General features: G+C 63.3%; 48 protein-coding genes and 1 tRNA gene (2 of these 49 cut by a window edge). 7 read left to right on the top strand and 42 right to left on the bottom strand.

Annotated features, from left to right (window positions below; all coding sequences use genetic code 11):
• The 7 genes from L0962_RS16205 to L0962_RS16175 all read right to left on the bottom strand — a co-directional run.
• On the bottom strand, positions 1-196 hold the 5' end (the start) of the coding sequence (locus L0962_RS16205; RefSeq protein ID WP_234087511.1) for an HDOD domain-containing protein. The gene continues 1127 nt to the left of window position 1, outside the view; 196 of the gene's 1323 nt are visible here — the first part of the coding sequence; it begins with the start codon at positions 194-196; its stop codon lies off the left edge, out of view.
• Positions 197-314: 118 nt separating this feature from the next.
• Positions 315-686, bottom strand: coding sequence for a SirB2 family protein (locus tag L0962_RS16200; protein ID WP_234087510.1), 372 nt, complete (start codon positions 684-686; stop codon positions 315-317).
• Positions 683-1954 carry a hypothetical protein gene (locus L0962_RS16195; RefSeq protein WP_234087509.1) on the bottom strand — a complete coding sequence of 424 codons (1272 nt, stop codon included), beginning with the start codon at positions 1952-1954 and terminating at the stop codon, positions 683-685. Before L0962_RS16195 ends, L0962_RS16200 begins: the two co-directional genes overlap by 4 nt.
• Positions 1955-1963: 9 nt before the next feature.
• On the bottom strand, positions 1964-2185 hold the full coding sequence (locus L0962_RS16190) for a DUF2249 domain-containing protein (RefSeq protein ID WP_234087508.1): 222 nt from the start codon (positions 2183-2185) through the stop codon (positions 1964-1966).
• 10 nt (positions 2186-2195) lie between these two features.
• Positions 2196-2636 carry a hemerythrin domain-containing protein gene (locus tag L0962_RS16185; protein ID WP_367398035.1) on the bottom strand — a complete coding sequence of 147 codons (441 nt, stop codon included), beginning with the start codon at positions 2634-2636 and terminating at the stop codon, positions 2196-2198.
• Between the two features lie 147 nt (positions 2637-2783).
• On the bottom strand, positions 2784-4511 hold the full coding sequence (locus tag L0962_RS16180; RefSeq protein ID WP_234087506.1) for an alpha/beta hydrolase: 1728 nt from the start codon (positions 4509-4511) through the stop codon (positions 2784-2786).
• A gap of 36 nt (positions 4512-4547) precedes the next feature.
• Positions 4548-5960, bottom strand: a complete 1413-nt coding sequence (locus L0962_RS16175) for an MBL fold metallo-hydrolase RNA specificity domain-containing protein (protein ID WP_234087505.1) — start codon at positions 5958-5960, stop codon at positions 4548-4550.
• 83 nt (positions 5961-6043) lie between these two features.
• Between L0962_RS16175 and L0962_RS16170 the strand changes: the two genes are divergently transcribed.
• Positions 6044-6487 carry a universal stress protein gene (locus L0962_RS16170; protein ID WP_234087504.1) on the top strand — a complete coding sequence of 148 codons (444 nt, stop codon included), beginning with the start codon at positions 6044-6046 and terminating at the stop codon, positions 6485-6487.
• 22 nt (positions 6488-6509) lie between these two features.
• Here the strand turns inward: L0962_RS16170 and L0962_RS16165 are convergent, their stop codons facing one another.
• The 11 genes from L0962_RS16165 to L0962_RS16115 all read right to left on the bottom strand — a co-directional run bounded on the left by L0962_RS16165 (position 6510) and on the right by L0962_RS16115 (position 21191).
• Positions 6510-7643: an ABC transporter permease gene (locus tag L0962_RS16165; protein ID WP_234087503.1), complete on the bottom strand. Its 1134-nt coding sequence runs from the start codon at positions 7641-7643 to the stop codon at positions 6510-6512.
• A 1-nt stretch (position 7644) separates the two neighbouring features.
• On the bottom strand, positions 7645-10473 hold the full coding sequence (gene rbbA / locus L0962_RS16160; RefSeq protein ID WP_234087502.1) for a ribosome-associated ATPase/putative transporter RbbA: 2829 nt from the start codon (positions 10471-10473) through the stop codon (positions 7645-7647).
• Positions 10474-11463: an HlyD family secretion protein gene (locus L0962_RS16155; protein WP_234087501.1), complete on the bottom strand. Its 990-nt coding sequence runs from the start codon at positions 11461-11463 to the stop codon at positions 10474-10476.
• A gap of 92 nt (positions 11464-11555) precedes the next feature.
• A complete protein-coding gene (locus L0962_RS16150) occupies positions 11556-12905 on the bottom strand; it encodes a dicarboxylate/amino acid:cation symporter (RefSeq protein WP_234087500.1) in 1350 nt (449 codons plus the stop codon).
• 122 nt (positions 12906-13027) lie between these two features.
• A complete protein-coding gene (locus L0962_RS16145; protein WP_234087499.1) occupies positions 13028-15757 on the bottom strand; it encodes an ATP-binding protein in 2730 nt (909 codons plus the stop codon).
• 7 nt (positions 15758-15764) lie between these two features.
• Positions 15765-16079, bottom strand: a complete 315-nt coding sequence (locus tag L0962_RS16140; RefSeq protein ID WP_234087498.1) for a DUF1992 domain-containing protein — start codon at positions 16077-16079, stop codon at positions 15765-15767.
• A gap of 46 nt (positions 16080-16125) precedes the next feature.
• Positions 16126-16614 (bottom strand): hydrogenase maturation protease, encoded by a 489-nt coding sequence (locus L0962_RS16135; protein ID WP_234087497.1) that lies wholly within the window; start codon positions 16612-16614, stop codon positions 16126-16128.
• Entirely contained in the window at positions 16611-18077 is a 1467-nt protein-coding gene (locus tag L0962_RS16130) for a Ni/Fe hydrogenase subunit alpha (RefSeq protein ID WP_234087496.1), read from the bottom strand. The genes L0962_RS16135 and L0962_RS16130 overlap by 4 nt, the downstream gene beginning before the upstream one ends.
• A gap of 13 nt (positions 18078-18090) precedes the next feature.
• Positions 18091-18633: an NADP oxidoreductase gene (locus L0962_RS16125; RefSeq protein ID WP_234087495.1), complete on the bottom strand. Its 543-nt coding sequence runs from the start codon at positions 18631-18633 to the stop codon at positions 18091-18093.
• Between the two features lie 12 nt (positions 18634-18645).
• Positions 18646-19398, bottom strand: a complete 753-nt coding sequence (locus tag L0962_RS16120; protein WP_234087494.1) for a 2Fe-2S iron-sulfur cluster-binding protein — start codon at positions 19396-19398, stop codon at positions 18646-18648.
• Complete coding sequence (locus L0962_RS16115) at positions 19395-21191, bottom strand: NAD(P)H-dependent oxidoreductase subunit E (RefSeq protein ID WP_234087493.1); 1797 nt, start codon at positions 21189-21191, stop codon at positions 19395-19397. Before L0962_RS16115 ends, L0962_RS16120 begins: the two co-directional genes overlap by 4 nt.
• A 391-nt stretch (positions 21192-21582) precedes the next feature.
• On the opposite strand from L0962_RS16115, the gene fabI reads away from it, so the two are divergent.
• The 6 genes from fabI to L0962_RS16085 all read left to right on the top strand — a co-directional run bounded on the left by fabI (position 21583) and on the right by L0962_RS16085 (position 29274).
• Entirely contained in the window at positions 21583-22371 is a 789-nt protein-coding gene (gene fabI, locus L0962_RS16110) for an enoyl-ACP reductase FabI (RefSeq protein WP_234087492.1), read from the top strand.
• An 85-nt stretch (positions 22372-22456) separates the two neighbouring features.
• The gene (locus L0962_RS16105) at positions 22457-23035 is read left to right on the top strand and encodes a hypothetical protein (protein WP_234087491.1); all 579 of its coding nucleotides are present in this window, start codon (positions 22457-22459) and stop codon (positions 23033-23035) included.
• A gap of 31 nt (positions 23036-23066) precedes the next feature.
• Complete coding sequence (locus L0962_RS16100) at positions 23067-23549, top strand: hypothetical protein (protein WP_234087490.1); 483 nt, start codon at positions 23067-23069, stop codon at positions 23547-23549.
• 28 nt (positions 23550-23577) lie between these two features.
• Positions 23578-24996 (top strand): bifunctional enoyl-CoA hydratase/phosphate acetyltransferase, encoded by a 1419-nt coding sequence (locus L0962_RS16095; RefSeq protein WP_234087489.1) that lies wholly within the window; start codon positions 23578-23580, stop codon positions 24994-24996.
• A 2-nt stretch (positions 24997-24998) separates the two neighbouring features.
• Complete coding sequence (locus L0962_RS16090) at positions 24999-26180, top strand: acetate/propionate family kinase (protein WP_234087488.1); 1182 nt, start codon at positions 24999-25001, stop codon at positions 26178-26180.
• 199 nt (positions 26181-26379) lie between these two features.
• Positions 26380-29274: an adenosylcobalamin-dependent ribonucleoside-diphosphate reductase gene (locus tag L0962_RS16085; protein WP_234087487.1), complete on the top strand. Its 2895-nt coding sequence runs from the start codon at positions 26380-26382 to the stop codon at positions 29272-29274.
• 97 nt (positions 29275-29371) lie between these two features.
• On the opposite strand, the gene L0962_RS16080 is transcribed toward L0962_RS16085, so the two are convergent.
• The 24 genes from L0962_RS16080 to tpiA form a co-directional block, all read right to left on the bottom strand.
• Entirely contained in the window at positions 29372-31483 is a 2112-nt protein-coding gene (locus L0962_RS16080; RefSeq protein ID WP_234087486.1) for a site-2 protease family protein, read from the bottom strand.
• The gene (locus L0962_RS16075; protein WP_234087485.1) at positions 31483-32865 is read right to left on the bottom strand and encodes an efflux RND transporter periplasmic adaptor subunit; all 1383 of its coding nucleotides are present in this window, start codon (positions 32863-32865) and stop codon (positions 31483-31485) included. The genes L0962_RS16080 and L0962_RS16075 overlap by 1 nt, the downstream gene beginning before the upstream one ends.
• Complete coding sequence (locus L0962_RS16070; RefSeq protein ID WP_234087484.1) at positions 32862-38315, bottom strand: DUF4347 domain-containing protein; 5454 nt, start codon at positions 38313-38315, stop codon at positions 32862-32864. Before L0962_RS16070 ends, L0962_RS16075 begins: the two co-directional genes overlap by 4 nt.
• A gap of 23 nt (positions 38316-38338) precedes the next feature.
• The gene (locus L0962_RS16065) at positions 38339-39139 is read right to left on the bottom strand and encodes an efflux RND transporter periplasmic adaptor subunit (protein WP_234087483.1); all 801 of its coding nucleotides are present in this window, start codon (positions 39137-39139) and stop codon (positions 38339-38341) included.
• Positions 39140-39143: 4 nt separating this feature from the next.
• The gene (locus L0962_RS16060; RefSeq protein WP_234087482.1) at positions 39144-40694 is read right to left on the bottom strand and encodes a TolC family protein; all 1551 of its coding nucleotides are present in this window, start codon (positions 40692-40694) and stop codon (positions 39144-39146) included.
• A gap of 180 nt (positions 40695-40874) precedes the next feature.
• Entirely contained in the window at positions 40875-41582 is a 708-nt protein-coding gene (locus tag L0962_RS16055; RefSeq protein WP_234087481.1) for an autoinducer binding domain-containing protein, read from the bottom strand.
• 78 nt (positions 41583-41660) lie between these two features.
• Positions 41661-42209, bottom strand: a complete 549-nt coding sequence (locus tag L0962_RS16050; RefSeq protein WP_234087480.1) for an NUDIX domain-containing protein — start codon at positions 42207-42209, stop codon at positions 41661-41663.
• Between the two features lie 67 nt (positions 42210-42276).
• Positions 42277-43755 (bottom strand): NADH-quinone oxidoreductase subunit NuoN, encoded by a 1479-nt coding sequence (nuoN, locus tag L0962_RS16045; RefSeq protein WP_234087479.1) that lies wholly within the window; start codon positions 43753-43755, stop codon positions 42277-42279.
• A gap of 12 nt (positions 43756-43767) precedes the next feature.
• On the bottom strand, positions 43768-45252 hold the full coding sequence (locus tag L0962_RS16040) for an NADH-quinone oxidoreductase subunit M (protein ID WP_234087478.1): 1485 nt from the start codon (positions 45250-45252) through the stop codon (positions 43768-43770).
• Between the two features lie 30 nt (positions 45253-45282).
• Positions 45283-47304: an NADH-quinone oxidoreductase subunit L gene (gene nuoL / locus L0962_RS16035; protein WP_234087477.1), complete on the bottom strand. Its 2022-nt coding sequence runs from the start codon at positions 47302-47304 to the stop codon at positions 45283-45285.
• Between the two features lie 3 nt (positions 47305-47307).
• Positions 47308-47616 carry an NADH-quinone oxidoreductase subunit NuoK gene (gene nuoK, locus L0962_RS16030; RefSeq protein ID WP_301332271.1) on the bottom strand — a complete coding sequence of 103 codons (309 nt, stop codon included), beginning with the start codon at positions 47614-47616 and terminating at the stop codon, positions 47308-47310.
• Positions 47617-47631: 15 nt separating this feature from the next.
• Positions 47632-48228: an NADH-quinone oxidoreductase subunit J gene (locus L0962_RS16025; protein ID WP_234087475.1), complete on the bottom strand. Its 597-nt coding sequence runs from the start codon at positions 48226-48228 to the stop codon at positions 47632-47634.
• A 12-nt stretch (positions 48229-48240) separates the two neighbouring features.
• Positions 48241-48729 carry an NADH-quinone oxidoreductase subunit NuoI gene (nuoI, locus tag L0962_RS16020; RefSeq protein ID WP_234087474.1) on the bottom strand — a complete coding sequence of 163 codons (489 nt, stop codon included), beginning with the start codon at positions 48727-48729 and terminating at the stop codon, positions 48241-48243.
• Between the two features lie 10 nt (positions 48730-48739).
• A complete protein-coding gene (gene nuoH / locus L0962_RS16015; RefSeq protein ID WP_255680881.1) occupies positions 48740-49789 on the bottom strand; it encodes an NADH-quinone oxidoreductase subunit NuoH in 1050 nt (349 codons plus the stop codon).
• On the bottom strand, positions 49790-52123 hold the full coding sequence (gene nuoG, locus L0962_RS16010; protein ID WP_234087473.1) for an NADH-quinone oxidoreductase subunit NuoG: 2334 nt from the start codon (positions 52121-52123) through the stop codon (positions 49790-49792).
• A 39-nt stretch (positions 52124-52162) separates the two neighbouring features.
• The gene (gene nuoF / locus L0962_RS16005; protein WP_234087472.1) at positions 52163-53491 is read right to left on the bottom strand and encodes an NADH-quinone oxidoreductase subunit NuoF; all 1329 of its coding nucleotides are present in this window, start codon (positions 53489-53491) and stop codon (positions 52163-52165) included.
• Positions 53491-53964: an NADH-quinone oxidoreductase subunit NuoE gene (nuoE, locus tag L0962_RS16000; RefSeq protein ID WP_234087471.1), complete on the bottom strand. Its 474-nt coding sequence runs from the start codon at positions 53962-53964 to the stop codon at positions 53491-53493. Before nuoE ends, nuoF begins: the two co-directional genes overlap by 1 nt.
• The gene (locus L0962_RS15995) at positions 53964-55217 is read right to left on the bottom strand and encodes an NADH-quinone oxidoreductase subunit D (RefSeq protein WP_234087470.1); all 1254 of its coding nucleotides are present in this window, start codon (positions 55215-55217) and stop codon (positions 53964-53966) included. Before L0962_RS15995 ends, nuoE begins: the two co-directional genes overlap by 1 nt.
• Positions 55210-55815 (bottom strand): NADH-quinone oxidoreductase subunit C, encoded by a 606-nt coding sequence (locus tag L0962_RS15990; protein WP_234087469.1) that lies wholly within the window; start codon positions 55813-55815, stop codon positions 55210-55212. Before L0962_RS15990 ends, L0962_RS15995 begins: the two co-directional genes overlap by 8 nt.
• Positions 55816-55834: 19 nt before the next feature.
• On the bottom strand, positions 55835-56311 hold the full coding sequence (locus tag L0962_RS15985) for an NADH-quinone oxidoreductase subunit B family protein (RefSeq protein ID WP_121457681.1): 477 nt from the start codon (positions 56309-56311) through the stop codon (positions 55835-55837).
• A 9-nt stretch (positions 56312-56320) separates the two neighbouring features.
• Positions 56321-56695: an NADH-quinone oxidoreductase subunit A gene (gene ndhC, locus L0962_RS15980; RefSeq protein WP_234087468.1), complete on the bottom strand. Its 375-nt coding sequence runs from the start codon at positions 56693-56695 to the stop codon at positions 56321-56323.
• A gap of 65 nt (positions 56696-56760) precedes the next feature.
• A tRNA-Leu gene (locus tag L0962_RS15975) sits at positions 56761-56845 on the bottom strand.
• Positions 56846-56898: 53 nt separating this feature from the next.
• On the bottom strand, positions 56899-57270 hold the full coding sequence (gene secG / locus L0962_RS15970) for a preprotein translocase subunit SecG (RefSeq protein WP_234087467.1): 372 nt from the start codon (positions 57268-57270) through the stop codon (positions 56899-56901).
• A 16-nt stretch (positions 57271-57286) separates the two neighbouring features.
• A protein-coding gene (gene tpiA / locus L0962_RS15965) for a triose-phosphate isomerase (protein ID WP_234087466.1) crosses the window boundary here: on the bottom strand, positions 57287-57671 show its 3' portion. 365 nt of this gene lie beyond the right edge of the window; only the last 385 of its 750 coding nucleotides appear in the window; its start codon lies beyond the right edge, outside the window; it ends in the stop codon at positions 57287-57289.

The raw sequence follows: 57671 nt of genomic DNA, 5'->3' as shown, positions 1-57671 counted from the left end.
AAGGACGCAGCAGATAGGCGGCGATGCCGGACGAGGCATCGAGCATTTCCTGCCAGCTGATCGCCACGGGCTTGCGCGATATCGCCGCGGGGGCCGCCGGCACGGTACGTGGCGTCTGGGCGGCAGGCGTGCCGGAAAGCGGGGTTGGCGCGTCGTCGCGCCGGAAGGCACCGAAAAGGCGTTTCAGGAAGCTCACGTCGGGGTCCGTATCGTTGACTCAGGCTGGCGCCGGAACACGGCGCAACTAGCCAAACATCATACACCGATCGATGTTCCCCGACGCCCCGGAAAAACCCCGGCCCGGGCGGAATCCATTACCAGTAGGCGCGACTCAGCGCAGTCAAGACGATGCCGGCGTACACCGCCAGCGCGGCGATGAAGCAGCGCCGCCGGATGGCCGGCGTGCGACCGCGGCGCAACGCAAAAGCGCCGAGCACGATGTAGAGCAGCAAGCCGCCCAGCTTGACGGTCAGCCAGCCCTGCGCGAACGGCCACTGACCGCTCCAGGCGGCCAGGGTCAGCGCACTGCCGAGCAGCGCGCTGTCGACGACATGCGGCAGACGGCGGGTCAGCGGATGTTGCAAGTGCGGCGACGCCCGCCACATCCAGATACCGCGCAGCAGAAAACCGAGGCCGCTGACGACGGCGCAGGCAACGTGCAGATGCTTGATCGCGAGATAGCTCATGCGTCGAGTTTCGCCCGCCGATAGGCGTGATGACGGCGGACCGCCTGCGCCAGGTTCCACAGCAGTCCGGCACTGGCCAGCGCGAAAGCCAGCCCGGCCGGGCGCGCCAGCCAGTCGGGCAGGAACACGGCTGCGGTCGACAGCGCGCAGGCAACGAAAAAGGCCCCCATCTGGCGCCGCGCCGCCAGATCGGTGAGCAGCCGGTTCATCGGCGGCGCACCGCGGCCGAGCGGCTGCAGGTGCAACCAGGCCAGGAAAGGCACGATCTTGTAGAGCATGCCGACGATGCAGGCAAGCACGCCGCCGAGCAGGAAGCACACGCCGAACAGCAGCGCCGTGCGCGGATCGGGATCGCGCAGGAACGCACCGGCCGACCACGTCGCCAGCGCCAGCATCGCGGTCAGCAGGCCGAGTTGCCAGTAGCGCAGCGTGACATCGGGTTTGGCGCGCCGGCGGCGGCGCTGCAGCGCCAGCGTCCAGCCGGCGAAAATGCTCCCGGCGACGATCAGCGCGACCTGCGCGGAAATGCGCAGCCAGGGCAGGTCGACCGCAAGCGCGGCAGTCCACGTCAGCAGGGCGCCGACGATGAACGGCGGCAACCACCACGACGGCCGCGCCGCGTAACCGGGCGTCAGCTGGAACATCGGCACGACGACGTAGGCAACGGCGATCAGCAGCACGCCGGCCCAGCCGGCCAGGCCCCAGGCTGCGTGCAGGTCGGCCAGGTCGCTCAGCGGCAAGGCCCAGCCGCCGGCCAGCGCGAAAGCCAGTAGCAGGCCCAGCACGACGGTTGCCAGCAGGCCACCGCAAGCCAGCTTCAGACCGCGGATGGTCGGGCTGGTCGATGGCACGCCGCGCAGTGCGCGCCCGGCGTCGTGCAGGAAGAGGATGCAGCCGGCAGCCAGCAACAGCGCCCCGCCCTGCAGCAGCCAGGGCGTGCCGGACAGGAAACCGCCGGCCAGCAGCAGGGCCCCGAGCGTCAGCGGCGGATGCACCCGCCGGGCGGTGCGCAGCGGCTGCGCCAGGTTGGCGCCGGCAACCACCGGCAGCACCTGGATCAGCGCGCCGATCATGATCTGCAGCATGAAACCGGCCGTCAGCAGGTGCGTCGCAGCAAGTGCCGCCGGCGTCCACCGCGAAGCGAACAGCAATGGCCCGTCAACAATGGCCAGCAGACCGGCCAGCACGCCGAACAGCGGCGCGCTCAGGAAGAAACGCAGCGGCGCCGCGAAAGGCGGGCTCTGGTCGTAGGAAAGCAAGGCCTGCATGCGGTCGACTCAGACAGTGATGGTGATTTCGAAAGTGCCATCCGGACGCAGCAGCGTCTGCCAGCGATGGCCGTTCTGTTCGAGCACGCGGTACAACGGGTGCGGTTCGCGGTAGAGCAGCAGTTGCATGCGCTCGCCGGGGGCCAGTTCGGACAGCATTTCCATCGCCTGCACGAAAGGTTCGGGCGGCGGCAGGAAACGGGCATCGAGCAGCCGGATGTCGTCGCTCACCGGGTTTGCCTCAGGCCGCCTGCAGGGTGTCGCGCAACTGGCGGCCAAGCGCCTCGGCATCGCCGGCCAGATGCTGGTCGCACATCGGGTAGAGGACGTTTTCCTCCTTCATGTTGTGCTGCTGCATCATGATCAGCAGGGTTTCGGCCTGGCCGAGGAAGTCGTCGCTTTTTCCCGCCGCCAGCAGGTCGACCGCATCGTCCATCAGTTCGCGCATCTGGGCGTGTTCCGAGCGCATCACCTGGGTCGGCCCCATGCGCATGCCGGTGCGCGCCTCGAAGGCCGGGAAGAGGATCTCTTCCTCGCCGGTGAAGTGCGCCAGCATCGCCTCGCGAAACCGCGCAAAGGCGGCTTTTGCGGCGGCGACATCCTGGCCGGCCGCCTGTTCGGCGGCAGCGAACAGGTCGTCGCAATGTTTGTGGTCGTCGGTCAGCAGGCTACGCAGGCTCATGGGGGTCATCCGGTCGAAAAGGAATGGACCGATTGTCCGTGCCGCCCGCTGCTGCCGGCCTTGATCGGCATCAAAAATGAAAAAACCGGGCGACTTTTCGGTCTGCCCGGTTTTTTGCCGGATGTTGCGGTCGACCGCAGCAACGGCCTATTTTTCCAGCACGTAGGTGCCCGGTGCGTCGGCCAGCGCCGGGAACTTGCGGTTCGACACCGGGTAGGCATCGACCAGTTCGCCGGTCCGTTCGCCGAGCCAGGCGGTCCAGTCCTGCCACCAGGTGCCCGGCCGTTTTTCGGCGCGCTCGTGCCAGTGTTCCCAGTGTTCGTTGCGCTCCGGCTCGCCGATCCAGTAGGCGCGCTTGGGGGGATCGACCGGCGGATTGACGATGCCCAGGATATGCCCGGAAGTGGACAGTACGAAACGCACCGGCGCGTTGACGTTCACGTACTTGCGGATGCGGTAGCACTGCTTCCACGGCGCGATGTGGTCGTCCTCGGCGGTCACCGCGTAGAGCGGCTGGACGATGCGATCGAGGTCGATGGCTTCGCCGGCAATCTGCAGGCGGTCACGCTTGATCAGATTGTTGTGCAGGTACATCTCGCGCAGATAGTAGGAATGCATGGCCTGCGGCATGCGCGTCGAATCGACGTTCCAGAACAGCACGTCGAACGGCGGCAGCGGCTCGCCGAGCAGGTAGCTGTGCACCCAGTAGTGCCAGACCAGGCTGTTCGAGCGCAGCATGCGGAACGAAGTGGCCATTTCGGCGCCATCCAGATAGCCGCGCTTGGCCATCGTTTCTTCCAGTGCCTCGATGCAGGCATCGTCGATGAACACGTCGATGTCGCCCGGATGCGAGAAATCGGTCAGCGTCGTGAACAGCGTCCAGTGGGCGACCGGCACCTGGTCCGCGCCGAAACGCTTGTTGGCCCAGGCCATGTAGGTACTGACCAGCGTACCGCCGATGCAATAGCCGACCAGATGCACCTTGGGCACCTTGCAGAATTCGCCGGCCACGCGCACGACTTCGTTGACGCCTTCGAGCAGGTAGTCGTCGAAGCGCACGTCGGCCATGTCGGCGGTCGGGTTCTTCCAGCTGGTGATGAACACCGAGAAGCCCTGGTCGGTCAGGTACTTGACCAGGCTCTTCTTGGCGTTCAGGTCGAGAATGTAGAACTTGTTGATCCACGGCGTGACGATGACGATCGGCATCGCCCGCACCTTGTCGGTGGTCGGCGTGTAGTGGATCAGCTCGACCAGCCGGTTGCGGAAGACGACCTTGCCCGGCGTCGTCGCCAGGTCCTTGCCGACGGTGAAGGCATCCGGCTCGACCATCTGGATGTTGCCGGCCTTGAGATCGCGCTGGAAGTTCTCCCAGCCCAGCTTGAGGCTCTCGCCCTTGGTCGCCACGGCACGCTCCATGGCCACCGGGTTGAGCCAGAAGAAATTGGTCGGCGACACCATGTTCAGCCACTTGCGCGACCAGAAGGCGGCGCGCCGGCGTTCCTTGTCGGACAGGCCGGGCGTTTCGAAATACATGTCCTGCAGCCGGTGGGTGAAGGCCAGGTACCACTCCTTGACGATGTCCCAGCTCGCCGAGTCGGTCCACACCGGCTCCTTGAAGCGGGCATCGTCGGCATGCGGCTGGATCACGTCGTCGGACGCGATGCCCAGCGCCCGGCGTGCGAGATGCGCCTGCAACTGCAAAAGATCGCCGGACAGCGCGTTGACCGCACGGCTGAATTCCTGCGGATGCATCAGCCAGGCCATCTGCGCGTTGAGCAGCGAGGTGGTGACGCCGTAGGGATCGAAGGCCTTGGCCACGGCCTTGCCGATATGTTCGACCGGGCTGAGTCCGTTCAGATCGATGGGATTTGACATCGGGATACCTCCATGAATGGTGGGGTCTTCGGCATCTTACAGCGACACGAAGCTACCGGGTTGCGGGATCGCCACGTCATGCCAGCCGAGTTGCCGGCGTACGGCTTCGGCGAAATCGGCCGAAGCCGACGCTTCGCCGTGCATGACGAAAAGCCGGGCCGGCGGTTGATGAAAGCCGCTCAGCCAATGCAGCAGGGCCGCCTGGTCGGCATGCGCCGACAGGCCGCCGACCGTGCAGATGCGGGCCCGGACGGGAATCTGCTCGCCGAAGATGCGGACCAGTTTCGCCCCGTCCACCAAGCGCCGGCCGAGCGTGCCGGCCGCCTGGAATCCGGCGATCAGCACCGTGCTCTCGCGGCGCGGCAGGTTCTCGCGCAGGTGGTACTTGATCCGCCCGGCATCGCACATGCCGCTCGCCGAAATGATCACCGCACCGTGCAGGATGTCGTTCAACTGGCGCGAACGCTCGACATCGGCGACGAACTCGATGGCCATCTTCTCCGGATGCGCCGCCTGCCAGGCGATCAGCTCGCGGGTCGGCGCGTCGAGCAGCGCCTGATGATCGAGGGTGATCCGCGTCGCCGAACTGGCCATCGGCGAATCGACATAGACCTTGAGCGGCCGGATCCGTCCCTGGCGGACCAGATCGGCCAGGATGTAGAGGATTTCCTGCGTCCGGCCAACGGCAAAGGCGGGAATGATCAGGTTGCCGCCCGCGGCCTGCGTCCGCGCAAAGGCGGCAACGATCTCGTCCAGGGTTTCCGGCAGCGGCCGGTGCAGGCGATTGCCGTAGGTCGATTCGATCAGCACCGCGTCGGCCTCGGGCGGCGGCGGAGAAGGATCCTCGAGTACCGGCCGGTCGGGCATGCCGAGATCGCCGGAAAACACCAGTTTGCGCGGTCGACCGCCGGTGTCGACCGAAATCTCCAGCGACGCCGAGCCGAGGATATGACCGGCATCGCGAAAACGCACACCGATCCCGTCGGCCGGCCGCAGCAGTTCGCCGTAATCCACCGGCTGCAGCAGACGCAGCGCGGCCAGCGCCTGGGCGACGGTGTACAGCGGCGCCGGAATGCCGCGTTCGCTGCGCCCGCGCCGCCGCCGGTTGCGCAATTGCCACTCGGCTTCCTTTTCCTGGATGTGGGCCGCGTCCGGCAGCAGAACCTCGAGCAACGCGCGGGTCGCCGCCGTGGTGTAGATCGGCCCGCGGAAACCGAGCATGACCAGGCGCGGCAGCAGACCGGCGTGGTCGATATGGGCGTGGGTGAGCAGCACGAAATCGAGCTTGCGCACGTCGAAACCGAAGTTCAGCGCCCGCTCGTTCTTGCCGTGCGCTTCCGCGCCCCCCTGAAACATGCCGCAGTCGACCAGGAAGCGATGCGTTCCGCTATCGACCAGCGTGCACGAGCCGGTCACCTCGCCGGCAGCACCGAAAAAGCCGAGTCTCATGTTCAAAATCCTCCCGAACTGGCGTAGCATGAACTTCGAAAAGGCGGATTGCAACGCCGGTACAACAGTTCAGGAGGTACATCATGTTCAAGCACATCCTCATCCCGACCGACGGTTCCGAACTGTCCAAAGCCACCGCCCAGCGGGCGGTGTCCTTCGCCAAGGAGAGCGGCGCCCGCGTCACGGTGTTCTATGCCAAGCCGGAATACCCGATCGCCTATTTCGGCGAAGGTGCGTTGATCGACCCGACGACGCCCGAGAAATTCGCCGAACTCGCCGACCAGCAGGCCACCGAATACCTCGGCGAGATCGAAAGCTGGTGCAAGGAAGCCGGCATCGAATGCGGCACCGTATCGGCGGTCAGCGACGTGCCCTACGAGGCGATCATCGAAGCCGCCGAAAAATCCGGGGCCGACCTGATCTTCATGGCCTCGCACGGCCGCCGCGGGATCAGCGGCTTCCTGCTCGGCAGCGAGACCAACAAGGTGCTGACCCACTCGAAGATTCCGGTCCTCGTCTATCGTTGACCGCAACACGGCGTGACGCGGCTCAGCCCTGAGCCTGCGTCACCGCCCGGCGGAAGCGCAGCAGCGCCACCGCGAAGAACAGCGCACCGACGCCGAACATCGCCAGCAGATCGCGCCAGATGATGTCCAGCCCTGCCCCGCGATACAAAATACCCTGCGCCAGCCGGACGAAATAAGTCGTCGGCGCGGCCAGCATGAAATCCTGCACGAACTGCGGCATGCTTTCGCGCGGCGAGATGCCGCCGGACAGCATCAGCAAGGGAATGATGCAGAGGATCACCAGCAGCCCGAACTGCGGCATCGAGCGGGCCAGCGTGCCGATGAAGATGCCGATCGACGCCGCCGCGAACAGGTAGCAGGCCGCCGCCGCCAGAAACAGCGGCAGCGAACCGGCAATCGGCACCGCCAGCACGCGCTCGACCATGACCAGCAGCGCGAACGTCACGCCGCACAGCACGGCCAGCCCGTTGGCCCAGATCTTGGCCAGCATGATCTCCGACGGCGCCAGCGGCATCACCAGCAAGTGTTCGAGGGTGCCGTGCTCGCGCTCGCGGATGAAGGCGGCGCCGACCAGGATGATGGTCAGCATGGTGACGTTGTTGATCACTTCCATCACGCCGCCGAACCAGAAACCGGTCAGGTTGGGGTTGAAGCGTACGCGCGGGCTGAGCGCGATCGGCGTCACGCTGTCGTCGCGCGTGCCGGTCAGGTATCCGTTGATTTCGCCGAGCGCGATGCGCTGGATGTAGGTCGCGCCGATGAAGGCCTGGCTCATGATCGTCGCGTCGATGTTGAGCTGCAGTTCCGGCACCCGCCCGGCCTGCAGGTCGCGCTGGAAATTGGCCGGAATGACCAGCGTGAAGTTGTAGCGCCCGGCGTCCATGCCGGCATCGACCTCGGCCAGCGAGATCCGCTGCGGCGGGCGGAAGAACGGCGGGTAGAAGGCATCGGCCAGGCGTTCGGAAAGCGGCGAATGATCCTCGTCGACGATGGCGATCGGCGCGTTGCGCAGTTCCTGCGAAACGCCGGTCGCCGCCGTGTAGATCGCGCCGGAGAATGCCCAGCAGATCAGCACCAGCAAGGTCTTGTCGGCCCACAGGCTGCGCAGTTCCTTGAGACCGAGACGGAAGACGTTGCTCAGGTTCGGCAGGCGCATCTCAGTTCTCCTGCTTCTTCAGCAAGGCCACCGACAGCAGCGTCAGCACCGGGATGAACGCCGCCAGCGCGACGAACTGCGGGATCAGGTCGCCGATTCCCAGCGCCTTGGTGTAGGCACCGCGGCTGATGACCAGGAAATAGCTGGCCGGGAAAAACTGGCCGATCCAGTAACTCGCGCCTTCCAGCGCGCCGACCGGCGTGGTCAGCCCGGAAAAGCTGACGGTCGGCAGGATGGTCAGGATCGCCGTGCCGAACAGCGCGGCGATCTGCGTGCCGGTGAAGGTCGAAATCAGCAGGCCGATGCCGGTCGTTGCGATTACGTACAGCACGGCACCCAGCGTCAGCGCCGCCAGGCTGCCCTTGATCGGCACGTCGAACACCAGTTGCGACTGGATGACCAGCAGCGCGAAACTGATCAGCGACACGGCGATGTACGGCAACTGCTTGCCGAGCAGGAATTCCAGCCGGGTCACCGGCGTCACGTAGAGATTGGTGATCGACCCCAGCTCCTTCTCGCGCACCACGCCCAGCGCCATCAGGATGGCCGGAATGAAGACCAGCAGGATCGGAATCACCGCCGGCACCATCGCGTAGATGCTCTTGACGTCCTGGTTGTAGCGGTAGCGGGTGACGATCTCGGCCGGATAGCCGGCGTCAACGCCGGTCGCATCGCGCACGATCTGCTGCACGTACAGCAGGTGCATGCCCTCGACGTAGCCGCGCACGGTCTCGCCGCGGTAAGGCATGGCGCCGTCGATCCACATGCCGACGGTCGGCCAGTGCGCGCGCCGCAGGTCGCGGCCGAATTGCTCGGGAATATCCACGGCCAGCGCCAGCTCGCCGCTGCGCAGACGCCGTTCGAGGTCGGCGTCGTCGAGGATCGGCGCCTGCTCGATGAAATAACGCGAACCGGCAATGTTCTGCACGTAAGCCCGGCTCTCCGGCGACTGGTCGCGGTCGAGCACGGCAAAGCGCAGCCCTTCGACATCAAGCGAGATGCCGAAGCCGAGCACGAACATCAGCAGTACCGAACCAAGCAGCGCAAAAGCCAGGCGGATCGGATCACGGCGTAGTTCCAGACTTTCGCGATAGGCGTAGCCGAGCAGCCGGCGCAGACTGAAAAATCCGCCGGTTCTGCGGTCGACCGCGGTTTTTCCCCGTTTTCCGGCGTCGACCGCGAGCGCCTCGCCAGTCTTGCGGTCGACCGGCGTTTTTGCCGGATTTCCGCCGTCGACCGGCGCCACGGTTTTTTCGCCCGTGCTGCGGTCGACCGCAGCCGGCCCGGTTTTTTCCGGGACCGCCCCCGCCGCGTCTTCCAGATAACCGATGAAGGCGTCTTCCAGCGTCGCCGCACCGCGCGCCAGGCGCAGCGCTTCCGGCGTATCACTGGCCAGCACGCGGCCGGCGTGCATCAGCGAGATGCGGTCGCAGCGCTCGGCCTCGTTCATGAAGTGCGTCGAGATGAAAATGGTGACGCCCTGCTCGCGCGACAGCCCGACCAGCAGCGCCCAGAATTCGTCGCGCGCCACCGGATCGACGCCGGAGGTCGGCTCGTCGAGGATCAGCAACCTGGGTTCATGCACCACGGCCACCGCCAGCGACAAGCGCTGACGAATGCCGAGCGGCAGATCGGCGGCCGGCTGGTCGGCGTAGTCGGCCAGCCCGAAACGCTGCGTCAGTTCGGCGCTGCGCGCCACGCGCCGTTGGTCGGACAGGTGGAACAACCGGGCATGCAGGTCGAGGTTGCCGGCCACCGTCAGTTCGCCGTACAGCGAGAACGACTGCGACATGTAGCCGACCTGCTTGCGCGTTTCCAGATCGCCGGCATCGACCGCCCGGCCGAACAGCTTCGCCTGCCCTTCGCTGGGCGGCAGCAGGCCGGTCAGCATCTTCATCGTCGTCGTCTTGCCGCAGCCGTTCGAACCGAGGAAACCGAAAATCTCACCGCGCCCGATGCGCAAGCTGACGCGGTCGACCGCCGTGAAATCGCCAAAACGCTGGACCAGCCCGTCGGCTTCGATCGCCCAGTCGTCGCCATCGGCAACACGCGGCGGAATGACCAGTTCGCGATGCGCCTGCCGCCGGGCTTCGGGCAGCAGCGCGATGAAGGCGGCGTCGAGCGTCGGCTGCGCCGTGCGCGCCCGCAGTTCGGCCGGCGTGCCGGTACCGATGATCCGCCCGGCATCCATCGCCACCAGCCAGTCGAAACGCTCGGCTTCTTCCATGTAGGCGGTGGCGACCAGCACGCTCATGCCCGGCCGGCGGGCGCGGATGCGGTCGATCAGTTCCCAGAACTGGCGGCGCGACAGCGGATCGACGCCGGTCGTCGGCTCGTCGAGGATGAGCAGGTCGGGATCGTGGATCAGCGCGCAGCACAGGCCGAGCTTCTGCTTCATGCCGCCCGACAGCTTGGCCGCCGGCCGCTCGGCGAAGGGCGACAGGCCGGTCGCCACCAGCAGGTCGGCAATGCGCGCGACGCGTTCGTTTTTGTCCTGACCGAACAGTCGACCGAAGAAATCGACGTTCTCGAACACCGACAGCGTCGGATAAAGGTTCTTGCCCAGCCCCTGCGGCATGTAGGCGATGCGCGGCTGGGCGACGGCGCGGAAATGGCGGTCGGCGATGTCGCCGCCGAGCACCTCGACACGCCCAGCCTGGCGCTTGCGCGCCCCCGAGAGCAAGGCCAGCAGCGACGACTTGCCGACCCCGTCCGGGCCGATCAGGCCGACCATGCCGCCGGCCGGCAAGCTGAGCTCGATATCGGCCAGTGCCGTCGTCGCGCCGTAGCGCAACGCAACGCCGGACAGCCGGGCGACCGGCGGAATCATTCAGCGACCTCCGGCAACCTGCAGCCTGGCCGGCCAAACGGCATTCGGGTCGAGCTTGACGTAGGCAACGCCGGGCATGCCGGCCTTGGCCAGATCGCGATGGGCTTGCAGCCAGGCCGGATCGGCCTTGAGCTTGACGCGGAACATCAGCTTGGCGCGCTCATTGCGCGTTTCGACTTCACGCGGCGTGAACTGCGCCTTGGCGGCGACGAAATTGACCGTCGCCGGGATCGCCACGTCGGGCAAGGCATCCAGCACGATGCGCGCCTCGCTGCCGATGGCCAGCTTGCCGGCCTCGTCGGTCGGCAGGTAGATCGCCAGGTACATGTCGGACAGATCGACCAGCGTCAGCGCCTTGCCGCCGGCGGCCAGCACCTCGCCCGGCTCGGCCAGGCGGTACAGCACGCGGCCGGCAACCGGCGCCTTCAGCGCAGTATCGTCGAGCGTGACGCGCAGTGCGTCGGCCCTGGCCTGCGCCGCGATCACCGCCGCTTCGGCCTCAGCCACGCGGCTGCTCGCCGCCGCTGTCGCAGCGCGGGCGCTAGCCAGGCCGGTCTGATCGGCATCGAGCTTGGTGCGCGAAATGAAGCCGCGGCCAACCAGTTCCTCGGAACGTTTGAGCGTCTTGCCGGCCAGCGTCGCATCGGCCTGCGCCTTGCGCACACCGGCGCGCGCCTCGTCGGCCGCCTTGCCGGCCTGGGCGATTTGCGCCTCGGCAGCGCGCAACTGGGCGCGCAGGTCGTCGGCATCGAGCCGGCCGACGACGGCGCCGGCATCGAGCCAGTCGCCTTCGCGCGGGCCGAGTTCGGCCAACCGGCCGGCGATCTTGGTCGCCACATCGACCTCGACCGCCTCGAAGCGACCGTTGCCGCTGGCCAGCCCCGGCGGCAAACCGTCCGGTTGCCGGGCGTAAACGTAATAAAGGCCTGCTGCGGTCAACGCCGCCAACAGGCCAAAAACCACCATCGAACTTGAACGGGGCAATGTCATCGACGCCTCCTGCACGGGTCTGCACGACCCTTCACAGGCATTTTAGCGCCGGCTGACGCCCTGCAACTTGCCCTGGATCAAGCGGCGATCGATCAATGGTGCTCCACCGCGGCCGGCACGCCGTGCGGTGCGGGCGGGGCCGGCGCAATGTCGAGCACCTGTTCCGGGTTGTCCGCCTCGTCGTCGGTCTCGCCATCGAGCACCGCCTTCAGCTTGTCGCCGTCCAGTGCGTTGCACCACTTGGCGACGACCAGCGTGGCAACGCTGTTGCCGACGAAGTTGGTCAGCGCGCGGGCTTCCGACATGAAACGGTCGATGCCGAGGATCAGCGCCAGACCGGCCACCGGCACCGTACCGACGGCGGACAGCGTGGCGGCCAGCACGATGAAGCCGGAACCGGTGACGCCGGCGGCACCCTTCGAGGTCAGCAGCAGGATCAAGAGCAGCGTGATCTGGTGCGTCAGGTCGAGCGGCGTGTTGGTCGCCTGGGCGATGAACACCGCGGCCATGGTCAGGTAGATCGCCGTGCCGTCGAGATTGAAGGAGTAGCCGGTGGGCACCACCAGGCCGACCACCGACTTCTGCGCACCGGCATTCTCCATCTTGGCCATCAGGCGCGGCAGCGCCGATTCCGACGACGAGGTGCCGAGCACCAGGAACAGTTCTTCCTTGATGTACTTGATCAGCTTCCATACGGAGAAACCGTGGAAGCGGGCAATCGAACCGAGCACGACGAAGACGAAGATCAGGCAGGTGGCGTAGAAGGCGCCCATCAGGCTGGCCAGTTGCTGCAGGCTGCCGACGCCGTGCTTGCCGATGGTGTAGGCCATCGCGCCGAAAGCGCCGACCGGGGCGGCCTTCATGATCACGCCGACGATGGCGAACAGCACATGCGACAGCTTTTCGATCAGTTCGAAGATCGGCTTGCCGCGCGCCCCGAAGGCATGCAGCGCGTAGCCGAAGAGCACCGAGAAGAACAGCACCTGCAGCATGTCGCCCTTGGCGAAGGCGTCCACCACGCTGACCGGGATGATGTTGATCAGGAACTCGGTGGTCGTCTGCATCTTGCCGGGACCGGTGTATTTGTCGATCCCCGAGGTATCGAGCGAGGCCGGATCGACGTTCATGCCGACCCCGGGCGCCCACAGGTTGACCACGACCAGGCCGACGACCAGGGCGATCGAACTGACCACCTCGAAATATAGGATGGCGTAACCGCCGGTCTTGCCGACCTTCTTCATGTCTTCCATGCCGGCGATGCCGACGACGATGGTGCAGAAGATGATCGGTGCGATGATCATCTTGATCAGCTTGATGAAGGCGTCGCCGAAAGGCTTCATCGCCGCACCGGTTTCAGGATGGAAATGCCCCAGTGCAACGCCGATCGCGATGGCGATCAGCACCTGTACATACAGACTGCCCAGAATCTTGCGTTTGGCCATGATGGAAAGAACCCGCCCCGTAGCATAGGAATGAACGCCGCAGCGTCCGACGGGGCGCTACTATCGGCCTCGCACACCAGGCACGCCATTGTGGGTTTCCGCGATGTGGAAAACCACAATGGTCATGCGGATGAATCGGGCGTTGCCGTCAATTGCGCCAGCAGGCAGGCGAACAGACGATCGGGATCGAAAGGCTTGCCGAGAAAGGCGTTCATGCCGGCCGCCGCGCAACGCTCGCGGTCTTCATCGAAGGCATTGGCCGTCAACGCGACGATGGGCATCCGGCCGCCGTGCTCGCGGATGCTTCGGGTGGCCGTCAGGCCGTCCATCACCGGCATCTGCATGTCCATCAGGATCAGCGCGTAGGCCTTGCGGCGGACCATCTCCACCGCCTGCAAGCCATGTTCGGCCACATCGGCCTGCAATCCGGCATCCTGCAGCATGAGCAGCGTCACTTCCCGGTTGACCGGCTCGTCTTCGACCAGCAGTACCTGGGTCCCGGCATATCGCTCACGCAACACCCGTTCGCTGTCGCCGGGGAGTGCTCCGCCCGGGCCGCCGGTCTCGCTGGCCCGACGCAGGCGAACGGTCATCCAGAAACGGCTGCCCTTCCCCGGCACGCTGTCGACACCGGTTTCCCCGCCCATCAGTTCGGCCAGCTTGCGGGTGATGGCCAACCCCAGGCCGGTGCCGCCATAGCGGCGGGTGGTGGTGTTGTCGGCCTGTTCGAATGTCGAGAACAGGCGGGCCTGAACCGCCGGCGGAATTCCCGGGCCGCTGTCGCTGACCTCGAAACGCCAGACGACATGCTCGCCATCCTCGCGCAGAGCGCGCGCGCTGACCGTGATGCCGCCGGTTTCGGTGAACTTGACGGCATTCGACAGGTAATTGAGCAATGCCTGCTGCAGGCGCGTGCGGTCGCCCAGCCAGCGCGTCTGCAAGGCCTCGCCTTCGATGACGATGGCGAGCTGCTTGGCACGCGCCTTTGCGGAGACCATGCCGACCGCGTTTTCAAGCACCTCGCCGATGCACAGCGGCTGGGCGTCCAGCGTGAATTTGCCGGCTTCGATCTTGGACAGGTCGAGTACGGCGTTGATGATCTGCAGCAGGTGCTCGCTGGCGGCGGTGATCTTGTCCAGCCGCTCGCCCTGCTGCGCCGAGACGCCACCCCGGTGCAACAGATGCACCATGCCGCTGATCGCATTCAACGGCGTGCGGATTTCATGGCTCATGTTGGCCAGGAAAGCGCTTTTGGCAATGCTGGCCGCCTCGGCGGCATCCCGGGCGCGCGCCAGTTCGGCGGTACGTTGCTCGACCAGGCGCTCCAGCCCCTGCCGGTACTGCTCCAGTTCGAGCAGCATCGACTTGTGCTGCGTCACGTCGATGACGAAGCCGTACCAGATGATGCGTCCGTCGGCATCGCGCTCGGGCACGGCATCCACGTGCAGCCATTTGCCGACGCCGCCCGCCGTGGTGATCCGGTAATCGACCGACCAGGCCTGCATACCGGCCTCGGCAGCCGCGAGCGACTCCCAGAAATGGGCCTGGTCGTCCGGATGCGCCAGACGCCGGACGGCCAGTGCATCGCGCTCGACGAGCTCGGGCGGCACCTCGAAAATACGTCGGCTCGCTTCGCTGGCAAACTGGAAGACGCCGTGGCCGTCGGCCTGCCGGTAATACTGGAAGACCATGCCCGGCACGCTGGACAGCACCTTGCGCAAGCGCCGGGTGGCCGCCGCCTCGGCGGCCAGGGCTTCCTGGTCGGCAATCACCGCCAGCAAACCGTTGAAGGCCCTGGCCAGCTTGCCGATTTCGTCGTTGCGGCGGATCGGCAGCGGCTGGCGCGGCAACTCGCCGGCACTCATGCGGTCGAGCAGACCGGCGGCTTCCTGCAACGGCGCCAATTGCCGCTGCAACCACCACCAGCCGAAGGCACCGAGCAACAGGCTGAGCAGCCCGGCCATGCCGAGCATGCGCCAGACCATTTCGCGCACCGGGGCAAAGGCTTCTGCGGTCGGCAGAACGGACTGCATCAGCCAGCCGGTCGATTCGATGCGCCGCGACGACGATAGCTCCTCGACCCCGCGCGAACTCATGGCGATACCCGAGCCATCGAAACCGTCGATGTAACGGTCGTAGACCGGATTGACGCCGGGTGCCGGCCCCGGCGTCATGACACGCGCCCGGTCGGACGAAGCGATGAACCTGCGGTGTACCGGGTCGGTCAGGTGAAAATCGCCGGTCGACGCGTACTTGGTGGTCTGGATGCGGTCGAGGAAATTGGGCCGCAGCAGATTGGTCACCCCGAACAGGGCCCCGACGAAGCGGCCATCCCTGGTCAGCACCGGCACGATGATCGAGATGACCGGCTCGCCGGTCCGCTTGCCCCGCCGGGGCTCGGTGATCACCGCCCGGCGCGTGTCGGCAAGCCGGCGGAAGGCCTCGACGTCGCCGTAATTGATGCCGACCCGATCCAGCCTGTCCGGCACGCTGGCCTGCGCCACGCCGGCGACGTCGACGAAGATCAAGCCCCAGTTGAATAACGGCACCAGGGGGCGATGCGCTTCCAGCATGGCCTGGGCAACACGCCGTTCCGGCACGCCATCCTTGCCGAGTTCCTCGGCCACCAGCGTCAGGATGGCCAACCGGTCCTTGACCGAGCGGTCGACCTCGGCGGCGAACAGCGATACCGCCGAATACTGCTGGGCGGAAATCGAGGCTTCCATGTCGCGGCGCAGCAGGTAGCTGGCCGCCAACGCGGCGATCCACACCGTCAGGATCAGCAGCAGCGTGGCGCCGAGCACCAGGCGGCGTTTCAGCGATTGACCGGCGCACCGGTCGGATCGGGTCATCGTTGCGTCAACCATGGTTTTTCGTTTCAAGCAGGGTCAGGCAGCAGCGCGCCAGTTCGCGCAGCGTCGCCTCGCGGACCGGGCCGTCAGGCAGGTCGGCCAGGCGTTCGCGCAAGGCGGCGATTTCCTTGCGCAGCAGGACTTCGTGCGGGGTGAAGCCGGCATTCTTCAGAATGCGGTTGAAGAGGCGCTGCTCCGGCGTGAGTAGCGGATCGTCGTCGAGTTCCAGCGGCTGGCCGGCCCCCGGCAGGTTGTCGAGTTCGCCGCGCCGCACGGCGTCCTGAAGGCGTTGCTCGGCAAGGATTTCGAAGATTCGGGCCATGTCGACAGCCTAACGCCCGGCTGCGCCGCTGTCGATCCGTCCGGCGTCAGGCGGCAGCGGCCGCCCAGACGGTTTCGCGGGGATCGGCCAGCAGGCGTTCGAGCAGCGCCATGGCGGCCGCGACATGGCGCGTGGCCGCCGCGCCCAGTGCCTCGCCGAGCGCGAAGCGCTCGCCGCGCACGCACAGCACGAAGCTGGGCGGCGGCGCGGCGCCTTCGGTCCGTTCGTAGACGCCGAGCACGCTTTCCGGCGGCAATGCATGCGTCGAATGGCCGAGCGCGGTCGACGCGCCGATCCGGGAAAAAACGAAGGGACCGGGCGTGTTGTCGCCGGCATCGACGAACAACGCCAGCCGTCGACCGCACAGGTCGAGCGCATGCTCGATGTTGAGCTGAAAATCCTCGATCAGCTCGACTTCTGCGGTCAACCCGCGGTTTTCGAGCATTTCCGCCAGTCGACCGCAGATTTCCGGGCCGATCGCATCGTCGCCGCGGCTCGGATTGCCGACGGCGAACACGACGACCGGCGCACTCATCCGCCGCGGCTCATGCGGTCGACCAGGGCGCCGTCGGCATCAACCAGCTCGACGGTCATCGGCATCTTGCCGAGCGCGTGCGTCGCGCACGACAGGCAGGGGTCGAAGGCGCGGATCGCGCACTCGATGTGGTTGAGCAGGCCTTCGGTCAGCTCGCGCCCGTCGAGGTACTGGCGGGCGACGGTACGGATCGACTCGTTCATCGCCTGGTTGTTGTTGGTCGTCGACACGATCAGGTTGCAGTAGGTGACCTGGTCGTCGTCATCGACGCGGTAGTGATGGAACAGCGTGCCGCGCGGCGCCTCGATGACGCCGACCGCCTCGTGGCGACGCTCGCCGCGCTCGGCCATCAGGTCGAGGCCGAGGATGTCCGGATCGTTCAGCAGCTCGTCGATCATTTCGAGCGCATGCAGGATTTCGATCAGCCGCGCCCAGTGGTAAACCAGCGTGCCATGTACCGGCTTGCCGTTGCCCAGCGCCAGCATCTTCAGCCGCTCGGCCTCGGCCAGCGGCGTCGCCAGATAGCTCGCCGCCTGCACGCGGGCCAGCGGGCCGACCTTGTACCAGCCGTCGTCGGCGCCCAGGCTGCGGATGTGCGGGAACTTCATGTAGCTCCACGGCTTGATCTCTTCCTGCAGCACCTGCTGGTAATCGGCGTAATCGACCTGGTCGAAAATCGTCCGTCCGGCCGGGTCGACCGCACGCAGGGCACCGTGATAGAAGTCCAGTGCGCCATCGGGCCGGACCAGGCCCATCAGGTTCGACGGCGTATCGCCGAAGACGTTGTAGAAGCCGGGATTGGTCTCGTGCAGCCGGCGCACCATGTCGATCGCCCCCTGCGTCCAGGCGATCATCTGGTCGATGTCGCGCGCCATCTCGTCGCGCTCGGCCAGCGTCAGCGCCTTGTTCACACCGCCCGGCACGGCACCGGTGCCATGCACGCGCTTGCCGGACACGTGACGGATCACTTCCTGGCCGTACTTGCGCAGCAGCACGCCCTGTTTGGCGATCTCGGGAAAATCGAGAGCGACGCCGACAATGTTGCGACGCGTGAAGTCGCTGTCGAAACCGAGCAGCAGGTCGGGCGACGCCAGGTGATAGAAATGCACGGCGTGCGACTGCACCATCTGGCCGTAGTGCATCAGCCGGCGCAGCTTTTCGGCGGTCGGTGTGAGTGGACCGTAACCGGCGATCAAATCCATCGCCTTGACTGCCGCCAGCTGGTGGCTGACCGGGCAGATGCCGCACAGGCGCTGCACGGTGACCGGCACCTCCCAGTACGGACGGCCTTCGATGAAGACTTCGAAGCCGCGGAACTCGACGATGTGCAGGCGGACCTGGTGAATCTTGTTGTCCTGGTCGAGCAGCAGCGTGACCTTGCCGTGGCCTTCGACCCGCGTCACGGGGTCGATCGCGACCCGGCGCAGGGTTTCGGGGTGGGCGGCGGTTTCCAGTTGAACCATGGGGGGACTCCGTTCAGTCGAATTTGAGCAGCGGGTGCTCGATGCGGGGCGTGCGCCCGGTCAGCAGATCGGTCAGGAACTTCCAGATGGTGTCGCCGGAGGGCGGGCAACCGGGCAGGAAGTAATCGACGCGGACGATCTCGTTGATCGGATAGACCTTGTCGAGCAACAACGGCAGTTCCGGGTCGTTCGGGATCGCTGCCGCGGTGCCGTCCGGCGTGCGGTAAACCTGGCTCAGGCACCGGCCGACGTCGAGATGGTTGCGTTGTGCCGGCAAACCGCCGTTGACCGCACAGGCGCCGAGCGCGACGAGCGTCTTCGCGTTGGCGCGCAGTTCGCGCAGCACATGCACATTCTCGGCGTTGCACACGCCGCCTTCGATCAGTGCGACGTCGCAACGCTGGCTGCAGTGCTTGATGTCGGTGATCGGCGAACGGTCGAACTCGACCAGGCCGGCCAGTTCGATCAGGCGCTCGTCGATGTCGAGGAAGGACATGTGGCAGCCGAAGCAGCCGGACAGCGACGTGGTCGCGATGCGCAATTTGCGGGGGAGCATCGGGGCATTCATCTAGCGGACCTCCGTTTCGGCATCGGCCAGGTGACGGCCGGCCAGGTAATCGACCTGCCGGCTGATCGGCTGCGCGTCGAACTGACGCTGGCCGATCGGCACCGCATAGCCGACCCGCTTGGGCAGGATGGCGCCGACCGGACAAACCTGCGCTGCGCGGTCGTCCGGCGCCAATTCGCTGTCGCCGAGCAGGCCGCTCGGCGAGTTGACGACGATCTTCGAATCGGCGCCCCGACCGGCCAGCATGAAGACGTTCTTGCCGTCGAGGTCGCGGCTGGCCCGTACGCAGAGTTCGCACATCACGCAACGATTGCGGTCGAGCCAGACGTCGGGATGCGAGGTGTCGACCTGGCGCACCGGAAAAGCATGGCGGAAGTGCGGCGTCAGCATTTCCAGGTCGTAGGCCAGCGCCTGCAACTGGCAGTTGCCACTCTTCTCGCAGCCCGGACAGAAGTGATTCCCCTCGACGAACAGCATCTGCAACAGCACGCGCCGGCGGTCGTTCAGCGCCGGCGAATTGTTCTCGACCTCGAGACCGGGCATCGCTTTCTGCGTACAGGCCGAACCGTTGCGGCCGTTGACCACGACGGTGCACAGTTTGCAGCTGCCGTGCGGCTTCAGATCGGGATGGTGGCACAGGTGGGGAATATAGACGCCGGCCGCCAGCGCCGCCTGCAGGATAGTCTGGCCGGGTTCGAAGGCGATGCGCTGACCGTCGATCGAAAAGGTGTTGGCGTTGTTCGCTTCGCTCATGCTTCCTCTCCCAGGTGGGCGTCGGTGTCCTCGCGGCCGGACAGGGCCCGGGCCCGGGCCAGTGCGGCATCGAGGTCGAAGGCGGGGACGAAATCGGTTTCGGCCAGCCGGCGCTCGTAGGCCGGACGGAATTTCTGCACGGTGTCGGCCACCGCGTTGCCGGCCGTCTGGCCGAGGCCGCAATGGCTGCCCGGCTTCAGCACCTGCTGCAGACGCAGCAACTCGTTCATTTCGTACTGCGTACCGCGGCCGGCGGCAATCTTGTCCATGATGTTCTTGAGCAGCGTCGTGCCGACCCGGCATGGCGTGCAGAAGCCGCAGGACTCGTGCGCGAAGAAATGCGCGAAGTTGCGCGCCACCTCGAACATGTCGCGCTGCCGGCCGAAGATCATGAACGAACCGGCGGTCGGCACGTCCTCGAAGGCAATGCGCCGGCCGAACTCGCGCTCGGAGAGACAGACGCCCGACGCACCGCTGACCTGCACGGCGATCGCCTCCGACGCCCCGCAATCCTCGAGCACCTGCGCGATGCGTACGCCGAAGGCGTATTCGTAGAGCCCGGGCCGCTCGCAATCGCCCGATACCGACAGGATCTTGGTGCCGGTCGACTGTTTGGTGCCGATCGCCTCGTACCAGGCGCCGCCATGCATGGCGACCTCGGTGACCTTGCACAGCGTCTCGACGTTGTTCACCACCGTCGGCTTGCCCATGTAGCCGGCAACCACCGGGAACGGCGGCCGCACGCGCGGCTTGCCGGCCTTGCCTTCGAGCGACTCGATCAGCGCGGTTTCCTCGCCGCAGACGTAGGCGCCGGCGCCGAGGTGAATCTCGATGTCGAAATCGAAACCGGCGACGCCGGCAATGTTGCGGCCCAGCAGGCCGGCGGCACGCATGCCGGCGAGGTAGGTTTCAAGCGGCTGCAGCAGGTAGAGATATTCGCCGCGCAGGTAGAGAAAACCGTGGCTGGCGCCGACCGTGTACGCGGCAATGACCATGCCCTCGAAAACCCGACCGGCATAGGACTGCAACAGGACACGGTCCTTGAAGGTGCCGGGTTCGCCCTCGTCGGCATTGCAGACGATGTAGCGCGGCTCGCCCGGCGCGTTGCGGCAGGCTTCCCACTTGACCGCCGTGGTAAACCCCGCGCCGCCGCGACCGCGCAGGTTGGACAGTTTCATTTCACCGAGCATACCGTCGCGGCCACGCGCGACGGCCGCGCGAATCGCCTTGCCGGGCTCGCACGGCGTGCCGAGCAGCAGATCGGCACGCCGGATGTTGTCCTCGACGATGAAGAACTCCTCCGGCCACTGCGCCAGCGGTACGCCACGCTGGATCAGGTCGCAGATGGCATCGACGCGTTGCGGCGTCAGCCGGGTGATCGTCCGGTTGTTGACCAGGATCGCCGGTCCCTGGTCGCACATGCCGGTGCACGACGTGAAATCGATGCTGACCAGACCATCGGCCGACACCTTGCCCGGTTCGACGCGCAAGCGTTTCTGCATGTGCTCGAACAGGGCACGATTGCCGAGCATGCGGTCGGTGATGTTGTCCGAAAACAGGATGCGGTAGCGCCCCCGGTTCTCGCGATAGAAGAAAGCGTAGAAATCGCGCGTGCTGAGCACCTGGGCATAGGACATGCCCAGGCATTCGGCCAGATGGCCTGCGGTTTCATCGGTGATGCAGCCCAGGATCTCCTGCACCTCGCGCAGGATCTGCACGAGACGGTCCGGCCGCCGCGCGTGGCGTTGCAGGATGGGCACGACAAGACTGGAAAGCTCGGGTGAGACAGACACGATTCAAATCCCCCTGGCGAAAAAACCCTGCAACTCTAGTGGTTTTGTTTGGGGAACATTTGCGCTGGGTCAACAAAACGCCACTCACAGAAAAACAAAAAACCTATCGCAACACCATGATATAAAAAGACTTTCAGTAGAATGAAAATTTCCCATCGTCATTCGATGACGCAATGCAATATCCAAGCTGCGAGATACCGCCACCGACTTCGGGCGCAGCGACGGAACAGCCCCGAAGCCCGCGTCCTTGCGTATCGCGGAAGCGCATTCCACGACATGCGACAGGACTGAAATAGGGCCGTAATGCAAGGCACCTAAAACGTGATAATCTGACTTTAATGATGCACCGCACCATCGCCTTTACCATTCGTCAATCCAGCAAGGAACCCGCATGACTTCCAGCACCGAAAACTTCGCCCTGCCGCTCGCCGGCAAGAAGGGACTCGTGACCGGCATCGCCAACGACAAGTCGATCGCCTATGCCGTCGCCAAGGCCATCGTCGCGCTCGGTGGCGAAATCGCCATCACCTACCAGAACGACAAGACGGCCAAGTACACGCAACCGTTGGCCGAGGCGCTGGGTGCCAAACGTTTCCTGAAGCTGGACGTTGCCGAGCCGGGCAGCCTCGAGGGCGTCGTCGCCGAGTGCGGCGAAGCTTTCGGCCAGATCGACTTCGCCATCCACTCGATGGCCTTCTGCAATGCCGACGACCTGCACGGCCGCGTCATCGATGCCACCGAAGAAGGCTTCGATTCGGCGATGAACGTTTCCTGCCACAGCTTCCTGCGCATGGCCAAGGCGCTGGAACCGCTGATGGCGCATGGCGGTTCGCTGATCACCATGTCCTACCTCGGCGCCGAGCGCGTGGTGCGCAACTACGGCGTGATGGGCATCATCAAGGCGGCGCTCGAATCCGCCGTCCGCTACATGGCCTACGACCTCGGCCCCAAGGGCATCCGTGTCTTCGCCGTGTCGCCCGGCCCGATCATGACGCGCGCCGCCTCCGGCATCGCCAACTTCAACAACCTGCTGGAATCCGACGCGCAGAAGGCACCGCTCGGCCGCACCGTGACCATCGAGGAAGTCGGCGCGCTGACCGCCTTCCTGTGCACCCCGGGCTCGTCCGGCATGACCGGCCAGACGATCTTCGTGGATGCCGGCGCGCACATCGTCGCCTGAGCGTCATCATTTGCCGCAGGTCAAGGCGCACCGCCCGGACCTGCGCTAGGCTGACGTCATCCCGGTCCGTGCGAAGGAGAATGACATGGCAGATGCGCCCGCCCCGATCATCAGCGATCCCGTGCCCGACCACCCGCTGCTGCGCGGGCGTCGGGAAATCGGCCGCGGCGAAAGCACGATCGTCGTCGAAGCGGCGACGGTGGACGGCCAGGAACGCGTCTACAAGATTCTTTCCTCGCCGACCGATTACGCTTACTACACGGCGGCCGACCGTCCGGTCGGCCGGCATTTTCCCGTCGTTTTCGCCGATCACGGCACGGCCGGCAGGTCGAGTCGCGGCTTTCCCTTTCACATCGTCGAAGTCGAACGGCTCTATCCGCTGCCCGGCAGCGGCGAAACCACCGATGTGGCGACCAAGATTTCGACCGCCTATTTCGATGCCTGCATGATGTGGCGCAACCTGGCTCAGGACATGGGCCGGATCGCCCTGCACCACCTGACGGCAACGCCGATGGGCTGGGCCGACACGGTCCGCGAATCGCTGCAGGCGCTGGAGGTCTTTTCCGACGAGTACGGCGCCCTGCCCGACCTGATCAAGGCCGACAACCTGATGATGCGCAAGGACGGCACGCTGGTCTTTTCCGATCCGGTGTTCATGGAATGAAAATCCCCTTTTTTTACCCGTCGACCGCAGCATGACCATCGATCACGTTTTCTTCACCTCGCGCAAGCTGGCCGAATCGCTCGAGGGCAATCCCTACATGGCGGTCATCTCGATCACCGATCCGACGACGCCGGAAGCCCGGCTGGACCCGTTGTTCCGCCACGTGCTGCGCCTGTCGTTCTTCGATGCGGTGCCGGCCGACGAATTCCAGCCGCCGCTGCCCGGCCAGTTCGACCGCGCCACGGCCCGACGCATCGACGAGTTCGTCCGCGAAATCCAGGCGGCACCGTTCGCGATGTCGGTGATGGTCCATTGCGAATACGGCGTCAGCCGTTCGGCGGCCGTCGCGCTGTTCGTCGAAGCCGTCTCGGGAGCACCGCTGGAAGCCCGCGAATTCACCTACGAGGCCAACCCCTGGGTGCTGGCGACCTTGAACGCCCTGCACCCGGAGCTCAACATCGAGCCACCCACGCCCGATACCGCCCACGAGCGCCGCAAGCTGCTGCGCGCCTGACCCCATTCAAACACGCTGGAGCATGCCCATGCATGAGAGCAAGGAAGCCCGTTATCTGATCAACAAGACCTACGACGAGATCGCCGTCGGCGAATCGGCGACACTGACCCGGACGCTGATGCCGGAAGACGTCAAACTGTTCGCCATCCTGACCGGCGACGTCAATCCGGCCGTCGTCGATCCGGGCTATTCGGAAAGCGGCATGTTCCGCGAAGTGATCGCCCACGGCATGTGGAGCGGTTCGCTGATCTCGACGGTGCTCGGCACGCAGTTTCCAGGCCCGGGCACGATCCTGGTCGACCAGACCCTGCATTTCGCGCGGCCGGTGACGATCGGCGACGCCATCACCATCACCGTCACCGTCAAGCAGAAGTTCGATCACAACCGGCACGTGCTGTTCGAATGCCTGTGCACCAACCAGGAAGGACTGCAGGTCGTGCGCGGCACCGCCGAGGTGCTGGCGCCGTCGGAAAAGATTTCGCGCCTGCAGGAAATGCACCTGCCGGAGGTGCACATCGACGACAAGCACGCCCGCTACAAGCAGATGCTGTCGCGCGTCAAGGGCCTGGAGCCGATCCCGACCGCGGTTGCGCATCCCTGCGACAAGGAATCCCTGAAGGGCCCGGTGATCGCCTTCCAGGAAGGCATCATCGAACCGATCCTGGTCGGCCCGGAAGCAAAAATCCGTGCCGTCGCCGAGGAAAACGGCATCGACCTGCACGGCATCCGCATCGTCAATGCCGCACACAGCCACGATTCGGCGGCGCTGGCCGTGTCGCTGGTCAAGACCGGCGATGCCGAGGCGCTGATGAAGGGCAGCCTGCATACCGACGAACTGATGAGCGAAGTCGTCGCCCGCGCCAACGGCCTGCGCACCAACCGCCGGATCAGCCACGTCTTCCTGATGGACGTGCCGACCTACCACCGGCCGTTGCTGATCACCGACGCGGCGATCAACATCGCGCCGACCCTTGAGGAAAAGGCCGACATCATCCAGAACGCCATCGACCTGGCCCACGTGATCGGCATCCCCGAGCCGAAAGTGGCCATCCTGTCGGCGGTCGAGACGATCAACCCGAAGATCCAGTCCACCCTCGATGCCGCTGCCCTGTGCAAGATGGCCGACCGCGGCCAGATCAAGGGCGGCATCCTCGACGGCCCGCTGGCCTTCGACAACGCCGTGTCGATCGTTGCCGCCAAGACCAAGGGCATCAAGTCGGCGGTCGCCGGCCACGCCGAGATTCTCGTCGTGCCCGACCTCGAATCCGGCAACATGGTGGCCAAGCAACTCGAATACCTGGCCAACGCGCTGAGCGCCGGCATCGTGCTCGGCACCAAGGTACCGATCGTGCTGACCAGCCGCGCCGACACCGCCGAAACCCGTACCGCCTCGTGCGTGATCGCCGCCCTGATGGCGCACGCCAGACGCAACAAGGAAGGAAACTGAACATGGCCCAAGGCATCCTGACCATCAACGCCGGCTCGTCGTCGATCAAGTTCGCGCTGTTCCCGCTGACCCATCCGATTTCGCCGGAAGCCGAGGTCTCCGGCCAGATCGACGGCATCGGTACCAACGCCACCAAGCTGGTCGCGAAAAACCGCGCCGGCGAACGCATCGCCGACCAGCTCATCGCCGGCGAACGAGTCAGCCACAGCGTCGCCCTGGACGCCATGCTGCAATGGTTCCTCGCCGCCTATACCGGCTGGGAGATCGTCGCTGTCGGCCACCGCGTCGTGCACGGCGGCGAGCGCTATTCCAAACCCATCGTCGTCGACGCCACGGTGCTCGGCCACCTGGAAAGCTTCATTCCGCTGGCGCCGCTGCACGAACCGCACAACGTCGCCGGTATCCAGGCCTTGCAAAGCCTGCTGCCCGGCGTGCCGCAGATCGCCTGCTTCGATACCGCCTTCCACCGCAGCCAGCCGGAAGTCGCCCAGCTTTTTGGCCTGCCGCGTGCGTTGACCGCAGAAGGCATCAAGCGTTACGGCTTCCACGGCCTGTCCTACGAATACATTGCGCGCACGCTGCCGCAACATTCACACCGCGCCGACGGCCGCGTCGTCGTCGCCCACCTCGGCAACGGCGCCAGCATGGCGGCGATGGTCAATCGCAAGTGCGTCGGCACCACCCTCGGCTTCTCGACCATCGACGGCCTGATGATGGGCACCCGCTGCGGCAACCTCGACCCGGGCGTCGTCCTGCACCTGATGGAAACCAAGGGGCTGTCGGTCAAGGACATGACCCGCATCCTGTACAAGGAATCGGGCCTGCTCGGCGTTTCCGGCATCAGCCAGGACATGCGTACCCTGCTCGGCAGCGACAAGCCGGAAGCGCATGAGGCGGTCAACCTGTTCTGCTACCGCATCGCCCGCGAACTCGGCTCGCTCGCCGCCGCTGCCGGCGGCATCGACGCGCTGGTGTTCACCGGCGGCATCGGCGAGCACGCCGCCGAGGTCCGCCGCCGCGTCTGCCTGCAGTCGGAATGGCTGGGCATCCGCGTCAATCCGGAAGCCAACGCCCGCCACGATGTGGTCATCAGTGCCGGCAACAGCACGGTCGACGTGCTGGTCATCCCGACCAACGAGGAATGGATGATGGCGCACCACGCACAGACGCTGCTCGCCCTCTGAAAAAATATTTTCCCGTTTCGGCCCCGGCCCCGAAAGGCGCCGGGGCTTTGTTTTTTCGGGCTTTTTTGCCTCATGCCAACGGCACATCGAAGCGATGCAGAATATACTGCATCTAGTCAACGTATTGCCCAGACCCACTAGATATAGTAGCTTTGCACCATTCGAATACTAAACACCGGATTCGCCGAGAGGAGCCGCAATGAGCAAAACCGCCGAGCAGTTGTCGTTGACCGACATCCCTGCACCGCCGCAATTCGCACCGCTGCCGGAGCAGGAAATCTCCGGCGAAGTGCTCATCGAAAAATACGCCAAGGGCAAGGAAACCAACGTTCACGACGTCCGCAAACGCGTCGCCTACGCCCTGGCCCAGGTCGAGCAGGAAAAAGACAAGGCACACTGGGAAGCGCGCTTCCTGTGGGCCCAGGAAAACGGTTTCGTTCCCGCCGGGCGCATCAACTCGGCGGCCGGTACCGACCTGCAGGCAACACTGATCAACTGCTTCGTGCAACCGGTCGGCGATTCCATCGTCGAGAACACCGACGGTCGCCCGGGGATCTACAAGGCGCTGATGGATGCCGCCGAGACCATGCGGCGCGGCGGCGGCGTCGGCTACGACTTCTCGTCGATCCGCCCGCAGGGCGCCCGCGTCAAGGGCACGCAATCGCGCGCTTCCGGCCCGGTGTCGTACATGCGCGTTTTCGACCGCTCGTGCGAGACCGTCGAATCCGCCGGTGCCCGCCGCGGCGCCCAGATGGGCGTACTGCGCTGCGACCACCCGGACATCGAGGAGTTCATCCACGCCAAGGACAAGGGCGACCTGACCAACTTCAACATCTCGATCGGCGTCACCGATGAATTCATGACGGCGGTCGATGCCGACGGCTTCGTCGAACTGACCCACCGCGCCGAACCGAATGCCGACATGAAGTCGGCCGGCGCCTACCAGCGCGACGACGGCATCTGGGTCTACCGCAAGGTGCGCGCTCGCGACCTCTGGGATCAGGTGATGAAGTCCACCTACGACCACGCCGAACCGGGCATCCTGTTCCTCGACCGGATGAACAAGGACAACAACCTCAATTACTGCGAAGTGATCGAGGCCACCAACCCCTGCGCCGAACAGCCGCTGCCGCCGTACGGCTGCTGCTGCCTGGGTTCGATCAACCTGACGCTGTTCGTCCGCGACGCCTTCTCCGACGCCGCCAGCTTCGATTTCGACGCCTTCGCCGAAGTCGTCCGGGTGTCCACCCGCATGCTCGACAACGTCCTCGACGCGACCCATTGGCCGCTCGAGCGCCAGGCTCAGGAAGCCGCCAACAAGCGTCGTGTCGGTCTCGGCTTCACCGGCCTGGGCGACACCCTGGCCATGCTGCGCCTGCGCTATGACAGGTCGGAAGCGCGTGCCATGGCCGCCCGCATCAGCGAATTCATGCGCGACACCGCCTACCTGACCTCGGTCGAACTGGCCAAGGAACGCGGCGCCTTCCCGCTGTTCAACGCCGAGCTCTACCTGTCCGGCGGCAACTTCGCCTCGCGCCTGCCGAACGACATCAAAGCGGAAATTCGCAAGCACGGTCTGCGCAATTCTCACCTGCTGTCAATTGCACCGACCGGCACCATTTCGCTGGCCTTCGCCGACAATGCCTCGAACGGCATCGAACCGCCGTTCTCGTGGACCTACAACCGCAAGAAGCGGATGCAGGACGGCACGATCAAGGAATACTCGGTCGAGGATTACGCCTGGCGCCTGTACAAGCACCAGGGTGGCGACGTCAGCAAGCTGCCGGATTACTTCGTGACGGCCCTGGAAATCTCGGCCAAGGCCCACGCCGACATGGTCGCCGCGGTCGCCCCGTTCATCGACACGTCGATCTCGAAGACGGTGAACGTGCCCGCCGATTACCCGTACGAAGACTTCCAGGATCTCTACATGCAGGCCTGGAAAGCCGGTCTCAAGGGCTTGGCCACCTATCGTCCGAACAGCGTGCTCGGCTCGGTCCTGTCCGTCGAACCGGCCAAGGACGCCGCCCCGGCCGACGACAGCAAGTCGCCGCAGGACTTCGTCTCCGACGCCAACCGTCGCCTGTCGATCAAGAACCTGCCGGCACCGGTGCTCTCCAGCCTGCGCTGGCCGGGCCGCCCGAGCCTGCCGGAAGGCAACCTGTGCTGGACCTACATGGTCGACTCGCCGATCGGCAAGTTCGCCCTCTTCGTCGGTCACGTCGAGCAGGAAGGCCATGCCTGGCCGTTCGAAGTCTGGGCCAACGGCCCGGCCGAACCGCGCGGCCTCGGCGCCGTCGCCAAGACGCTGTCGATGGACATGCGCGCCAACGACCACGGCTGGCTGGAAATGAAGCTCGAAGCCCTGGCCAAGACGCCGGGCGACACCTTCGAGATGCACATGCCGCCGCATGGTGAAAAGAAGCGCATGCCGTCGGTCGTTTCGGCGATGGCCCAGGTCATCCACTGGCGTGTCGAACAACTCGGCGCACTCGGCCATGACGGCCCGACGCCGGTCAAGGATGCGCTGTTCTCGACCAAGGAACCGAAGACCGGCACCGACGGCACGCTGTCCTGGACCGTCGATGTGAACAACCCCTCGACCGGCGAGGACTTCGTCCTCGGCCTGAAGGAAATCACCCTGCCCGACGGTGTCACCCGCCCCTACTCGATGTGGCTCTCGGGCAACTACCCGCGCGCCCTCGACGGCCTGTGCAAGCTGCTGTCGCTCGACATGCGCGTGATCGATCCGGCGTGGATCGGCATGAAGTTGCGCAAGCTGCTCGACTATTCCGAGCCGCTCGGCGATTTCATGGCCTTCGTCCCCGGCTCGCGCAAGCAGCAGACCTGGCCGTCCACGGTGGCCTACATCGCCCAGCTGATCATCCACCGCTACGCGATGCTCGGCGTCCTCGACGAGGCAGGCTTCCCGCTGCAGCAGATGGGTATCCTCGAAGCGCCCGAAGACACCACCAGCAACAAGGTGCTGCCGACCCAGGGCAAGCTGTGCGGCGAGTGCGGCAACCACACGATGATCCGCAAGGACGGCTGCGACTTCTGCACTGCCTGCGGCGCCGTCGGGACCTGCGGCTAAGCCTCGCCAGAACCGCCATCGAAAACGCCCCGGCCGTCCGGGGCGTTTTTTCTGGTTGACTGCGGTCGACCGCAGGAATGAACCCAAAACCGCCGGCTCAGAACCCTGCCTCACGGAAGAACACCGAACCGGCATGGCGCAGGAAACGCAGGCCGGGCGCTTCCCAGTCGCCGGCGATGCTTACCCGGCCGCGCCAACTGTGCTGCGGCGCCACCGCATCCGCTTTGACCGCCAGCACCACGCGGTAGATCGCCCGCTCCGGGTAAAGCACGCCCTGCCTTTCACGAACCAGCACATGTCCACCGAAAGGCGTTGCCAGTTCCGGCTCGCGCAGCGTGCGTGCCGCATCGCGGTCGATGCGGACGACGCTCAAGCGAACATCCGGCCCGGCACCGCCGTCGGCCGTGAACAAGCCGCGGTCGCCGACGGCGATGCGATGGATCGCCTCGTCGTCGACATAGGTGACCACTTCGTAGGCGCCATCGCCGACCAGCCGGGCGACCAGTTCGCGGTTGGCCAGCCACTGCCCCGGCCGCAGATCGGGATCGAGGTCGCGCAGATGCCCGGCATGGGGCGCCAGCGGCCGGTAGCGCGCTGCATCGGCGGTAATGCTGCGCTCCTCCGCCTCGGCGGTGATCAGTTGTTCGTCAAGCACCTGCCAATCCCGGCGCAGTTCCGGGTCCAGGCCGGCCGCCGCCGACTGCCAGGCCAGGCGCTCCCGACGTGCCTCGCTCTGCGCGGCCCGGCTGCTCAGTTGCGGCGAAGCAAAAACGAGCAGCGCAGCGCCCGGCGTCACGGCCGCGCCATCCGGCAGCGGCAATTCGGCCAGCATCGCCTGCTCCGGCACATAGACCGCCCATTTCTGCTGCGGCTGCAACAAGCCGCTGCCCCCCACCCGGGTCGGCCAGGGCAGCACGAACAGGCCAAGCAGCAAGGCGGCCAACCAGACGCTGCGCCGCGCCCGACGACTGGCGCGGATCGCCGGCCAGCGCTCGCGCCAGGCCTTGAACTCGCTGGCCAGCGGCAACAGCACGAACCAGCCGATCTCGACCAGGAACAGGAAGATGCCGACCGCCTTGATGAAAAAGTGATAGACCAGCACCGCGATGCCAAGGAACAGGATCAGCCGGTAGATCCAGGTCGCCCAGGCAAACAGGATCAGAGCAAGCCTCCTGACCGGCGCAAAATGCTCGGGCGGCGATTCGCCAAGGGAGAACAAGCGCTCGCGCAGGTCCCAACGAGCCAGCGCGAAGGCTCGGCTGTGCAGATTCGGCATTTCCAGCCAGTCGGCAAGCAGGAAATAGCCGTCGAAACGCATGAACGGGCTGGCGTTGATCAGCAGGGTCGACACCCAGGTCGTCGTCGCCAGCAGGAAAGCCATCGCCTTCGGCAGCCCCTCGGGCAGCCACACCCAGGCCAGCGTCGCCCACACCGCGATAGTCAGTTCGGTGAGCATGCCGGCGGCAGCGACCCACAAACGCTGATCGCGGCGGGTCAGCTTCCAGACCTCGTTGGTATCGGTATAGGCGACCGGCCACAGTACCAGGAAGGCGACCCCCATGGTCGGCACGCGGCAACCATAGCGCTTGGCGGTGAAGCCATGCCCGAGTTCGTGCAGCGTCTTGACGCAGATCAGCGTCGCCCCGTAGGCAAACATGCCTTGCCAGCTCAACAAATCGACCAGCGTGGCCGAAAAGACCGGCCACTCGCGGTAGATGCCGAACAACCCGAAGGCGCCGGCAAGCAGCGTCAGATGCAGGAAATGGCGCGAAAAGAAAAAATCCAGCGCGCCCGACCAGCGCCCCAGCCAGGCATCAGGCCGAACCAGCGGCACCCGGAAAAACAGGTAGTTGTGCAGCAGCCACTTGAAGCGCCCGCCCCGGCGCTGCGCCGCCAGTTCGGCAAGCCCTCGCGCACCGCCCGGGGCAATCTGCAACAACTGGTTATGGCGCAGGAATTCGAGCAGGAGCGCGCAGTCGGCCTCGGTAAGTTGCAGCGTCGTCTCTTTACCGATTGCCGACAAAATGACAAGCGGATTGCCGAGATGCCAGCGCGACAACATCTCGAAACTCGCCCAGTCCAATTGAAAGAACAGGTTGCGCACCGGGTCGTGCAAGGTCCGGGTCGGCTGGCCGTCCTTGCCGGCGGGCCCGGGCAACAGGGCCAGTTCCTCGCGCAACGGCGGCAGCGGTGATGCCGGCGACGCCATCACCAAGCCAAGAACTGGCGGATGCCGGCCAGCGGTCGGCGCAGCGCCCAATAAACGAGCGGCACCCAGCCACCGGACAACTTGGCCGTCCCCTTGAGACCGACGCGCCGGTCGCCAGCATCGGCCATGCGGGCGCGTGCCCGGTAGGCATAATTGCCGTCCGGCCGCGGCACCGCATCGTGGTTCAGGTAACGCAGTTCGCCAGTCACGGCGGCAAACGGACTGGCCGCCAGGTAAAGCTTGACCGGCGCCCCCCCGTCCAGAGGAATGGCATCGCCGATCGGCACCCAGGCCTCGATCTCGACGTCTTGCGGCGCCGCCACGCGCATCACCCGCTCGCCGGTCTGCACCGGTTTTCCGATCCACTCGCCCGGGTCGTCGAAGATGGCGATACCGTCCTGGGGCGCCACCACCCGCGAACGTTCGAGTTGGCCGGCCAGGAATTCGGCCTCGGCACGCCGTTCTCCGATCTTGCCGAGCAACAGTGCAAGCTGCCCTTTCGACTTGCTGTCGGCCAGTGCCAGTTGAGCGAACTGCCGGTATTCGGCCTCGGCCGTCGCCAACGCCTGGTGAGCCACCGCCAGCCGGCTGGTCAGCGATGCTTCGTCGAAGCTGAACAGGGCTTGCCCGGCCTTGACCCCCTCGTTGGGCTGAACGTGGAACTGTCCGATCACGCCGTCGAGCGGCGCCCGGATCACCGCCGGATTGGCCGGCACCAGTTCCCCCGGCGCCAGCACGCTCAGGCGTACCGGAAACAGCGCCACCAGCAAGGCACCGAGCAGCAACTGCAGCGGACGTCGCCGCCACCATTTGCCATCGCCAGCCCCGTGCAGCCAGCCCCGGAAACCTCGCCACCATTGCCGCGGCGACCAGCGCGGCGGCCGGAACAGGGCCAACCAGGCATGCTGCCAGGCACCCCGCCATTCAGCGAGCAGCGCCAATTCATCGTCGTTCCAGGCAGCATCGCCAGCCAGCAGCAGACCGCCGGCCGTACTGCCCGGGTGACGTACGCTTGCCGCCAGCGGCAGCCACAAGGCATGGGCCGGCAGCCAGTCCGTCCATTCGTTCGCCAGTTCGTCCGGTAGATCGCCTGCCATCAAGCGGCGCGGCTGCTCGTCGGCGGCCGTATCGAGCAAATGCCCTTGCAGCTTGAGCAGCCAATGCCCGTAGGGCGCATTGGCTTCCGGCTGCACGACGCCGGACAGGGCCACGACGCCTTGCCCGACGAAACACAACGCCGCCTGACGGTAGGCAACCAGCCGCCGGGTGTCGTTGACCGCGAGGAAGGCCAGTTCCTCGTTCCCCACCGCCGCCCGGGCGCGGTGGCAGAGATCGAGAAAAACCAGCAGCGGATTGTTCTGCCCTGGCCTCGCGTCCGTCATGCACGCAGGCGGCGCGCCGCCTCGATACTTTGCGACAGTGCTGCCAGGCGTTCCGCCATGCCCGACGGACGCGCCGCCAGGCGTAACTGCTCGGACAGGCTGCTACGTCCTTCGGGTGCCTGACGCTCCTTGCCGACCACCAGGCGGAAGGTAGTCACCGCCTCGCGGCCCTGGCTGTCGCGCGCCACCAGGCGAACAACCAGATCGCCATTGAAACCGGCCGGCGGCACGCCGTTCAGTTTCCCGGTACGCGGATCGAAGCTCACCCAACTCGGCAACGGCCGCCCGTCGGCCAGCGTCATCCGCAATTGGACGCTGGCTTGCGGATTGGTATGGGCAAAGACATCGGCCGGAATGACGAGCTGGAGTGCACCGCCGGATTCCACCACCATATCGGGCACTCCCCGGTTGACCATCAGCGTATCGCCGCCTGCCGCCGCACCCGGCAACACAACTACCTGGAAACCGCCGGGGACCGACGGTACGGTCATCAAGGTGCCGGAAAACCGCGGTATTTCGCTTGCCATGACTAGGCCCAAGGTCGGCACCATAATGGAAACCGACGGTACGGTATTGTCCAGCGGGTTCACTCCCGGGCTAAGCGTCGGCGACAGAAGGTCGAACGTTGGTGGCATCGGTGTCGGCAGTGTTTCCATCGGAGCGGGCGGCTCGTTGATCACCGGTGGCGGGGCCTCGCTGTTCACGGTGACGCTGGCCGGAGCCGAGGCGGCGCTTTCATTGCCCGCCGGATCCCGGGCCTTGGCCGTCAGCGTATACGTCCCTGCCGCCAGGGTGGTGGTAAAGGTGTAGGCACCGGTGCCGTCGGCGGTGACGGTCCCCAGCACGGTGGCGCCATGGTAAATCTCGACCGTGGCATTGGCCGTCGACGTCCCGCTGAGCGTCACGGACGTCGACGTCCCTCCACCGGTCGCCGCCAGCGTGGGGGCACCGGGGGCGGTGTTGTCGATGACGAAACCGGCATCGTTGGTGCCGGTGGGCGTGGTGACGCTCAGGGCGTTGCCGGCGCTGTCGGCGATGTTCTGGCCACCGGCGAAAGACAGGATGACGGTACCGTCCAGCGAGGCGAGATTGCCGCCCGACACGGTCACATCGTAGGCATTGCCGCCTGCCGACACCACGCTGGTCACCGTGCCGGTGGTGCCCGAAACGCTGAAATCCGTGGCATCGACGTTGCTCACCGCTTCCGCGAAAGTCACTCGCCAGGTAATGGAATCGGCGTTGGTGGGCGACGAGGACGGCGTCTGGCGGGTGATCGAACTCACCGTCGGCGCCGTGTTGTCCAGGGTATAGGTGGCATGGTTGGTGCCGCTGGGCGTGGTGCTGGACAGGGCATTGCCGGCGCTGTCGGCAATGTTCTGCCCTCCGGCGAAACCCAGCGTGACAGTGCCGTTCAGGCTGGCCAGATCGCCGCCGGAGACGGTGATGTCGTAGGCATTGCCGCCTGCCGAGGCCACGTTGGTCACGGTTCCCGTGGTCCCCGTCACGATGAAGTCGGCAGCATCCACGTTGGTGACCGCTTCGCCAAAGGTGACGCGGTACACCAGCGTGTCGGCGTTGGTGGTTCCCGAAGAGGGGGTTTGCCGAACAATCGAGGTAACGGTCGGCGCCGTGGTGTCCACGAAGATGTTCTGGTTATCGCCCAGCGAACCGGTCGCGCCGGGGGTGGGTAGGGTCAGAACCGCTGCGACCGATCCGCCATTGGCGATGATGGTTCCACCCGCCAGGGACAGGGCGCTGGTGCTGGCATAGTCCAGGTCAGCAGAAGTATTGCCCGCCGCCACGGTATAGCGGAACACCAGTGCGGAGGTGCCGCTGCCCGAAACATAGAGGGCCGTGGCGCCGTTGGCCAGGGTCAGGGTGGGCGAACCGGTGACGTCCACCGCCCCGTCGAAGGTGACCGTGATGTCCACGGTGTCGCCGGCCTTGTAACTGCCATCGACGCCGGTCACTCCAGTGACGCTGGGGCCGCCGGTGGTGAAGGACAGGCTGGTGGTGTCGCCGATGCCGGCATAATTGTTGTTGGACAGATCCTTGATGGCTCCGGCATCGATCTGAACGTAATACTCGGTGCCGAAAGCCAGATCGCTGGTGGGGTTGATGGTTACCACGCTGCCGCTGATCGTGACTTGTCCGCTGGTGACATCGATGGTGGCGACGACGGAATCGTCTGACGTCTTCTTGATGACGATATTGCCGGTGCCCTTGACGACGCTTTCATTGAAGGTCAGCACGATGTCGGCATTGGCCGCGATCGCGGTGGCGTTGTCTGCCGGCGATGACGACGACAGCAGCGGCGGTGCCGTATCGGTGGTGGTGAAGCTGAGTGCCGTGGTCGAGGAAATCCCCGCATAGGCGTTGCTGTGGCTGTCGGTGAAGGCACCGCTGTCGATCAGGACGTAATATTCCGTGCTGTCGAGCAAGGTCGCATCGGGATTGATAGTCACCTGCGTGCCGCTGACCGAGACCTTGGCATCGCCGACGGCGATGGTTTCGACCACCGAATTGTCGGACGTCTTCCTGATGACGATGTTGCCCGTACCCTTGGCAACGTTTTCGTTGAAATTCAGAACGATATTGGCCGACGGGGAAACCCCCGTGGCATTGTCGGCGGGAGTCGAGGACGACAAGGTCGGTCCTGCGGAATCCACCAGTACCGATGTCGTGGCACCGACACTGTTCAAGATGACGGCGGCGTTGTTGCCAGCGCTGTCCTTCAGGCTGCCGCCATTGACGGACAAGGCACCGACAGTGATGCCATCCGTGTCGCTGAGCCCGCTTTCCACGGTGTAGCGGAACACCAGCGCCGAGGTGCCGGATCCCGAGACATAGCTGGCGTATTGGGTGGTGGCCCCGATGGTCAAGGCGATGCGCGGCGTGCCCCCCGTGGTATCGACAGTGACGTTTTCGTCAAAATTAACGGTGAAATCCAGATTCTGGTTGTTGCCGTAGGTGGCGTTGGTCGGCACCGAGACCGAGCTGACCGAGGGAGCCTGGTTGTCCACGCTGGCGTTGCTGGTATCCGCCCGGGTGGTGGTGTTGCCGGCATTGTCGGTGACGGTGACGGACACGTTGCGGTTGGTGGCGTTGATCGACCCGGCGGCGATGACGTAAGTGGCGGTCCAGGTGCCGCCGACATTGGTCGCGGCCACCGCCGCGCCGCCACCGAAAGCACTAAAGTCGAAGGTCACGGCGGCAAGGGTATCGGCGTTGTTATCGCCGGCCCCGGTGTTGTTCCAGGTAGCCGTTACCGTGTCACCGGCCTTGTACACCCCACCCGCACCGCTAGCGCCGGAAATGGAGATATTGGCGTCGTTGACCGTGGGCGCCTGATTGTCCACGGTGGCGTTGCTGCTGTCGGTCCGCGTAGTGATGTTCCCGGCGTCGTCAGTGACGGTAAGCGACACGTTGCGGTTGATGGCATCGATGGAGCCGGCGGCGATGACATAGGAAGCAGTCCAGCTCCCACCAGAATTACTGGCGGCAACCGTACCGCCGCCAAAAGCCGAAAAATCCGCGCTGACCGAGGAGATATCGGCATTGTTGTCGCCCGCCCCGGTGTTGTTCCAAGTCACGGTGACGGTATCGCCGGTCTTGTAGGCACCACCGGTGCCGGTAGCGCCGGAAATGGAAATCCTGGCATCGGTCACGGTCGGAGCCTGGTTGTCCACCGTCAGGTTGCTGCTGTCGGCGGTGGTGGTGCTGCCGTTGCCATCCGTTGCCTTGACCGACACGTTCAGATTGGCGGCATCGATGGTCCCCGAGGTGATGGTGTAACTGGCGGTCCAGTTCCCCGATCCGTCATTGCTGGCGGTCACCGCCGTCCCGCCGCCGAAGGCCGAGAAGTCCATGGTCACGCCGGTGATGCCGGATTGATTTTCACCACCGGAGGTGTTGTTCCATTTCGCAGTGACGGTATCGCCCACTTTATAGGCGCCGCCGGTACCGGTGCCGGCGCTGGTCACTGAAATGTTGGCATCGCTCACTGTCGGTCCCGTCGGGCCGGTGGTGAAAACGATGTCATCGACACCGATGGCCATGGTCGTATCGCTGTTGTAATAGGCGACACGCGTGATGCTGACGCTGGTCACCCCGGTCCAATTCAGATTGGCGGTGCCATCCCAGTTATTGTCCAAGAACGTCGCGGTCACTGCGGAATTCGACCCGCCTGTAGGGGTGAGCAGGAGTTTTACGACCGACTCCGAGCCTGTCCCTGTTAACGCAAAATCCACCCAAAAAAGAATTAAATTCAGGGATGTCAGGTTAACGGCCGAACTGAAGCTGATAACCAGTGGAGCGGAATCGGGAGCGCCTCCTTCCTCGAGTCCGCTGCGCTTGTAAAGCGTTCCCCCGTAACTTGTGTCGTAAATTGCATCCTGGTCAGTAATATTGACCCCAGCTGAGCTGGAGCTTGACCCGGTAATGGTGACACCCGATACGGTCACCGACGCGCTTGAGTAATCGGCGGCAACGGTTTTCGTGGAACTGAAATCGACGGTCGCCAACTCATGGTCCCAGGCATTCTCGCTGCCAGCCGCCAGAACGATGGCAGTTTCGATATTGCCCGCCGACTGTTCCAGCGTCCAATCCCCCCCCAGTCGAGCCGCACCGGTGGCATCGTCGGAGGCAGCCACGTCGGCGCCGGTGATGCTGGAAAGGGCGGCGATGAAGCGCTGTCCGGCATCTCCAGCCGCGGTGGAGCAGCCGTAGATCAGCAGGTCGCCATCGGCCGTCAATGCAGCGCCGAGCGCGGCCAGATCTGCCTTCACCCCGGCATCGTCCAGACGACTCTGCGTCAGTTTGTCCTGCCCCAGGTAAATGACACCAGTCGAGCCGTGTGAAAGCAGATGGATCGCGTCGTAACCGGAATGGGTCTGCGCCCATGCCGCCATCTGCGCCAGACCGCTTTCTCCGGCATCCAGCAATACCACTTCCACGCCGGGACGGATGCTAGCGACCAAGGTCTGCCAATCGCCAATGGCGGTATCGACGAAGGCGACTTCCCTGCGGCCATTATTCAGGGCAGGGTCAGCCTCGCGCACGACCTGAGGCACCAGCGAAGCTTTGCTGTCGCCAGTTCGTTCGGCGGCACCCTGTTCAGTCTGCGCCGCAGTTGCCTCAACCGCCGTCAACGCATCGGTCAGGGCCGTATCGGCGACGTGAGCGTCGACCACGGTGGCAACCGCCGCGCCATCGAACATGAAACGCTGCTCCAGCGCCAGCGGACGCAGCGTGCTGCGCAGCCATGCCGACGGCGGCGCCAGGGCGCCATGAGCGCGGTCCGCCAGCAGTTCGCCCGCGGCCAGCGAGGCCAGCGAGCGGTCGAGTCCTCGACTGCCGGAAGCCGGTTTTCCCCTGGCGCGAACCGATTCGGCGGTGGCGATGAAGGTACGGCGGACCTCGTTCCAGATCGAGCGGCAAGTGCGGTTCATGTCAACCTCGCGAAATACGGGGGTTACTGGCCGGCCGGCGGCGTCATGACGACCTTGCCGCTCATGCCAGCGATGAGTTCGGGAAACTTGCCGTCGATGACGGCGTTCAATTTGACGGACTGGCTGACCGGATCGACCCTGGCGCCGATGCGCTGGACCTTGGCCGGATAAGTCCGGGCGGTTTCGTCGATATGCACCTGGAAGCCGGTACCGGCCCTGATCCAAGCCAGCCATTTCGACGGCACGATGAATTCGAGTTCCAGTGCCGAGTCGTCGATGATGTCGAGAATCGGCGCGCCGGGCTGGACGTATTGCTGTTCGCGTGCCCGCTGCTCGGCCACCCGCCCGGAAAACGGCGCGGCGATGCCGCACTTGCCGACCACCGCCGCATTCGCCGCGACCTCGGCGCGCGCCTTCAGCACTTCGGCTTCCGAGGTCTGCAATTCCACCTTGCCGACCGAATTGAGTTCAGCCAGACGCTGGTTAGCCTGCCAGACCTTTTCCGCCGCCCCAAGTGCCGCCTTCGCCTTGTTCAGTTGCGCCTGCTGCAGCGAACAATCGAACTGCACCAAGGCCTGCCCGGCCTTGAACGCACCGCCTTCCGGCACCGGCAGACGGCTGATCTTGGCACCGATCTCGGCGGCCAGCGTGGTGTAGCGGCGCGGCGCAAGCTGAGCGCGGATTTCCCGCTTCTCAAGCGCGTTGACCGCAGGCTTCGGCGTAACGGCTGCGGGGGAGGTAGCGAAGGCCGATACAGGTACCGCGAGCATCAGCACAATGGCAAGACAATGTCGGCCAGCAGCCAGTCCAGACAGGGCTGACATGCATTCAACCCCCGCTAGGCAAGGATTTTTCGACCGGCAAGGGCGGCAGGCGGCCGCTTTCCCAGGTCTTCAGCGACTGCGCCACCGCGGTCGTCAATTCCGCCAGCGACATCCGGTCGTTGCCGGCCACCGTCAGTTCCAGCCCCAGCGTCGCCTGCAGCCGGGAAGCGGCCCCCTGGGCGTTCGACAGGGCCTGGTAGCGGCGCAGGCTGGAGAGAATGCTGGACGTCCGCTGCGCCACCCGTTCGAGCCGGGTCTGTTTCTCGGCCTGCTCCTGATGGCTCACGTGCGTGAGAATACGCCCGTCGACATTGGCGATGGCGTCCGCCCGCTCGAACTGCCGGGCGGCATTGGCATATTGCTGACGCGCAATGTGCAATTGGGTCAATACCGCCATCTGCGTCGTCATCCGCTTTTGATCGGCAAGCGCCACCCCCGCTTCGGCCAGACGAAACTGCGCCGGCATCGCCAGCAGGCCGAGCAGGTTGAAAGATATCTGCGCGCTGGCATCGTTCCAGGTCTGGTTGATCAGGAAACGGTCGTTGCTGTGTCTCAGCGCGTAGTTGAACGACAGCCCGGGAAACAACCTGAGCAAGGTGCGCCGGGTTTCCTGCTGGGCGATGCGGGTGTTGTACATGCTCTCGCGCAAATCCGGGTTACTTGACAGCGCCTGCTCTTCCATCTGATCGACCGGTACTTCGAGCCAAGCAGTCGAAATCGCCGCCGCCGGTTCGATCACCCGCAGGTTCTGCACCAGCGGCAAACTGGCCAGGCTCGACAATTCGATCCGGGCAGTGGAGAGTTCATGCTCGATGACTTCGAGCAGACGCAGGTTTTCCAGCAACTGGCGCTGGTAGCGCAACGGTTCGAGCGGTGAGCGCAGCTGCTCTTTTTCCGCCTGCCCGGCATCGGCCAGCACGGTTTCGGCTTCGCGGATCGTGCCCCGCAGCGAATCGCCCAGCGTCTGCGCGGCAACCACGCGCCAATAAGCCGTGCGCACATCCTGGACCAGCGTGTGCACCGCCTTGCGCCGCCTTTCACTGGCGACCAGGACGCGGTCGGCATTCTGCTTAGCGGCGAAGTAGCTCTGCCCGAAATCGAGCAGGCTCCACGAGAATCCCAGGTCCGTCGTCGTCGCCTCGCGGCTCGACGATATATAGGGATTGGCCAGCGACGGCAGGCCGGTCACCGAATCCTCGCTGCGCGAGATCAGATCGTTGTTCCGGTAACGATACCCGGCCGCCGCCACCAGACGCGGCAACATGTCGTAACGGCCGGCGTCGAAGGTACCGTAGGCCACAGCCTCTTCCATCGCCTTCAATCGACCGTCGGCGTTGTACTTGATCGCCCGGGCAATCGCTTCCTCCAGCGTCAGCGGGCCAGACAGCGGCTCCACACCCTCTGCCAGTTTCGCCTTATCCGCCTGCACCGTTTGCATGACTTCCGCCGGTTTCAAGGCCTCCGGATCAAGCGTCGCGCACCCCGACAAGGCCATCAACGCCACGGCAAACACTGCGCCTCCGGCAGCGCGCGCACTTTTTTGTTTGTAAGGCATATCCCCAGATCCCCCGATAGAAATTGCTTCGGCACATTCATAAAAACCGCTCGGGCATACAGCCTCGCCAAGAGCTCTCCTGGCGGCCATGCCCTGTTGTTTTACCGGGCAATTGTCCGATCGACGCTGGGGAAGCGTCTAGCTGTCGAAACACGCAGGTTTCGATGCGATAAGCAGGATTCAGGGAGTGACAGTACCAAGTACGATGGCACGGGCAATCATTTGACTGCGATTGCTGGCACCCAGCTTTCGGCGCGCATTATTCAGATGAAAAACGACGGTGCGTACCGAAATCCTCAGTTTTTCCGAAATATCTCCATCACGGCAGCCGTTGGCAGCCAGACTCAGACACTGGCATTCGCGCTTGGTCAGTTCAACGGCTGCCTGCGCTTCGTGGCGCATGCCACGAAAAGCCTCGAGAAAGAAGCTCGACAACAGGTGGATTTCCGGCACTCGCTCCGCCATGTGGATGGAGGAAGTCTCAATGTTGTCACCATTGGTCGCGCTCATGCAGAACTGACCGATGGAACTGAGCGGTGCAGGACAGGTGATACCCGAAAAAATCCCATGGCACCGCGCTTCCTCTAGCATGCCGAGGGCTGCTGGATCAGCGAAGAACCTGCGCGTCCAGACGACCGGGTAGAGCGAACTCCGGAAATGCCTCACACAGGGATCAATCGACTGGAACTGCAACTGCCGATAGCGCTCCTGCCATGCCAGAGGATAACTGCCCAGGATCAGCGGGTCGCTGCCCGGCTCGGCGAGCGCCGAATAACCGCCAAAGACGAATTTATCGAGGCCGAGCGTTTCAACCAATCGCTGAGCACGAGCAACCAGATGATCAAGCGAATCCGCCTCAAGCAGATCGTGGAAACTGTTGTAAGGCACCAAATACTTGGACATCATTCCACCGAGTAACAGTCAAAAACCCCTCAAGCTTGCGGTCGACCGTAAATTTCGTCAATTTCACGGCTTGCCAAGCCAGAACAGACTGGTGATCGTCTTGGCATCGGTGATCCGCCCGTCCCAAACCGCCTGCTTGGCCTCCTCCGGCGACATGGTGACCAGTTCCAGAAACTCGTTGTGATCGAGTTGCTGCCCCCCGGCCGAGCGTTGCAGATCGCGCGCGGCGAATATCTCGATTCTCTCGTCGGAGTAACCGATACAGGGATGCATCACCCCGAGATGTTGCCAACTTCCGGCATCGTAGCCGGTCTCTTCGCGTAACTCACGGCGTGCCGTTTCGAGGACATCCTCACCCGGGTCGATCTTGCCGGCCGGTAGTTCGAGAAAAACCCGGCGCAGTGGATAACGGAACTGACGTTCGAAAAGCAGCCGACCATCCGGCAAAAAAGCGAGGATGACGACCGCCCCGGGATGGGAGATGTACTCCCGGACCGATTCCTCGCCGTTTGGCAAACGAACACGATCCTTGCGCACATGCAGCAAGACGCCGTCAAAAACGCTTTCGCTGGCGATAGCGGTTTCGATCAGATGACTGTCGGGCGTTGTCATTCACGCTCTCCCAAATGAAAACGCCCCGCAAGCGGGGCGTTCGAGGCAAACATGCACAAAGTGCGCGTCAAAGCGAACGCAGCAACGAATAACCGCAGATCGTCATCAGCACGTTCGGGAACAGGCCAAGCGCGGCAATGGCCAGGCCGTTCGCGGAGACCAGCACGCGCACGTCGAGCGGTGCGCTGATCGGGGTATCCTCGATCGGCTTGTCGAAGTACATCAGCTTGACGACGCGCAGGTAGTAGAAGGCGCCGATCAGCGAGAACAGAACCGCCACGATCGCCAGCCAGATCTGCCCGGAAGCGACAACCGCCTGCAGTACCGAGAACTTGGCAAAGAAGCCGACAAAGAACGGCACACCCGCCATCGAGAACATGATCATCAGCATGATGCCGGCAAACCACGGCGAACGCTTGTTGAGCCCCTTGTAGTCGTCCAGTTCGTCGGCTTCGAAACCGGCCCGCGACATCATCAGGATCATGCCGAAGGCGGCTACCGACATCAGGACATACGAAACGACGTAGAACATCGCCGAGCTGTAGGCATTCGGGGCATAACGCAAGTCGCCGCCAACCAGACCGGTGACCACACCGAGCAACATGAAGCCCATATGCGAGATGGCGGAGTAAGCCAGCATCCGTTTGATGTTGGTCTGCGCGATGGCCGCCAGGTTGCCGACGGCCATCGACAGCACCGACAGGATGATCAGCATGTTCTGCCAGTCCTGAGCGAGGGTGATCAGGCCGCTGACCAGAAGACGCATGACGATGGCGAAGGCCGCCAGCTTGGGGGCCGAACCGATGATCAGCGTGACCGCCGTCGGCGAACCCTGATAAACGTCCGGCACCCACATGTGGAACGGAACGACACCAAGCTTGAAGGCCAGACCGGCGACCAGGAAAACCAGGCCGAAGACCAGCACCGTCTTGTTGACTTCGCCGCTGAGCAGGGTTTCCGAAATCTGCGTGATTTCCAGGGTTCCGGTCGCGCCATAGATCATCGACATGCCGTAAAGCAGCAAGCCGGAAGCCAGGGCACCGAGGATGAAATACTTCATCGCCGCTTCGGTCGCCGCCAGCGATTCGCGATTCATCGCCACCATGGCGTAAAGCGACAACGACAACAGTTCAAGGCCGACGTAGATGGCGATGAAGTTGTTGGCGGAAATCATCACCATCATGCCCAGCGTCGCGAACAAGGCCAGGATGTAGTACTCGCCCTTGTTCATCGCCGGACGGTCGATCACGTAGGCACGCGAGTAGAACAGCACGACGATCATCGTCATGTAGACAAAGAGTTTCAGCAGGTCGGCCATCACGTCATCGACAAACATGTTGGCGAAGGTGTAGGCAACTTCCTGGCTGCTGGTGAATATCTGGATGGCAGCACAGCCGACCAGCGTCAGCTGGGCCAGGGCGAACGTCACGGTACGACGGCTGTCCTTGACGAACAGGTCGATCATCAGAATAGCCAGCGCCATGAAGACCAGGAACAGTTCCGGGGCGGCGGGCAGGAGATCGGGGACAACGAAATTGTCGAACATGTCGGCTACCGTTTATTGAATCTTGCTGATGGCCACGTGATGCAGCAGGTCGTTGACCGAGGCGTGCATGACATCGGTGAAGGGTTGCGGATAGACACCCATCCACAGGGTGCATGCAGCCAGCACCAGGAGGATGACGAATTCGCGGGCATTGATGTCGCTCAGTTCGGCGACATGCTCGTTGGCGACATCGCCGAAGATGACCCGCTTGTACATCCACAGGGTGTAGGCGGCGCCGAGAATCAGCGACGTGGCGGCAGCAAAGGCAACCCAGAAATTGAGCTTTACAGCGCCCAGGATGATCATGAACTCACCGACAAAGCCGGAGGTAGCCGGCAGGCCGGCGTTGGCCATCGAAAACAGCATGAACAGCGCGGCGAACTTCGGCATGGTGTTGACCACACCACCGTAATCAGCGATCTGACGGCTATGAACACGGTCGTACATGACGCCGATACAGAAGAACATGGCACCGGAAACGAAGCCATGCGAGATCATCTGAACCAACGCACCTTCGATGCCCAGCGCACTGAACATGAAGAAACCCAGCGTGACGAAGCCCATGTGCGCAATCGACGAATACGCCACCAGCTTCTTCATGTCGGCCTGGATCAGGGCGACGAAACCGATGTAGACGACCGCGATCAGCGACAGGGCGATCACGAAGGTGGACAACTCGTGCGACGCATCCGGGGCAATCGGCAACGAGAAGCGCAGGAAACCGTAGGCCCCCAGCTTCAGGCCGATGGCGGCCAGTACGATCGAACCGCCGGTCGGCGCTTCAACGTGGGCATCGGGCAGCCAGGTGTGCACCGGCCACATTGGCACCTTTACCGCAAAGGCGATCAGGAAGGCCAGGAAGATCCAGATCTGCGGTCCGAGCTCCAGTGGCAACTTGTGCCACTCAAGAATGGAAAAGCTGCCACCGGATTGGAAATAGAGGTACATCTGGGCGACCAGGAAAAGCAGCGAGCCCATCAGCGTGTAGAGGAAGAACTTCAACGCTGCGTAAACACGGTTCGGACCGCCCCAGACACCGATGATCAGGTAAAGCGGGATCAGCGAAGCTTCGAAGAAGACGTAGAACAGGATACCGTCGAGTGCAGTGAAGATGCCGTTCATCAGACCGGACATGATCAGGAAAGCAGCCATGTATTGGCCGACCTTTTCCTGGATCACTTCCCAACCGGCGGCGACGACAATGATCGTGATGAAGGCGTTCAGGACGACGAAGAGCATCGAGATGCCATCAACGCCGAGGTGGTAGTTGATGTTGAAGCGCGGAATCCAGCTTTCCAGTTCAACAAACTGCATGCCGACGAAGGCATGATCGAAACCGGTCCAGAGCGGAATCGTCACCACGAATGCGGCAATCGACCCGAGCAGAGCAAGCAGCCGGGCCAAGGGCGCATTACGGTCGCCACCGGTGGCCAGCACGAGCAGACCGGCAACGATGGGAATCCAGATGGCGAGAGATAGCAACGGGTAATTCGACATGTTATTCCTTGCTGTTCTGCGAGCTGTCCGTTAGGCGCGATTGATCCACAAGGTCATCAGCACGAACAGGCCGATGATCATCGTGAATGCATAGTGATAGACGTAGCCGGTCTGGAACAGGCGGCTGATGGCAGCCACCCAACCAACCAGTTTGGCGGAACCATTGACGATCAAGCCGTCGATCAGGCCGACGTCGCCGCCGCGCCAGAAAACCTTGCCCAGCATGCGTGCGCCGCCGGCAAAAACGAACTCGTTGATCTTGTCGAAGTAGTACTTATTCTCGAGCACCGTAATCACACCGGACAAACGGCGGGCAATGGCGGCTGGAATCTCGGGGCGCTTCATGTAGAAGAACCAGGACAGGACGACGCCAGCCAGCGCCAGGAAGAACGGGAGCGTGGTAAAGGCATGCATACCCATCGCTGCGGCACCATGGAAGTGATGCTCCAGATGTTCCATCGCCGGATGCGCATGATGGTCGATGAAGATCACGTCCTTGAAATAGTCGCCGAACACCATCGGCTCGATCGCCACGTAACCGATGAGCATCGACGGAATTGCCAGCAGGATCAGCGGCAGCGTCACGACCCAAGGTGTTTCGTGCGGCTTCTGCCCCGGTGCCAGGCCGTGATGGTGCGCATCGTGATTGTCGTCATGATGCGCATGGGCGTCGTGACCATCGTCCTTGCCGAAACGCTCTTCGCCGTGGAAGACCAGGAAATACATCCGGAAGGAGTAGAAGGCCGTGACAAAGACACCGGCGAGGACGGCGAAGTAGGCAAAACCGGCACCCGGAATATCGGACAGGGCAACCGCCTCGATGATCGAGTCCTTCGAATAGAAGCCCGACAGGAAGGGGGTACCGATCAGGGCCAGGGAGCCGATCAGCGACGTGATCCAGGTGATCGGCATGTACTTGCGCAGACCGCCCATGTTACGGATGTCCTGATCGTGATGCATGCCGATGATCACCGAGCCGGCGCCGAGGAACAGCAACGCTTTGAAGAAAGCGTGCGTCATCAGGTGGAAGATAGCCACGGAGTAGGCCGAGGCGCCCAAGGCGACGGTCATGTAACCAAGTTGCGACAGCGTCGAGTAGGCTACCACCCGCTTGATGTCGTTCTGGATGATGCCGAGGAAACCCATGAACAAAGCCGTGATCGCGCCGATGACGATGACGAAGGACAAGGCCGTGGTCGATAGCTCGAACAGCGGCGACATTCGGGAGACCATGAAAATACCGGCGGTGACCATGGTGGCTGCGTGGATCAGCGCCGAGATCGGGGTCGGACCTTCCATCGAATCGGGCAGCCAGACGTGCAGCGGCACCTGTGCCGACTTGCCCATCGCGCCGATGAACAGGCAGATGCAGGTAACCGTCATCAACGACCACTGCTGGTCGCCCCAGATATTGATGGTCGCATTGGCAAAACCGGGGGCCTGCTTGAAGACTTCGGCGTAATCGAGCGTACCGAAATGGGCCAGAACCAGGCCGATGCCAAGGATGAAACCGAAGTCGCCGACACGATTGACCAGGAAGGCTTTCATATTGGCGAAGATCGCCGTCGGGCGGGTGTACCAGAAACCGATCAGCAGGTACGAAACCAGGCCGACCGCTTCCCAGCCGAAGAACAGCTGGGTGAAGTTGTTGGCCATCACCAGCATCAACATCGAGAAGGTGAACAGCGAGATGTAGCTGAAGAAGCGGTTGTAACCGGGATCGTCATGCATGTAGCCGATGGTGTAGATATGCACCATCAGCGAGACGAAGGTGACGACCAGCATCATCGTCGCGGTCAGCGTATCGATCAGGAAACCGATTTCGAAGGTGTAATCACCGCTGGTCAGCCAGGTGTAGACCGGGCCGTTGAAGGTATTGCCGGCGGTCACATCCTTGAAGATGATCAGCGAAGCGACGAAAGCCGTCGCCACGCCGGCAATCGTCGCGGTATGGGCCAGCCAGCGGGGAATCACGCGACAGAAAAGGCCGGCGATCATCGCGCCGACAAGCGGCGCCAGCGGAACGAGCAGGTAGAGGTTTTGCATTTCCATGGATTAACCCTTCAGGCTGCCCAGGTCATCCACATGGATGCTCTTGAGGTTGCGGAACAGCACGATCAGGATGGCCAGGCCGATAGCTGCCTCGGCCGCCGCGACGGTCAGGATGAAGAAAACGAAAATCTGTCCGGAGAGATCGCCCAGATAATGCGAAAACGCGACGAAATTCATGTTGACCGCAAGCAGCATCAGTTCGATGGCCATCAGCAGGACGATCAGATTCTTCCGGTTGAGGAAGATGCCGACCACGCTGATCGCGAACAGGATCGCGCCGAGGATCAGGAAATGGGATAAGGAAAGCGTCAGCATGTTGGCCCCGGATCAGTCTTTTTCAACAGGCATCTGAACCACGCGCATGCGGTCCTTGGCCTTTACGAAGACCTGCGTATTCGGGTTGGAAATCTTCGATTTCTTCGGCCCGCGATAGGTCAGGACGATGGCGGCGATCATGCCGACCAGCAGGATGATGGAGGCCAATTCGAACGGGTAGACGTAGTCGGTGAACATCAGCGCCCCGATTTCCTTGGTGTTCGAAACCCCCGCCGGCACCACGGCTTCCGCCGCCGGCACCTGGAAGTACTTGCTGCCCAGCACCAGGCCCATTTCGAGCACCATCAGAAAACCGAGCACAGCCCCCAGCGGCAGATAGTTCCAGAAGCCCTGACGGATACGGTCCAGATTGATGTCAAGCATCATGACGACGAACAGGAACAGCACCATCACCGCGCCGACATACACCAGAATGATTGCAATCGCCAGAAACTCGGCCTGCAGCAGTGCCCAGATGCCGCCGCAGGTAAAGAAGGCAAGCATCAGGTGCAGGGCGGCATAGACCGGATTGCGCGCCGTGATCACGCGCAACGCGGCGAAAACCAGAATCGCGGAGAGGAAAAAGAAGACGAAGGTCGGGAAATCCATCTCGGTATCCTGTCAGCGGTAAGTCGCATCCAGCGCGCGGTCTTCGGCAATCTGCGCTTCGTAGCGATCACCGTTGGCCAGCAGCATCTGCTTGGTGTAGTAGAGATCACCGCGCTTTTCGCCGTGATATTCGAAAATGCGCGTCTCGACGATGGCATCGACCGGACAGGCTTCCTCGCAGAAACCGCAGAAGATGCACTTGGTCAGATCGATGTCGTAGCGCGTTGTGCGGCGCGAGCCATCGTCGCGCGGCTCGGCGTCGATGGTGATCGCCATGGCCGGACAGATTGCTTCGCACAGCTTGCAGGCGATACAGCGCTCCTCGCCGTTGGGATAACGCCGCAATGCGTGCAGCCCCCGGAAACGGAAACTCTGCGGCGTCTTTTCCTCCGGGTATTGCACGGTAATCTTGCGAGCAAAGAAATACTTGCCCGTCACCGACATGCCCTTCAACAGCTCCTTGAGGAAGAGGCTGTTGAAGACTTCCTTCATCGAACCCATTCGTCTCTCCTCAGTTCCAGATATTCAGCGGTGACAGCATCCACACCCCGACCACGACCAGCCAGATGAGACACAACGGCAGGAAAACCTTCCAGCCAAGGCGCATCAGCAAGTCGTAACGGTAACGGGGGAAGGTGGCGCGGAACCACAGGAAAAGGAAAAGCACGAAGGCCATCTTGGCGAACAGCCAGAGAATTCCGTCGGGCAGGAAGCCCACCGGCGACAGCCAGCCACCGAGGAAGAGCAGCGAGGTCAGCGCTGCGATCAGGAACATGTTCGCGTATTCGGCCAGGAAGAACAGCGCAAAGGCCATGCCGGAGTATTCGACGTGGAAACCGGCTACGATTTCCGACTCGCCTTCGGCGATATCGAACGGTGCGCGGTTCAACTCAGCGGTACCGGAAATGAGGTAAACCACGAACATCGGCAGCAGCGGCAACCAGTTCCACGACAACACGCCCAGGCCGTAGTCCGCAAAACGCCCGCTGGCCTGGCCATTGACAATATCGACCAGATTCAGGCTATTCGAGATCATCAGTACGGTGATCAGCGAGAAACCCATCGCGATTTCGTAGGACACCATCTGGGCCGCCGAACGCAGGGCGCCGAGGAAGGCGTATTTCGAATTCGAAGCCCAGCCGGACAGGATGATGCCGTACACCCCGATCGAACTGATCGCCATGATATAGAGCAGGCTGGCATCAATGTTGGCAAGCACCAGGGAATCGGTAAAGGGGACGACGGCCCAGACGGCCAGCGCCGGCCCGATGGCCAGCATCGGAGCGATGATGAACACCGCCTTGTTCGCGCCGCTCGGCACGATGATTTCCTTCAGCAGCAGCTTGAGACCATCGGCGATCGGTTGAATCAGGCCAAGCGGACCGACCCGGTTGGGACCGATACGCACCTGCATGAAGCCGATCACCTTCCGCTCGAAATAGGTCAGGTAGGCAACCCCGAGCATCAGCGGCGCGACGATCAGGACAATCTTGATCAGGGTCCATACGGCCGGCCAGGCGCCGCCGAACATACCCTGTCCGAAATTCATCAGTGCGTCCATTTATGCACGCTCCACGGAGATGTCGCCGAACATTTCGCCCAGCATCGCAGTCGTCGGATGCGCCGCGGCGACGCGCACGCAGCCGGCCGGCACCTTGTCGTCGAGACGGGCGACCAGCACGGTCTCGCCATTGCCCTGACGAACCCGCACCGATGCACCGGGCTCGACGCCGATGGCCGCCAGCGTCGCGGCGGCAGCACGCAGGGTAGGCGCGACGCCGTCAGCCGTCTGCAACAGCGCCGGCGCACGACGGGCCAGCGGATCGGCAAAGTGGATCGGCACGTCGGCAATCCGTTGCAAGCCTGCTGCGGTCGACGCCGACAAGTCGATGGAAATGCCGTTCAAGCCATTGTTCAGGCCAGCGGCAAATTCAACGTCGGTACCGAGCACCTCGTCACGAACCTGCTCGCTGCTGGTGTAGTCGAAGCCCGACAGGTTCAGGACATTGCCCAGCACTCGCAACACTTTCCAGGCCGGACGGGCATCACCGCGCGGCTTGACCACACCATTGAACGACTGCACGCGGCCTTCGATGTTGACGAAAGTACCGGAGGTTTCGGTATAAGGAGCAACCGGCAACATCACGTCGGCATAGTCGAACGCTGGCCCATGCTTGAAAGCGGAGAGTGCCACCACCATTGAGGCCTGCTTGAGTGCAGACAATACCTGCTGTGGATTGGCGCAATCGAGTTCAGGCTCGATGCCGAGCAGAACATAGGCCTTGCGCGGTTGTTCGAACATCTGACGAGCATTGGCATTGCTCGGCAGGGCCCAGGCCAGGTGAGCACCAACGGTATTCGCACCTTCGCCAAGGAAACCGACGCTGGCACCGGTCAATTCACCCAACAGGTTGGCCAGCAGGTGAATCTGTGTCGCCTCGGCAGATTGCGTCGCCACATTGCCGAGGAATACCGCGCGCTTTTCGCCTTCCAGCAAGCTCTGCGCGATCTTGCGGCTTTCTTCGCAAACAGTGACCGATGTCAGGTCGACAGGAACGGCAACCCCCTTGGATTCGGCAGCCGCCTTGACGATCGCCGCCAGCGCAGCAGCCAATTGCGACGGCGCAACCGTCAGACGACCGTGCAGACTGATCAGTTGGTCGTCGGCTGTCACCGACAACAGGCTTACTTTGGTATATTTCTTGGCTGCCTGACGCAGACGCTGTGCGATCAGCGGATGATCCTTGCGCAGGAAAGAGCCGACAACGAGCGCGGCATCGAGATCCTTGATATCGGCCAGACGCATGCCCAACCACGGCGCACCGGCACGCTTGAAGTCGCTCGAAAAGTCGCTTTGCCGAGGACGGAAGTCGATGTTGCCGCTACCCAGGCCCTTGAAAACCTTGCCCAGCAGGAAGAGTTCTTCAACCGTGGCATGCTGCGCCGCCAGTGCCGCCAGTGCATCGCCGCCATGATTGCGGGCAACATCCTTCAGCCCGTGAGCGACATAGTCCAGCGCCACATTCCAGTCGACTTCCCGCCATTCCCCACCCTGCTTGACCATCGGACGGGTCAAGCGCTCATCGGAATTCAGGGCCTGGTAGGCGAAACGTTCCTTGTCGGAAATCCAGCACTCATTGACGGCTTCATTCTCGCGCGGCAAAACGCGCATCACGTTGTCGTGCTTGACCTGAACGACCAGATTGGCACCCACCGAATCGTGCGGGCTGACCGACTTGCGGCGTTGCAACTCCCAAGAGCGGGCCGTATAGCGGAACGGCTTGGAAGTCAGAGCGCCGACCGGGCACAGGTCGATCATATTTCCCGACAATTCGGAGTCGACCGTGCGACCGACGAAAGTCATGATCTCGGAGTGCATGTTGCGGTTGGCCATGCCGAGTTCCATCACGCCAGCAATTTCCTGGCCGAAGCGAACGCAGCGCGTGCAGTGGATGCAGCGGCTCATTTCCTCCATCGAAATCAGCGGACCGACGTTCTTGTGGAAGACGACGTGCTTTTCCTCGGTGTAGCGGCTCTGCATCGGGCCGTAACCGACGGACATGTCCTGCAACTGACACTCGCCGCCCTGATCGCAGATCGGACAGTCGAGCGGGTGATTGATCAGCAGGAATTCCATCACCCCCTTCTGCGCCTTGACCGCCAGATCGGAGTGCGTAAACACCTTCATGCCGTTGGTCACCGGCGTCGCGCAGGCAGGCAACGGCTTCGGCGCCTTCTCGACCTGCACCAGACACATCCGGCAGTTGGCGGCAATCGAGAGTTTCTTGTGATAGCAGAAATGCGGGATGTAAACACCCAACTGCTGCGCGGCATCCATCACCGTGCTGCCGTCGGGCACTTGCGCTTTCTTGCCGTCGATTTCGATTTCTAGCATGTCGCTACCTTGTAGCCAGTTTCTTTGACAACCAGGCCGTCAGGCCGGAATCTTGTGGAAGCCGCTGCCGGCCCACTGCACGTCCTTCGGCACCAGACAGGTCTTGTGTTCGATGTGGTGCTCGAACTCCTTGCCGAAATGCTTGATGAAGCTTTGCACCGGGAAGGCTGCCGCGTCACCGAGCGCACAGATGGTACGACCGGCGATGTTGCCGAGCACGCTGTTGAGCAGATCCAGATCCTCCGGTTTGCCCTGACCGTTCTCGATGCGATGCACCACCTTGTACATCCACGCCGTTCCCTCACGGCAGGGCGTGCACTGGCCGCAGGATTCTTCGTGATAGAAGAACGACAAGCGCTCTAGCGCCTTGACCATGCACACCGTCTCGTCCATGACGATCACGGCACCGGAGCCGAGCATCGAACCCGCCTTGCTGATCGAGTCGTAATCCATCGTGCAATCCATGATCACCTCGGCCGGCAATACCGGCGCCGATGACCCACCAGGAATCACTGCCTTCAGCTTGCGTCCGCCTCTCATACCGCCGCACATTTCAAGCAGTTGTGCAAACGAGGTACCAAGCGGAATTTCGTAGTTACCCGGGCGATTGACATGGCCGGACACCGAGAACAGCTTGGTGCCGCCGTTGTTCGGCTTGCCCAGGTTGAGGAACTCCTCGCCGCCCATCTTCAGGATGAAGGGAATGGAGGCAAAGGTTTCCGTGTTGTTGATCGTCGTCGGCTTGCCGTACAGACCGAAGGAGGCCGGGAACGGCGGCTTGAAGCGCGGCTGGCCCTTCTTGCCTTCGATCGATTCGAGCAGCGCGGTTTCCTCGCCGCAGATGTAGGCACCGTAACCGTGGTGGGCGAACAACTCGAAGGAAAATTCGGTGCCAAGAATCTTCTGGCCCAGCAACCCGGCCGCGCGAGCCTCGTCTAGGGCTGCCTCAAAGCGCTGGTAGATTTCCCAGATTTCGCCGTGAACGTAGTTGTACCCGCGACTGGCACCCATCGCAAAGCCGGCAATAATCATTCCTTCGATGACCGCATGCGGGTTGTAGCGCATGATGTCACGGTCCTTGAAGGTCCCCGGCTCACCTTCGTCGGTGTTACAGACGACATACTTGTCACCCGGGAAGGAGCGCGGCATGAAGGACCACTTCAGTCCAGTCGGAAAACCCGCACCGCCCCGACCACGCAACGCGGATTTCTTGACCTCGCTGATCACGTCTTCCTGGGTCAGACCGGTTTGCAGGATGCGCTTCAGCTGCTCGTAACCGCCACGCGCGACGTAATCCTTCAGGTGCCAGCCGTCGTCACCGTTCAGACCGGCCATCAGGACCGGGTTGATTGCCCCCATCATGGCCATTATTTGCACTCCTCGAGCAGCTTGTCGATCTGTTCCGGATGCATGTGGCTGCACATCGAACGGTTATTGACGATGAACACCGGCGCATCGCCGCAGGCGCCCATGCACTCGCCTTCCTTCAGCGTGAATTTGCCATCGGCAGTGGTCTCGTTGTAGCCAATACCCAGCTTGTGCTGCAGATACTCGCCGGCGTGATAACCGCCGGAAAGCGCGCACGGCAGGTTGGTACAGACCGTGATCTTGTACTTGCCGAGCGGCTTGAGGTCGTACATGTTGTAGAACGAAGCGACCTCGTAGGCCGCGATCGGCGGCATACTGAGATAGTTGGCCACAGCCTCGATCGCCTCGGGTGGCAACCAGCCCTTTTCTTCCTGAGCATGAGCCAGACAGGCCATGACTGCGGACTGTTTCTGGTCGGCCGGATACTTGGCGACCTCGCGGGCAAATTTCTGTAGGGTTTCAGCGGAAAACATCAGCGGTCGATCTCGCCAAAAACAATATCCTGGGAGCCGATGATCGTAACGACGTCGGCCAGCATGTGCCCGGTCGCCATTTCATCCATGGCGGCCAGATGAGCGAAGCCCGGAGCACGAATCTTCATCCGGTATGGCTTGTTCGCGCCATCCGAGATGAAGTAGATACCGAATTCGCCCTTCGGATGTTCGACGGCCGCATAGGCTTCGCCCGGCGACACGTGAATCCCTTCGGTAAACAGCTTGAAATGGTGAATCAGCTCTTCCATGTTGGATTTCATGGATTCACGTTGCGGCGGTGCCACCTTGTGGTTGTCGGTGATCACCGGTCCCGGATTGGCACGCAGCCAAGCAATACACTGCTTCACGATGCGGTTCGACTGCAGCATCTCTTCCATGCGCACGAGGTAACGGTCGTAGCTGTCACCGTTAACGCCGACGGGCACGTCGAAATCGACTTTGTCATAAGCCGCATAGGGCTGCTTCTTGCGCAAATCCCATTCGATGCCAGAACCGCGCAGCATGGCACCGGTGAAACCCAGTTGCTTGGCACGCTCCGGACTGACGACACCAACATTGACCAGACGCTGCTTCCAGATGCGGTTATCTGTCAGCAGGGTGTGATATTCGGCATGATATTTCGGAAAACGCTCGGTGAAATTTTCCAGAAAATCCAGCAAGGAGCCGCCGCGATTCTCGTTCATGGCCTTGGCACGTGCAGCATTGGTCCAGGTCGATTCACGATATTGCGGCATGCGATCGGGCAGATCTCGATAGACACCGCCGGGCCGGTAGTAGGCTGCGTGCAGACGCGCCCCACAGACCGCCTCGTAGGCATCCATCAAATCTTCGCGCTCGCGGAAGGTATAAAGCGCCATGGTCATCGCACCGACGTCGAGCGCATGACAACCGATCCACAGCAGGTGGTTCAAGATGCGCGTGATTTCGTCGAACATCGTGCGGATGTACCTGCCGCGCTCTGGCACCTCAATCTGTAGCAGCTTCTCGACCGCCAGACAGTAGGCGTGCTCGTTGGACATCGTCGACACATAGTCGAGACGATCCATGTACGGCACTGACTGCACCCAGGTACGGGTCTCGGCAAGCTTTTCGGTACCCCGATGAAGCAGACCGATATGCGGGTCGGCACGCTGGACGACTTCGCCATCCAGCTCAAGCACGAGACGCAGTACGCCGTGCGCCGCCGGGTGCTGCGGACCGAAGTTGAGGGTGAAATTGCGGATATCAGCCATGTGCCGGATCCCCGTAGGTATCTTCGCGGACAATGCGCGGCGTGTTTTCACGCGGTTCAATGGTCACGGGCTGATAGACGACACGCCCCTGATCTGGGTCGTAACGCATCTCGACATGCCCGGAAATCGGGAAATCCTTGCGGAACGGGTGGCCGATAAAACCATAATCGGTCAGGATGCGACGAAGGTCTTCGTGACCGACGAAGGCAATCCCGAACAGGTCGAACGCCTCGCGCTCAAACCAGCCGGCACTGGTCCACACTGATGCGATCGAATCGACCGCCGGAAATTCATCGCTCTCGGCAAAAACACGCACCCGCAGACGCCGGTTGTGCGTCAGCGAGAGGAGATGAACAACCGCGGCAAAACGCTTACCCTGCCAGCCACCGGCACCGTAATCGGAATAATCGACCCCACACAGGTCGATCATCTCCTCGAAAGAGAATTCCGCTTCGTCACGCAGAGCCTGCATGATCGAAAGGTAATCAGCCGCAGCGACCTCTACGGTCAACTCGCCCAGAGCAAGCTTTTTCGACAGCAGCTTGTCCCCGAAACGATCCTGCAGTTGTTGGCTAAGCGCTTCCAGCTTGGCAGACATATGGGATCAGCCTCGAAATTTAGCGGGCAATGGTATTGGTGCGACGAATCTTGTTCTGCAGCTGGATAATGCCGTAGAGCAAGGCTTCGGCCGTCGGCGGACAGCCTGGCACATAGATGTCAACCGGCACGATACGGTCGCAGCCGCGCACCACCGAATAGGAATAATGATAATAGCCGCCACCATTGGCACAGGAGCCCATGGAAATGACCCAGCGCGGCTCGGCCATCTGGTCATACACCTTGCGCAGCGCCGGCGCCATCTTGTTGGTCAGCGTACCAGCGACGATCATCACGTCGGACTGCCGCGGACTGGGCCGGAAGACTACGCCGAAGCGATCAAGGTCGTAGCGCGAACAGCCGGCGTGAATCATCTCCACCGCGCAGCAAGCGAGACCGAAGGTCATCGGCCACATGGAGCCAGTACGCATGTAATTAATGAGCTTGTCAGCCGTCGTGGTGACAAAACCTTCCTGCAGGATTCCCTCAATGGCCATCTTGCGACCTCATTCCCATTCGAGCGCCCCCTTGGCCCAGGCATAGACATAGCCCACGGTCAGGATGGCAACGAAAACGATCATTTCGACGAAACCGAAAACCTTGATGGCATCGTTCGCCACGATATCCTTGAAGATCGTCGCCCAGGGGACCAGGAACGCAACTTCGAGATCGAAAAGAATGAAGAGGATAGCGACTAGGTAATAGCGCACATCAAACTTCATGCGCGCATCTTCGAAGGCCTCGAAGCCGCACTCATAGGGCGATAGCTTCTCGGCATCGGGCTTGCTGGGAGCAAGAATGAAACCCATTGCAACCGGCAGGACACCGACCGCAACCCCAACTAGCACGAACATCAGAATAGGAAAGTAGGTTTCCATCATCCGCCGCCAAATTGTCAGTTTTATTCGAGACGGCTCAAAAAAACGAACCACCCCAGTTAATTATTTGGTGCCGACGGCGAGACTCGAACTCGCACAGCTTGCGCCACTACCCCCTCAAGATAGCGTGTCTACCAATTTCACCACGTCGGCACTAATTTTCCGCCCTCCCGGAGAGGACCTATGACCGGGAAGACTCCTTGCGTTTACTTCGGAATGTCCTGCGCCTTCGAACCAGCAGCAGCCGGGCTCTTTGGCGCTTCACCAGCCGCAGGAGCCGCCGGCGAAACAGGCTGCGATTGTACAGAATCCTGCATCAGACTGCCAGACGTTTTTGGCTTTTGGGAGGCAATAAATGCAAGCGTCAGACTGGTGGCAAAAAACACGGCCGCCAGAACCGCCGTGGTTCGGCTGAGAAAATTCGCCGAGCCCGAGGCGCCAAACAGACTGCCGGACGCGCCACTACCGAACGCAGCCCCCATGTCCGCACCCTTGCCATGCTGCATTAGCACCAGACCAATGATGGCGAGCGCCACCAGAATGTGGACCGTCAATACGATGGAAAACAACCAGTTCATGTTCAATGCCTATCTATCAGTTTGCCGCACGGCAAATTGCCAAAAAATCCGTCGACTGCAGCGATGCCCCGCCAATCAGACCACCATCGATGTCCGGCTGCCCAAACAGCTCGGCAGCGTTCTGTGCCTTGACACTACCACCGTACAAAATACGCATGCCGGCCCCTAGGCCGGCATCACGCTCCGCCAACAAGGCGCGCATTGCAGCATGGACCCGCTGCGCCTGCTCCGGTGTTGCCGTAAGCCCCGTACCGATGGCCCAGACCGGCTCGTAAGCCACCACACCGGACGCAAATGCGTCAACGCCGACCTGGTCGAGCACCGCCTCCAATTGACGCGACACCACCGCCTCAGTCTCACCCCTCTCGCGCTGCACAAGGGTCTCGCCAACGCACAAGACG

Origin of the sequence: Azonexus sp. R2A61 (assembly GCF_021401135.1) — a bacterium.
In the GTDB taxonomy this organism is placed as follows: Bacteria; Pseudomonadota; Gammaproteobacteria; order Burkholderiales; family Rhodocyclaceae; genus Azonexus.
The sequence above is the reverse complement of the archived record's forward strand: the minus strand, read 5'-3'. Positions and strand labels throughout refer to the sequence as shown.

Bases quoted from the DNA above. Each gene is read 5' to 3' on its own strand.
- L0962_RS16200 (WP_234087510.1), bottom strand. From the start codon at position 686: ATGAGCTATCTCGCGATCAAGCATCTGCACGTTGCCTGCGCCGTCGTC.
- L0962_RS16195 (WP_234087509.1), bottom strand. From the start codon at position 1,954: ATGCAGGCCTTGCTTTCCTACGACCAGAGCCCGCCTTTCGCGGCGCCG.
- L0962_RS16185 (WP_367398035.1), bottom strand. From the start codon at position 2,636: ATGAGCCTGCGTAGCCTGCTGACCGACGACCACAAACATTGCGACGAC.
- L0962_RS16180 (WP_234087506.1), bottom strand. From the start codon at position 4,511: ATGTCAAATCCCATCGATCTGAACGGACTCAGCCCGGTCGAACATATC.
- L0962_RS16175 (WP_234087505.1), bottom strand. From the start codon at position 5,960: ATGAGACTCGGCTTTTTCGGTGCTGCCGGCGAGGTGACCGGCTCGTGC.
- L0962_RS16170 (WP_234087504.1), top strand. From the start codon at position 6,044: ATGTTCAAGCACATCCTCATCCCGACCGACGGTTCCGAACTGTCCAAA.
- L0962_RS16165 (WP_234087503.1), bottom strand. From the start codon at position 7,643: ATGCGCCTGCCGAACCTGAGCAACGTCTTCCGTCTCGGTCTCAAGGAA.
- rbbA (WP_234087502.1), bottom strand. From the start codon at position 10,473: ATGATTCCGCCGGTCGCCCGGCTGTCCGGCGTTGCGTTGCGCTACGGC.
- L0962_RS16155 (WP_234087501.1), bottom strand. From the start codon at position 11,463: ATGACATTGCCCCGTTCAAGTTCGATGGTGGTTTTTGGCCTGTTGGCG.
- L0962_RS16150 (WP_234087500.1), bottom strand. From the start codon at position 12,905: ATGGCCAAACGCAAGATTCTGGGCAGTCTGTATGTACAGGTGCTGATC.
- L0962_RS16145 (WP_234087499.1), bottom strand. From the start codon at position 15,757: ATGACCCGATCCGACCGGTGCGCCGGTCAATCGCTGAAACGCCGCCTG.
- L0962_RS16140 (WP_234087498.1), bottom strand. From the start codon at position 16,079: ATGGCCCGAATCTTCGAAATCCTTGCCGAGCAACGCCTTCAGGACGCC.
- L0962_RS16135 (WP_234087497.1), bottom strand. From the start codon at position 16,614: ATGAGTGCGCCGGTCGTCGTGTTCGCCGTCGGCAATCCGAGCCGCGGC.
- L0962_RS16130 (WP_234087496.1), bottom strand. From the start codon at position 18,077: ATGGTTCAACTGGAAACCGCCGCCCACCCCGAAACCCTGCGCCGGGTC.
- L0962_RS16125 (WP_234087495.1), bottom strand. From the start codon at position 18,633: ATGCTCCCCCGCAAATTGCGCATCGCGACCACGTCGCTGTCCGGCTGC.
- L0962_RS16120 (WP_234087494.1), bottom strand. From the start codon at position 19,398: ATGAGCGAAGCGAACAACGCCAACACCTTTTCGATCGACGGTCAGCGC.
- fabI (WP_234087492.1), top strand. From the start codon at position 21,583: ATGACTTCCAGCACCGAAAACTTCGCCCTGCCGCTCGCCGGCAAGAAG.
- L0962_RS16105 (WP_234087491.1), top strand. From the start codon at position 22,457: ATGGCAGATGCGCCCGCCCCGATCATCAGCGATCCCGTGCCCGACCAC.
- L0962_RS16100 (WP_234087490.1), top strand. From the start codon at position 23,067: ATGACCATCGATCACGTTTTCTTCACCTCGCGCAAGCTGGCCGAATCG.
- L0962_RS16095 (WP_234087489.1), top strand. From the start codon at position 23,578: ATGCATGAGAGCAAGGAAGCCCGTTATCTGATCAACAAGACCTACGAC.
- L0962_RS16090 (WP_234087488.1), top strand. From the start codon at position 24,999: ATGGCCCAAGGCATCCTGACCATCAACGCCGGCTCGTCGTCGATCAAG.
- L0962_RS16085 (WP_234087487.1), top strand. From the start codon at position 26,380: ATGAGCAAAACCGCCGAGCAGTTGTCGTTGACCGACATCCCTGCACCG.
- L0962_RS16080 (WP_234087486.1), bottom strand. From the start codon at position 31,483: ATGGCGTCGCCGGCATCACCGCTGCCGCCGTTGCGCGAGGAACTGGCC.
- L0962_RS16075 (WP_234087485.1), bottom strand. From the start codon at position 32,865: ATGACGGACGCGAGGCCAGGGCAGAACAATCCGCTGCTGGTTTTTCTC.
- L0962_RS16070 (WP_234087484.1), bottom strand. From the start codon at position 38,315: ATGAACCGCACTTGCCGCTCGATCTGGAACGAGGTCCGCCGTACCTTC.
- L0962_RS16065 (WP_234087483.1), bottom strand. From the start codon at position 39,139: ATGTCAGCCCTGTCTGGACTGGCTGCTGGCCGACATTGTCTTGCCATT.
- L0962_RS16060 (WP_234087482.1), bottom strand. From the start codon at position 40,694: ATGCCTTACAAACAAAAAAGTGCGCGCGCTGCCGGAGGCGCAGTGTTT.
- L0962_RS16050 (WP_234087480.1), bottom strand. From the start codon at position 42,209: ATGACAACGCCCGACAGTCATCTGATCGAAACCGCTATCGCCAGCGAA.
- nuoN (WP_234087479.1), bottom strand. From the start codon at position 43,755: ATGTTCGACAATTTCGTTGTCCCCGATCTCCTGCCCGCCGCCCCGGAA.
- L0962_RS16040 (WP_234087478.1), bottom strand. From the start codon at position 45,252: ATGTCGAATTACCCGTTGCTATCTCTCGCCATCTGGATTCCCATCGTT.
- nuoL (WP_234087477.1), bottom strand. From the start codon at position 47,304: ATGGAAATGCAAAACCTCTACCTGCTCGTTCCGCTGGCGCCGCTTGTC.
- L0962_RS16025 (WP_234087475.1), bottom strand. From the start codon at position 48,228: ATGGATTTCCCGACCTTCGTCTTCTTTTTCCTCTCCGCGATTCTGGTT.
- nuoI (WP_234087474.1), bottom strand. From the start codon at position 48,729: ATGGGTTCGATGAAGGAAGTCTTCAACAGCCTCTTCCTCAAGGAGCTG.
- nuoH (WP_255680881.1), bottom strand. From the start codon at position 49,789: ATGGACGCACTGATGAATTTCGGACAGGGTATGTTCGGCGGCGCCTGG.
- nuoG (WP_234087473.1), bottom strand. From the start codon at position 52,123: ATGCTAGAAATCGAAATCGACGGCAAGAAAGCGCAAGTGCCCGACGGC.
- nuoF (WP_234087472.1), bottom strand. From the start codon at position 53,491: ATGGCCATGATGGGGGCAATCAACCCGGTCCTGATGGCCGGTCTGAAC.
- nuoE (WP_234087471.1), bottom strand. From the start codon at position 53,964: ATGTTTTCCGCTGAAACCCTACAGAAATTTGCCCGCGAGGTCGCCAAG.
- L0962_RS15995 (WP_234087470.1), bottom strand. From the start codon at position 55,217: ATGGCTGATATCCGCAATTTCACCCTCAACTTCGGTCCGCAGCACCCG.
- L0962_RS15990 (WP_234087469.1), bottom strand. From the start codon at position 55,815: ATGTCTGCCAAGCTGGAAGCGCTTAGCCAACAACTGCAGGATCGTTTC.
- L0962_RS15985 (WP_121457681.1), bottom strand. From the start codon at position 56,311: ATGGCCATTGAGGGAATCCTGCAGGAAGGTTTTGTCACCACGACGGCT.
- ndhC (WP_234087468.1), bottom strand. From the start codon at position 56,695: ATGATGGAAACCTACTTTCCTATTCTGATGTTCGTGCTAGTTGGGGTT.
- secG (WP_234087467.1), bottom strand. From the start codon at position 57,270: ATGAACTGGTTGTTTTCCATCGTATTGACGGTCCACATTCTGGTGGCG.